At 62.7% G+C, this 57671-nt stretch carries 49 protein-coding genes and 1 tRNA gene (2 of these 50 cut by a window edge); 29 read left to right on the forward strand and 21 right to left on the reverse strand.

Annotated elements, in window-relative coordinates:
• Nucleotides 1-287, forward strand: the final stretch of a protein-coding gene (locus BTO02_RS24625) for an HD domain-containing protein (protein WP_075159802.1). 403 nt of this gene lie to the left of the window's left edge; the window shows 287 of its 690 coding nt (coding positions 404-690); the start codon falls outside the window, past its left edge; its stop codon occupies nt 285-287.
• 83 nt (nt 288-370) lie between these two features.
• Nucleotides 371-1822: a catalase gene (locus BTO02_RS24630; protein ID WP_075161347.1), complete on the forward strand. Its 1452-nt coding sequence runs from the start codon at nt 371-373 to the stop codon at nt 1820-1822.
• A gap of 135 nt (nt 1823-1957) precedes the next feature.
• Here BTO02_RS24630 and BTO02_RS24635 read toward each other — a convergent pair whose 3' ends face one another.
• From BTO02_RS24635 to BTO02_RS24655, 5 genes are all read right to left on the reverse strand, one after another.
• Entirely contained in the window at nt 1958-3838 is a 1881-nt protein-coding gene (locus BTO02_RS24635; RefSeq protein WP_075159803.1) for a chloride channel protein, read from the reverse strand.
• Nucleotides 3839-3844: 6 nt separating this feature from the next.
• The gene (locus tag BTO02_RS24640; protein WP_075159804.1) at nt 3845-4258 is read right to left on the reverse strand and encodes a MarR family winged helix-turn-helix transcriptional regulator; all 414 of its coding nucleotides are present in this window, start codon (nt 4256-4258) and stop codon (nt 3845-3847) included.
• Between the two features lie 62 nt (nt 4259-4320).
• A complete protein-coding gene (locus tag BTO02_RS24645; protein WP_198039333.1) occupies nt 4321-5481 on the reverse strand; it encodes an HPP family protein in 1161 nt (386 codons plus the stop codon).
• A gap of 432 nt (nt 5482-5913) precedes the next feature.
• Nucleotides 5914-6825: a LysR family transcriptional regulator gene (locus BTO02_RS24650; protein ID WP_075159806.1), complete on the reverse strand. Its 912-nt coding sequence runs from the start codon at nt 6823-6825 to the stop codon at nt 5914-5916.
• Between the two features lie 48 nt (nt 6826-6873).
• Complete coding sequence (locus BTO02_RS24655; protein ID WP_075159807.1) at nt 6874-8325, reverse strand: cytochrome P450; 1452 nt, start codon at nt 8323-8325, stop codon at nt 6874-6876.
• 347 nt (nt 8326-8672) lie between these two features.
• Between BTO02_RS24655 and phaP the strand changes: the two genes are divergently transcribed.
• From phaP to BTO02_RS24730, 15 genes are all read left to right on the forward strand, one after another.
• Nucleotides 8673-9092, forward strand: coding sequence for a phasin family protein (gene phaP / locus BTO02_RS24660; RefSeq protein ID WP_075159808.1), 420 nt, complete (start codon nt 8673-8675; stop codon nt 9090-9092).
• A gap of 123 nt (nt 9093-9215) precedes the next feature.
• Nucleotides 9216-9638, forward strand: coding sequence for a MarR family winged helix-turn-helix transcriptional regulator (locus BTO02_RS24665; RefSeq protein ID WP_075161348.1), 423 nt, complete (start codon nt 9216-9218; stop codon nt 9636-9638).
• A 56-nt stretch (nt 9639-9694) separates the two neighbouring features.
• Complete coding sequence (locus BTO02_RS24670) at nt 9695-10141, forward strand: MarR family winged helix-turn-helix transcriptional regulator (RefSeq protein ID WP_075159809.1); 447 nt, start codon at nt 9695-9697, stop codon at nt 10139-10141.
• A 73-nt stretch (nt 10142-10214) separates the two neighbouring features.
• Complete coding sequence (locus tag BTO02_RS24675) at nt 10215-11309, forward strand: HlyD family secretion protein (RefSeq protein ID WP_198039316.1); 1095 nt, start codon at nt 10215-10217, stop codon at nt 11307-11309.
• A 76-nt stretch (nt 11310-11385) separates the two neighbouring features.
• A complete protein-coding gene (locus BTO02_RS24680) occupies nt 11386-12966 on the forward strand; it encodes a DHA2 family efflux MFS transporter permease subunit (protein WP_075159811.1) in 1581 nt (526 codons plus the stop codon).
• A 22-nt stretch (nt 12967-12988) separates the two neighbouring features.
• Nucleotides 12989-14491 carry an efflux transporter outer membrane subunit gene (locus BTO02_RS24685; RefSeq protein WP_083615350.1) on the forward strand — a complete coding sequence of 501 codons (1503 nt, stop codon included), beginning with the start codon at nt 12989-12991 and terminating at the stop codon, nt 14489-14491.
• 117 nt (nt 14492-14608) lie between these two features.
• Entirely contained in the window at nt 14609-15793 is a 1185-nt protein-coding gene (locus BTO02_RS24690) for a thiolase family protein (protein ID WP_075159812.1), read from the forward strand.
• Nucleotides 15794-15954: 161 nt separating this feature from the next.
• Nucleotides 15955-16893, forward strand: a complete 939-nt coding sequence (gene panE / locus BTO02_RS24695; RefSeq protein ID WP_075159813.1) for a 2-dehydropantoate 2-reductase — start codon at nt 15955-15957, stop codon at nt 16891-16893.
• Nucleotides 16894-16956: 63 nt separating this feature from the next.
• Entirely contained in the window at nt 16957-17259 is a 303-nt protein-coding gene (locus tag BTO02_RS24700) for a hypothetical protein (RefSeq protein ID WP_075159814.1), read from the forward strand.
• A 90-nt stretch (nt 17260-17349) separates the two neighbouring features.
• Complete coding sequence (locus tag BTO02_RS24705; protein WP_075159815.1) at nt 17350-17772, forward strand: hypothetical protein; 423 nt, start codon at nt 17350-17352, stop codon at nt 17770-17772.
• 350 nt (nt 17773-18122) lie between these two features.
• Nucleotides 18123-18569, forward strand: coding sequence for an HU family DNA-binding protein (locus BTO02_RS24710; RefSeq protein WP_075159816.1), 447 nt, complete (start codon nt 18123-18125; stop codon nt 18567-18569).
• A 577-nt stretch (nt 18570-19146) separates the two neighbouring features.
• Nucleotides 19147-20556, forward strand: coding sequence for a circularly permuted type 2 ATP-grasp protein (locus BTO02_RS24715; RefSeq protein WP_075159817.1), 1410 nt, complete (start codon nt 19147-19149; stop codon nt 20554-20556).
• Between the two features lie 22 nt (nt 20557-20578).
• Nucleotides 20579-21529: an alpha-E domain-containing protein gene (locus tag BTO02_RS24720; protein ID WP_075159818.1), complete on the forward strand. Its 951-nt coding sequence runs from the start codon at nt 20579-20581 to the stop codon at nt 21527-21529.
• A gap of 24 nt (nt 21530-21553) precedes the next feature.
• Nucleotides 21554-22360, forward strand: a complete 807-nt coding sequence (locus tag BTO02_RS24725) for a transglutaminase family protein (protein ID WP_075159819.1) — start codon at nt 21554-21556, stop codon at nt 22358-22360.
• Nucleotides 22361-22501: 141 nt separating this feature from the next.
• Entirely contained in the window at nt 22502-23407 is a 906-nt protein-coding gene (locus BTO02_RS24730; RefSeq protein ID WP_075159820.1) for a proteasome-type protease, read from the forward strand.
• A 135-nt stretch (nt 23408-23542) separates the two neighbouring features.
• On the opposite strand, the gene BTO02_RS24735 is transcribed toward BTO02_RS24730, so the two are convergent.
• Both BTO02_RS24735 and BTO02_RS24740 read right to left on the reverse strand, forming a co-directional pair.
• A complete protein-coding gene (locus BTO02_RS24735; RefSeq protein WP_075159821.1) occupies nt 23543-24748 on the reverse strand; it encodes a porin in 1206 nt (401 codons plus the stop codon).
• 379 nt (nt 24749-25127) lie between these two features.
• Nucleotides 25128-26561: a YhjD/YihY/BrkB family envelope integrity protein gene (locus BTO02_RS24740; protein WP_075159822.1), complete on the reverse strand. Its 1434-nt coding sequence runs from the start codon at nt 26559-26561 to the stop codon at nt 25128-25130.
• Nucleotides 26562-26825: 264 nt separating this feature from the next.
• On the opposite strand from BTO02_RS24740, the gene fdnG reads away from it, so the two are divergent.
• The 7 genes from fdnG to BTO02_RS24780 all read left to right on the forward strand — a co-directional run bounded on the left by fdnG (nt 26826) and on the right by BTO02_RS24780 (nt 36105).
• The gene (gene fdnG / locus BTO02_RS24750) at nt 26826-29897 is read left to right on the forward strand and encodes a formate dehydrogenase-N subunit alpha (RefSeq protein WP_156883975.1); all 3072 of its coding nucleotides are present in this window, start codon (nt 26826-26828) and stop codon (nt 29895-29897) included.
• An 8-nt stretch (nt 29898-29905) separates the two neighbouring features.
• Nucleotides 29906-30868, forward strand: coding sequence for a formate dehydrogenase subunit beta (gene fdxH / locus BTO02_RS24755; protein WP_075159824.1), 963 nt, complete (start codon nt 29906-29908; stop codon nt 30866-30868).
• Entirely contained in the window at nt 30865-31491 is a 627-nt protein-coding gene (locus BTO02_RS24760; RefSeq protein ID WP_075159825.1) for a formate dehydrogenase subunit gamma, read from the forward strand. Before fdxH ends, BTO02_RS24760 begins: the two co-directional genes overlap by 4 nt.
• A gap of 157 nt (nt 31492-31648) precedes the next feature.
• Nucleotides 31649-32581: a formate dehydrogenase accessory protein FdhE gene (gene fdhE, locus BTO02_RS24765; protein WP_075159826.1), complete on the forward strand. Its 933-nt coding sequence runs from the start codon at nt 31649-31651 to the stop codon at nt 32579-32581.
• A 13-nt stretch (nt 32582-32594) separates the two neighbouring features.
• Nucleotides 32595-34073 carry an L-seryl-tRNA(Sec) selenium transferase gene (selA, locus tag BTO02_RS24770; protein ID WP_075159827.1) on the forward strand — a complete coding sequence of 493 codons (1479 nt, stop codon included), beginning with the start codon at nt 32595-32597 and terminating at the stop codon, nt 34071-34073.
• Nucleotides 34070-35995, forward strand: coding sequence for a selenocysteine-specific translation elongation factor (selB, locus tag BTO02_RS24775; protein WP_075159828.1), 1926 nt, complete (start codon nt 34070-34072; stop codon nt 35993-35995). Before selA ends, selB begins: the two co-directional genes overlap by 4 nt.
• A gap of 17 nt (nt 35996-36012) precedes the next feature.
• Nucleotides 36013-36105, forward strand: a tRNA-Sec gene (locus BTO02_RS24780).
• 79 nt (nt 36106-36184) lie between these two features.
• On the opposite strand, the gene BTO02_RS24785 is transcribed toward BTO02_RS24780, so the two are convergent.
• The 13 genes from BTO02_RS24785 to BTO02_RS24845 all read right to left on the reverse strand — a co-directional run bounded on the left by BTO02_RS24785 (nt 36185) and on the right by BTO02_RS24845 (nt 51472).
• Nucleotides 36185-37243, reverse strand: coding sequence for a GntR family transcriptional regulator (locus tag BTO02_RS24785; RefSeq protein WP_083615351.1), 1059 nt, complete (start codon nt 37241-37243; stop codon nt 36185-36187).
• Between the two features lie 18 nt (nt 37244-37261).
• Nucleotides 37262-38440 carry an ABC transporter substrate-binding protein gene (locus BTO02_RS24790; RefSeq protein WP_075161351.1) on the reverse strand — a complete coding sequence of 393 codons (1179 nt, stop codon included), beginning with the start codon at nt 38438-38440 and terminating at the stop codon, nt 37262-37264.
• 62 nt (nt 38441-38502) lie between these two features.
• Nucleotides 38503-39597 carry a CobW family GTP-binding protein gene (locus tag BTO02_RS24795; protein ID WP_075159829.1) on the reverse strand — a complete coding sequence of 365 codons (1095 nt, stop codon included), beginning with the start codon at nt 39595-39597 and terminating at the stop codon, nt 38503-38505.
• Nucleotides 39597-39917 (reverse strand): hypothetical protein, encoded by a 321-nt coding sequence (locus BTO02_RS24800; RefSeq protein ID WP_075159830.1) that lies wholly within the window; start codon nt 39915-39917, stop codon nt 39597-39599. The genes BTO02_RS24795 and BTO02_RS24800 overlap by 1 nt, the downstream gene beginning before the upstream one ends.
• Before the next feature lie 15 nt (nt 39918-39932).
• Nucleotides 39933-40691, reverse strand: coding sequence for an SDR family NAD(P)-dependent oxidoreductase (locus BTO02_RS24805; RefSeq protein WP_075159831.1), 759 nt, complete (start codon nt 40689-40691; stop codon nt 39933-39935).
• Between the two features lie 40 nt (nt 40692-40731).
• Nucleotides 40732-41487, reverse strand: a complete 756-nt coding sequence (locus BTO02_RS24810; RefSeq protein WP_075159832.1) for an SDR family NAD(P)-dependent oxidoreductase — start codon at nt 41485-41487, stop codon at nt 40732-40734.
• Nucleotides 41488-41510: 23 nt separating this feature from the next.
• Nucleotides 41511-42848, reverse strand: a complete 1338-nt coding sequence (locus BTO02_RS24815; protein WP_075159833.1) for an MFS transporter — start codon at nt 42846-42848, stop codon at nt 41511-41513.
• A 79-nt stretch (nt 42849-42927) separates the two neighbouring features.
• The gene (locus BTO02_RS24820; protein ID WP_075159834.1) at nt 42928-43809 is read right to left on the reverse strand and encodes a polysaccharide deacetylase family protein; all 882 of its coding nucleotides are present in this window, start codon (nt 43807-43809) and stop codon (nt 42928-42930) included.
• Between the two features lie 518 nt (nt 43810-44327).
• Nucleotides 44328-45344: an alpha/beta fold hydrolase gene (locus BTO02_RS24825; RefSeq protein ID WP_075159835.1), complete on the reverse strand. Its 1017-nt coding sequence runs from the start codon at nt 45342-45344 to the stop codon at nt 44328-44330.
• A 13-nt stretch (nt 45345-45357) separates the two neighbouring features.
• Nucleotides 45358-47061, reverse strand: a complete 1704-nt coding sequence (locus BTO02_RS35440) for an amino acid ABC transporter permease/ATP-binding protein (RefSeq protein WP_075159836.1) — start codon at nt 47059-47061, stop codon at nt 45358-45360.
• A 59-nt stretch (nt 47062-47120) separates the two neighbouring features.
• Nucleotides 47121-48125 carry an ABC transporter substrate-binding protein gene (locus tag BTO02_RS24835; protein ID WP_232243662.1) on the reverse strand — a complete coding sequence of 335 codons (1005 nt, stop codon included), beginning with the start codon at nt 48123-48125 and terminating at the stop codon, nt 47121-47123.
• The gene (locus BTO02_RS24840; protein WP_075159838.1) at nt 48049-48951 is read right to left on the reverse strand and encodes a polysaccharide deacetylase family protein; all 903 of its coding nucleotides are present in this window, start codon (nt 48949-48951) and stop codon (nt 48049-48051) included. The genes BTO02_RS24835 and BTO02_RS24840 overlap by 77 nt, the downstream gene beginning before the upstream one ends.
• Nucleotides 48952-49078: 127 nt before the next feature.
• Nucleotides 49079-51472, reverse strand: a complete 2394-nt coding sequence (locus tag BTO02_RS24845; RefSeq protein WP_075159839.1) for an acetamidase/formamidase family protein — start codon at nt 51470-51472, stop codon at nt 49079-49081.
• Between the two features lie 310 nt (nt 51473-51782).
• Here BTO02_RS24845 and BTO02_RS24850 point away from each other — a divergent pair, with 310 nt between their 5' ends.
• Nucleotides 51783-52577 (forward strand): sulfite exporter TauE/SafE family protein, encoded by a 795-nt coding sequence (locus BTO02_RS24850; RefSeq protein WP_075159840.1) that lies wholly within the window; start codon nt 51783-51785, stop codon nt 52575-52577.
• Nucleotides 52578-52728: 151 nt separating this feature from the next.
• Here BTO02_RS24850 and BTO02_RS24855 read toward each other — a convergent pair whose 3' ends face one another.
• Nucleotides 52729-53430 carry a GntR family transcriptional regulator gene (locus tag BTO02_RS24855; protein WP_075159841.1) on the reverse strand — a complete coding sequence of 234 codons (702 nt, stop codon included), beginning with the start codon at nt 53428-53430 and terminating at the stop codon, nt 52729-52731.
• Nucleotides 53431-53602: 172 nt separating this feature from the next.
• Here BTO02_RS24855 and BTO02_RS24860 point away from each other — a divergent pair, with 172 nt between their 5' ends.
• The 4 genes from BTO02_RS24860 to BTO02_RS24875 all read left to right on the forward strand — a co-directional run.
• On the forward strand, nt 53603-54361 hold the full coding sequence (locus tag BTO02_RS24860; protein WP_075159842.1) for an SDR family NAD(P)-dependent oxidoreductase: 759 nt from the start codon (nt 53603-53605) through the stop codon (nt 54359-54361).
• A 91-nt stretch (nt 54362-54452) separates the two neighbouring features.
• Complete coding sequence (locus BTO02_RS24865; protein WP_075159843.1) at nt 54453-55409, forward strand: sugar-binding protein; 957 nt, start codon at nt 54453-54455, stop codon at nt 55407-55409.
• Between the two features lie 31 nt (nt 55410-55440).
• Nucleotides 55441-56946 (forward strand): sugar ABC transporter ATP-binding protein, encoded by a 1506-nt coding sequence (locus tag BTO02_RS24870; protein ID WP_075159844.1) that lies wholly within the window; start codon nt 55441-55443, stop codon nt 56944-56946.
• 18 nt (nt 56947-56964) lie between these two features.
• Nucleotides 56965-57671: the 5' portion of an ABC transporter permease gene (locus BTO02_RS24875; RefSeq protein ID WP_075159845.1), read on the forward strand. The gene runs 283 nt beyond the window's last position; 707 of the gene's 990 nt are visible here — the first part of the coding sequence; its start codon is at nt 56965-56967; its stop codon lies off the right edge, out of view.

Here is a 57671-nt window from a genome sequence, read left to right on the forward strand (position 1 = left end):
ACGTGCTCGGTTTTGCCTATAACGAGTTCACGGAGGAGCAGCGCCGCCAGGTAGTAGCTGCGCATCCGCGCGTAGCGAACTTCAAGGAACAGATTATCGATGCGTTCAACGAAGGCATGAAGCATCGTCCGGATTCGACATTCGGCACCGTCAACGATGATGTGCTTGCCCTGAAGGATCCGAAATTCAAGCGTTTGAATTTTTGCAGCATTATTCTCGGCAATGCGTGGGTTGACGATGCGCATGGCTGCGCGCATTGCGACGATCCATCGCATCAGCACGGTTGAGAAAAGCGCCGGCGTCGATCACGCCGGCGCTCGAGTTGTTGTTGCACCAATTGGCTTCGATCGACTATTTCAAAGGAAACCCCATGAGCAAGCTCACCACGGCATTCGGCGCTCCCGTCGTCGACAATCAGAACACGCAAACTGCGGGCCCGCGCGGCCCGGCGTTGCTGCAGGACGTCTGGCTGATCGAGAAGCTCGCGCACTTCGCGCGCGAAGTGATTCCGGAGCGACGCATGCATGCGAAGGGGGCGGGCGCTCATGGCACGTTCACGGTCACGCACGACATCACGAAGTACACGCGCGCGAAAATCTTCTCGCAGATCGGCAAGAAGACGCCGATGTTCGCGCGCTTCTCCACCGTGGCCGGCGAACGCGGTGCGGCCGACGCCGAACGCGATATTCGCGGCTTCGCGCTGAAGTTCTATACGGAAGAGGGCAACTGGGACATGGTCGGCAACAACACGCCGGTGTTCTTCTTCCGCGATCCGCTGAAGTTCCCCGATCTGAATCACGCCATCAAGCGCGACCCGCGCACCGGCCTGCGCAGCGCGCAGAACCAGTGGGACTTCTGGACGCAATTGCCCGAGGCGTTGCACCAGGTGACGATCGTCATGAGCGACCGCGGCATTCCGAAGAGCTTCCGTCATATGCACGGCTTCGGCAGCCATACGTACAGCTTTATCAATGCGCAGAACGAGCGCTTCTGGGTGAAGTTCCACTTCCGCACGCAGCAGGGCGTCGAGAACCTTACCGATCAAGAAGCGGCGGCAGTCTGCGCAACCGATCGCGAGAGCAACCAGCGGGATCTGTACGAAAGCATCGAGCGCGGTGATTTCCCGCGCTGGACGCTTTATGTGCAGATCATGCCGGAAAAGGAGGCGGGCTCGTATCGCTACCATCCGTTCGACCTGACCAAGGTCTGGTCGAAGAAGGACTATCCGCTCATCGAAGTCGGCGTGGTGGAACTGAACCGCAATCCGGACAACTTCTTCGCGGAAACGGAGCAGGCCGGCTTCGCGCCGTCGAGTGTCGTGCCCGGCATCAGCTTCTCGCCGGACAAGATGCTGCAAGGGCGTCTGTTCTCGTACGCCGATGCGCAACGCTATCGCCTCGGCTCGAACTACTTCCAGATTCCGGTCAACGCGCCGCAAAGCCCGGTACACAGCTATCACCGCGACGGCCAGATGCGCGTGGACGGCAACCTCGGCGGCACGGCTTCCTACGAGCCGAATACGGTCAGCGAATGGCAGGAACAGCCGGACTTCCGCGAGCCGCCGCTGTCGATCGAAGGCGCGGCCGATCATTGGAATCACCGCGTCGACGACGACTACTTCTCGCAGCCCGGCAATCTGTTCCGTCTGATGTCGGCGGCGCAACAGCAGGTGCTGTTCGACAACACGGCGCGCGCGTTGCAAGGCACGACGAAAGCGGTGCAGGACTTGCACGTCGAGCATTGCACGAAGGCTGACCCGGCTTACGGCGCGGGTGTGACGAAGGCGCTGGCAGCAATCGCGCAGAGCAAAAACGCACGTTGAGCCACGCCGCCGCTTACTTCATCCAGTAGGGGTGTCGAACCCGCTATCGCGATCGCGCGTTAGCGGGGATTTTTTTATTGCACGTCGTTAGCCTGGCCGCGTTGAGCGGCCGCAGGTGAAGCAGGACGGCCGCAATCAGCCATGCGAATTCGCTTCGTTTTGCGGCGCGGCGAGCGGCCGCTTGCCGGCGCCCGGCCAGAAACCGATATAACGGAACCGCTCGCGCTTGTGCTCTTCTTCGAAGTGGCCGAGCGACGGCTTGATCAGGTCGCTGCGCGACACGATGCCGATCAGACGCATCGATTTGCGATCGGCGACCACCGGCAACCGCTCGAGTCCGTGCACGGCGAGCCGCGTCGCGATCAGGCGGCAGGTTTCGTGCGGCATCGCGACAGCCGGCGTGTCCTGCATCAGGTCGCCGACGCGCATCTCGAGCGCGTCCGGCAACATGTCGACCGCTGCCGGGCCGCCCGTTTCGGCCGTGACGGCGGCAGCCGCCGCCATGCTCGTCTGCGCCGATTCGCGAATGCGTTCGAGCGTTGCGCGGTCGAGTATGCCGAGCACCGCCTCGTTGCGAATCACCGGGTACGCGCGCCGTTTCTGGTTCGCGCCGAAGTACGTGGCGAGTGCATCGCGCACGGTGACGTTCGCGTCGATCGCTTCGACGGTGCGCGACATTACTTCGTCGGCATAGTGACGCTCGAGCGGATCGACGCCGTACTCGCGGTAGATGTGATAACCGCGCCGCGCGATCTTTTCGGTCATGATCGAGCGTTTCATGACGACGGTGGCGAAGCCGTGCGCGACGAGCGTGGCGGCGAGCAGCGGCAGCAGCGCATTGGCGTCGTGCGTAAGGCCGAACGCAAAAACGATGGCCGTGAGCGGCGCGCCGAGCGTCGCACCGAGCGTGGCCGCCATGCAGACGAGCGGCCAGAGCGCCGGTTCGCCGCCGGGCAGCACGTGACCGAGCACCGTGCCAAGGCCCGCGCCAAGCATCAGTAGCGGGGCGAGCACGCCGCCCGACGTGCCCGAGCCAAGCGCAACGACCCAGATCACCGCCTTCACGACGAGCAGCGCGATGGCGATCTGCAACGCAATATGCTGATGCAGCAGATCGCCGATCACGTCGTAGCCGACGCCCAGCGCGCGCGGCTCGACAAAGCCGCCGATACCAACCACGAGTCCGCCTAGTGCGGGCCACCACATCCAGTGCAGCGGCAGACGCCCGAACAGGTCTTCGACCTTGTAGAGCGCCGCAGAAAGTCCCGACGCTAACGCGCCCGACAGCAGCCCCGCAATCGCGCACGACAGGAGCGATAGCGCGCTCGGCTCTGCGGTTTGCAGCGGGAAAAGCGGCGCCGTGCCGAAGAATACGGCGCGGCCGAAGCCGGCCACCGCGCATGCGAGCGCGACAGGCAGGAAACTGCGCGGGCGCCATTCGAACAGCAGCAGTTCGACGGCGAGCAGCACGGCCGCGACCGGCGTGCCGAACACCGCGGTCATGCCGGCGGCTGCGCCTGCGACGAGCAGCGTCTTACGCTCGGCCGAGGTGACCTTGAAGCATTGCGCGAGCAGCGAGCCCAACGCGCCGCCCGTCATGATGATCGGGCCTTCCGCGCCGAACGGGCCGCCGCTGCCGATCACGATGCCGGACGACAGCGGCTTCAGAATGGCGACCTTCGGCGACATGCGGCTCTTGCCGAACAGGATCGCCTCGATGGCCTCGGGAATGCCGTGACCGCGGATTTTCTCCGAGCCGTAGCGTGCCATCAGTCCGACGATCAGGCCGCCGACGACCGGAATCAACACGACCCATGCGCCGAGTGTGTTTAGCGCCGGCGAATGGTCCGCGAAGGAAAAGCGGCCGTAGAAGAACAGGTTGGTGAACAGATGGATCAGGCTTAGCAGCACGAAGGCGGCGAGCGTGGCGAGCGCGCCGATCACGACGGCAAGCGCGGAGATGCCGGGCAGACGGGCATTGCTGGAAAAATCGCGCTTGTGGGCGTCGTGACTCATGATGTTTTACAGATCGATTTGCGGAATGGTGAAGGCGCCCTTGAGCGATTTCAGCTCGGCGCGATGCAGTTCGGCAAGGCGCGAAAGCACACGCTCGCCCGCCTTCAGAAGGTGAACTTCCACTTGCCGGCGGTCGGTTTCGCTGACGCGCCGCTCGACGAGCCCCAACGCTTCACAGCGCGACACCAGTGCGACCGCGCCGTGATGCTGCGCTTGCAGCCGCTCGGCCAGTTCGCCGATCGTCGCCCATTCGCGGTCCGGATAGCCTTTGATATGCAGCAGCAACAGATATTGCAGCGGCGTGATGCCTTCGCCTTGTGCGGCCTGCTCGGAGAATCGTTCGAAACGCCGCATCTGATAGCGGAATTCCGATAGCTGCTCGAAGTCAGCCTTGACCAACTCGCGTGTGAGGGTCTTCATATAAAGGGTCGAGGGAAGAAGGACGATGGGGAAACGTCTAATATATCACAAGATGATATAAATCACGCTGCCCGGTATGCCGGTGCACGCGTGCGGCGGTAGAGGCCGGAAATCAGATCCGCCTGCGTGATGATGCCGGCAAGCCGGCGATGCGCATCGAGCACCGGAATGTGATGGTGCCCGTGCGTGGCGAAGATCGGCACCAGTTCGACGATCGGCGTGTCGACGGTAACCGTATGCACCTGCGTGGTCATCAGCGACTGGACGATCGAACGGCGCGCGGGCCGTGCGACGCCGAGGCGCGGGCGCGGTGCGAACCAGCGCCGCGACCACTTCTCGATGAAGCCCGGCCGTGCTTCGGCCGTGCCGCTCGCGAGGTTCGCGCGCGTAACGATGCCGATCACGCGCCGGTCTTCGGTAACCACCGGCAAGGCTTTGATGCCGTGCAGGTTCAGCAGATAAGACGCGGTACCGGCAGTCGCCCCGGGCGCTACGGCGATAACCGGATTCGACATGATGTCGCGGCAGGTCAACTCGCCGAAATTGCGTGCATACGCCTGCATCTCCGTTTCACGCAGCAGCGTTTCGAGGTCGTCGGGGTTCACGTCGAGCAATTCGCTGCGACGGCGCAGCACGGCTTCGAGATCGGCGCGCAACGACGGCTGATGCGCGGACGGATCGGCCGTGGCGTCGCGCGAGACGAGCGCGACGTGCGGATAGCGATGCCCCGTAATCGCGTGGTAGATCAGCGCCGACCCGAGCAGGAATAGCGATTGTACGAATACCGGTTCGAGAATGAAGCGGAAACCGAGCGCGTGAATCGCGGGTCCGCCAAGCACCGCGGTCAATGCGACCGCGCCCGATGGCGGGTGGATGCAGCGGAGCACGAACATCGCGGCAATCGCGCCGGCTACCGCCAGTGCCCCTGCGATGAACGGATCCGGCACGAGTATCCCGCAGATGACGCCTACGGTTGCCGCGACGAGATTGCCGCCGATCAGCGACCACGGTTGTGCGAGCGGACTCGCCGGCACCGCGAACAGCAGCACGGCCGATGCGCCCATCGGCGCGATCAGCATCGGGATCGTGGTTCCCGGGCCGAACGACACCTGCATCAGCGTCGCGGTGAGCGCGAGGCCAATAAAGGCTCCCGCGGACGAGCGGATCCGCTCCGGCCACTTGAGGAGGATGGGGCCGGGCACAAAGCTGGCCAGCCAGCGAATCACGTTGGTTCGGGACACGATGAGCGGGTACGGAGCAATGAGTGGCGAGGGTGCCGGTGTCTCCCTCTTGTATTTGCCGGCACCGACGATCGGGAAAACAGTTCCGGCGGCATTGAGGCGACGGCTATGGCAGTTTTACCAGCAGGCGTGATTATATTTGAATGTGATATAAATGGACCAATTCCCCTGGAAAATCCGGGGGAATGGAGAGAGACCTGTCAAGGCCGTGCAAGCGCTGAGCAAGTATGTCCTGCTCGCTGAAACGGCTCACGCCGTGACATAAAATGATTGGTTGAGGTACTGGATACGAGTCCGGAAAGCCTGAGCATGAGCGCATCGGCAGGACGCCGATATCATCTGGAGACTGCAGCGCCCGGGCCGATACGCCTCGCGGCTCGACGCGTCGCACGACACCGGGCGTACCCGGCGATATCAGGCAGTTCGATTGAGCGCAGGGTCCGAGCGCAACTGTTCGATCGCGAGATCGAGAAACGCGCGCACTTTCTGCGTGGCGTGCCGGCCTTCGCGATGCACGACATGAATCGGCAGCGGCGGCGGCTCGTATTGCTCGAGCAGCACTTGCAGCGTGCCGGCGCGCAGATGGCTCGCGATCTGATACGACAGCGGCCGCACGATGCCGAAACCCTTGACGGCCGCGGCGATGGCCGCATCGTTCGTCGTGCTCGTCAAGCGCGGCTGAACGCGCAGCGTCTGGAGGCGGCGCTCGACCGTGAAGCGCCACTCCGACGACGCGTTCGATGCGGCGTTCGTTGAAATGATGGTGTGCGCGTTCAGATCGTCGGGCGTGCGCGGTGTGCCGCAGCGCTCGATATATTCCGGCGACGCGCAGACCACGCGTCGCACGGTGCCGACGCGAATTGCCTGCAGAGACGAGTTCGGCAGTTCGCCGATGCGCACGGCGACGTCGATGCCTTCGTCGACGAGATTGACGACGCGGTCGAGAAACCAGCAGTTCATTTCCACTTCCGCATAACGCGCCAGATACTCGACGACGATCGGCGTGACATACAAGGCGCCGAACAGCACAGGCGCGGTGATCGTCATTGCACCGCGCGGCGCCTCATGCTCGCCGCTTGCCGATTGTTCGGCTTCGTCGATTTCGCCGAGAATGCGCCGGCAGTCTTCGAAGTAGCTGGCGCCGGTCTCGGTTAGCCGGACGATGCGCGTGGTGCGGGTAAGCAGCCGCGCGCCGAGATGTTCCTCGAGTTCGGTGACGATGCGGCTGACCACCGACGGCGATACGTCGAGCTTGCGCGCGGCGGCCGAAAACCCGCCGGTTTCGGCGACCGTGACGAACGTGGTCATTGCCTGCAGTCGGTCCATGCTGTTGTCGTGCGCTGTAGTTGACCGCGGTATGCGCGCGGTTTTGGCTTATTCCGCTCGCGGACGGATGGTCAGGTTCATCGGCATCTTGCTCGGCTTCATGATGAAGTCGTTGATCTCCTCGATTTCCGACGCGTCGACGGCGAGTTTCGCCTCGAAGTTCGCGGCGAGCATCGACAGCGCGGCGCGCATTTCGACGCCTGCCAGGTGCCGCCCCGGGCACACGCGCGGTCCTGCGCCGAATTGCAGATACGCACGCTGTTCGTGCGCCCCGCGTGCGGGGTCGCGGGCCTGCAGCCAGCGGTCAGGATCGAAGCGCTCGGGGTTCACGAAGTTCGCCGGATTGTGCATGGCCGGGCGATTCAGGAAGAACATGAAGGTGCCGGCAGGCACGAGCACATCGCCCATCGTCACGTCTTCGAGCGGCTCGAACGAACTGAGCGCGGCGACCGGCTTGAAGCGGCCGGTTTCGGTGCAGACCGCTTCGAACACGTCGAGCTCTTTGAGCTTCGCATAGTCGGTGCAGACGGGCGCACTGCCGAGCACTGCGCGCGCATCTTTCGCGAGGCGCGCCTGCAAGGGCTCGTCGGTCGCGATGAACATCGTCGACCACGCGAGCGAATTCGCGGTCGTGTCCTCGCCAGCAAGCAACATGGTCAGTACGTTCGCGGAGACCTGGTCGTCGGTGATGCCGGAGTCGGGCATATCGCGCATCGCGAGCATCGCTTCGAGCAGATTGCGTGGCATCTCCGACGGATCGTCGCGCATGCGTTCGCGCGCACGCTCCATCATCCGGCGCACATAACGGTGAATTTCGATCAGCGCGCGATCGAGGCGCCTGTCGCGCGGCAGTTTCACGTAATGCCAGTAGGGAAACGGCGCGCTCGTGCGCGACATCAGCGCCGGCATGATCAGCTTCAGATGCTCCTGAATGACATTGGTATCGCGCTCGAGCGTGCGGGGATCTTCGCCGAAGGCGAGCGCACTCGTGACGTCGACGGAATAGCGCTTCATTTCCTCGACCATATCGACGGTGCGCTGCTCTTGCGCCGCGCGCATCCAGCGCGTGTACAGCCGGCCCGTGATGTCGGCGAGCGTCGGATAAACCGCGCGAATATGCGGGATGGACAGTGCTTGCATGACGAGCCGGCGCTGCGGCTCCCATGCCGCGCCTTCCGCAGAAAAAAGGCCGTTCGCGCCGAATTCCGCGAGCACCGTTTCAACGGGCTTGAAACGGCGATAGCGATGCGGACGCTCGCGCGAGATGCCTTGGACGTGGTCGGTATCCCCAAGCACGACAATCTGCTGCCCGGGCATGCGGAACGTGTAGGGCGTGCCCAGTTCGCGGCCCCAGCGTTCGAGATTCAGGTGAAATGTTCGTAGCGAAACCTGATGCAGGTTGCCGATGATCGGCAAGCCTTTCGGCGATGGCAGGTCAGTCAGCTGCCGCAGCCGCGTGCCGTCGGTTCGGTTCGTATTGCCGCTTGCGGTCGTGCTCATGAAGGATCTCCGTTAAGGCGCAGCGCGCGCCCGCGCGCGCAAGCCGCTTGACGACCTGCTTGCCGCACGCGTGAATTACTCCGATCAATGCATGGGCGCCATTGTATGCGGTTCGCAAGTCTTTGCGCATGGGCGCGAAGCGGTGTGTCGCGCAGCGACGGCCATACCCTCAAGCATGCATCGTGTGCGCGGATCGAGGCAATCGGGCGGCGGCGCTGGCATATCGGGAACAGAACGTGCATGATCGATCCACGTGCGGATAACCGGCCCCGCAGCTCGCCGCCGGCTATCCGGCCGTACCGCCGGCCGTACCGACATTTCGACGCATCGTTCCTGGAGAATCGAGCATGGAATCCAAAGACGCAGCCAATCCGTTTGCCGAATTCAACAAAATGCTGGAACAGTTCAGGTTGCCCGGCTTCGATGTTCCTGCTGTGATGGAAGCTCGGCGCAAGGATATCGAGGCGCTGGTCGCCGCGAACCAGATGGCGCTGCAAGGCATGCAGTCGATCGCACAGCAGCAGGCCGACATGCTGCGCTCGACGCTCGCCGAACTGCAAGCGCTTGCGGCGAAGCACGCGGCCACCGGCGGCATGCCGTCCGCGCAAACGGCCGAACTCGTTCAGCAGACGCTGCATAAGGCGCTTGCCGACATGCAGCAGCTTGCGCAAGCCGCTTACCGGTCGCAGGCCGATTCGTATGCGGTGATCGCGAAGCGGGTCGAAGAAAACGTGCAGGAACTAAAGACTCTGCTGCAAAAGCAGTAACCGGACGAAGGGCGCCATCAGCAGTGCAGCGATCGCCGCTGGCATAGGCGGGATCCGGCGCCCTCGATATTTTTCTGTATGTAAGGCTTGACGCTGTGCGTACGCACATATATGCTGCGAAGCATGAACAAGCCACTGTCCCATGACGAATGCAACTGCTTCGCACTGCGCCAGGCCGCGCGCTTTGTGACGCAGATCTATGAACGTCATTTGAGCCAGGTCGGCCTGACGGCGGCGCAGTACACCATCATGGCAAAGCTGTCGCGCAAGCCGCAGCTGACAATGGTGGACCTCGCCGAATCGATGGTCATGGAGCGCACTACGCTGGTTCGCGCGCTGAAGCCGCTGCAACGCGACGGGCTGATCGTCAGCGAGGCTTCCGAGCACGACGGCCGCACCTATCTGTTCAGTTTGTCCGACGCGGGCAGGCATCTGTTCGAGCAGGCGGCTGCCGCGTGGCGCGAAGCGCAGGACGAATTCGAAGCGAAGTTCGGCAAGGCGCGCGCTAAATCGTTACGTAGCGAGCTCTTTAGCATCACCGCCTGATTTTTCCCGTAGCGTTCGAAGAAAGTTTCGATCAACCTGACTCGATATTTGTGTATATGCACTCAGAAGACGAACCGTTAGCCACGCCGTTGCTGCCAGACGATTGCTTTGCGATCCGGCAAGCCGCGCGCTTCGTATCGCAAATCTACGACCGGCACGTCGGCAAGGCCGGTCTGAAGATCACGCAGTTCTCGATCCTGAACCGGATTCGCCGTCGGCCCGGCATCACGATGAAGGAACTGGCCGAGTGGATGGTGATGGAGCGCACGACGCTGGTTCGTGCGATCCAGCCGCTGCAGCGCGACGGCCTCGTGCGCAGCGACGCATCGCAGGCCGATCGCCGGGCGTTACAGATGCGCCTCACGGCGGCTGGCCTCGAGAAGCTCGAAGCCGCGGTGAGCCATTGGCACGACGCGCAGCAGGAGTTTGAAAGGCACTTCGGCACGCAGCGCGCCGCGTCATTGCGGCAGGAACTGTTCGATTTGACGAAAAAGCCAATCTGAGCAACGAAAGGCAAAGGAAGGCGCCTGCTGGCGCATTTTTTTAACCATTTTAAGTGCATACGCACTCAAATACATGAGCTCAACTCCATCGACAATCGCGCCCCCGAACGTGGCGGGAACTGCGCAGAAAACACGCCGTATTCCCTGGATGTTGCTTGCGGTGCTTTCCGTCGTCGTTGTGCTGACCGGCGCGGGTTCCTACTGGTACTTCGTCGGCCGCTTCATCGAAACCACCGACGATGCGTATGTCGGCGGCGACGTCACCGTGATGGCGCCGCGCGTGAGCGGCTTCGTGACCGACGTGCTCGTGAAGGACAACCAGTTCGTGCATGCGAATCAGGTACTGATCCGCATCGATTCGCGCGACTACGACGCGCGGCTCGCACAGGCGAACGCCGAAGTGCAGAGCGCGCAAGCCGCCGTGACCGAACTCGAGGCGAAGCGCACGCTGCAGCTCGCGCTGATCAACGAGCAGGCGGCGGGCGTCCACGCATCGAGCGCCGAGCTCACGCGCAGCGCGGCCGACCAGTATCGCTATCGCGCACTCGTGAAGGACGAGGCCGTATCGGATCAGGTGGTCGAGCGCGCCGATGCGGACCTGCAGAAAGCGCGTGCCGCTGTCGATCGCAGCAATGCGTCGCTGGTTGCCGCGCAGCGTCAGCTTACCGTGGTCGATGCGCAGATCGGCGACGCGCAGGCGCGCGTCGCGACGGCAAAAGCCGCGCAGCGCGTCGCGGCACTGAATGTCGAATACACGACGATCCGCTCGCCTGTAGACGGCTACATCGGCAACCGCACGGCGCGCGTGGGCATGCTCGCGAATGTCGGCGTCTCGCTGTTGACCGTGGTGCCCGAGCATGGCCTGTGGATCGATGCGAACTTCAAGGAAGACCAGCTCAGGCACATGCAGGCGGGCGACAAGGTCGACGTGAAGCTCGACGCATCGAGCGAACCGATTACCGGCGTCGTGCAAAGCCTCGCCCCGGCCACCGGCGCGACCTTCAGCATCCTGCCCGCGGAAAACGCAACCGGCAACTTCACGAAGATCGTGCAGCGGGTGCCGGTGCGTATCTGGCTCGACGTGCCGAAGAACCTGCATCACGTACTGCGGCCGGGCCTGTCGGCGACGGTGAGCGTGCATCTGAACGAACAGCGCGCAGGCGCATGACCGAATCCAACGCAAACGCTTGCAACCGATCGCAACCGATCGCTAACCGCGTGCCGCGCAACGGAAAACGCTCACCATGACCCACCCCGCCCATCCCCCGATCGACCCGATGAATATGCCGATGCGCGAAAAAGTCTTCGCGTTCACGCTGATGTGCATCGGCTTTTTCATGGCGACACTCGATATCCAGATCGTCGCTTCTTCGCTCCGAGACATTGGCGGCGGACTTTCCGCGAGCCAGGACGAGCTGTCCTGGGTGCAAACCGCGTATCTGATCGCGGAGATTCTCGTGATTCCGATGTCGGGCTGGCTCACGCGCGTGTTCTCGACGCGCTGGTTGTTTACCGCATCGGCCTTCGGCTTCACGGTGACGAGCATGCTGTGCGGCCTTGCGTGGAACATCAACTCGATGATCCTGTTTCGCGCGCTGCAAGGCGCACTCGGCGCGGCGATGATCCCGACCGTGTTTACCACCGCATTCATGATGTTTCCGGGCCGCCAGCGCCTGATCGCGTCGACGGCGATCGGCACGCTTGCAACGATCGCGCCGACCATCGGTCCGGTGATCGGCGGCTGGGTGACCGACCAGTGGTCGTGGCACTGGCTGTTTTACCTGAACCTCGTGCCCGGCGTGCTGGTGACGGTACTGGTGCCGCGCTTCGTGCACGTCGACCACGCCGACATCTCGCTGCTCAAGCGCGGCGATTATCGCGGCATCGTGCTGATGAGCGGTTTTCTCGGCTGCCTCGAATACATGCTTGAGGAAGGCCCGCGCAAAAACTGGTTCGGCGACCCTGTGATTCTCGCGTGTGCATGGATTTCCGGCATCTGCGGTTTTCTGTTTTTCGTCCATGCATTCACCGCGAAAGAGCCCATCGTCGACCTGAAGGCGCTGGCGCTGCGCAATTTCGGCATCGGCAGCCTATTGTCGTTCGTCACCGGCATCGGCATTTTCTGCACCGTGTATCTGACGCCGGTGTTTCTCGCGCGCGTGCGCGGCTTCGATTCGCTGCAAATCGGCCTTGCGCTGCTTTCGGTCGGCGTGTTCCAGTTGATGGGGCTCGTCATGTATACGACCGCTGCGCGGTTTATCAGTCTGCGCACGCTGCTCGTGTTCGGACTGATTCTGTTCGGCCTCGGCTGCTATCTGTATGTGCCGATCACGCACCAGTGGGGCTGGTATGAGTTTCTGATTCCACAGGCGCTGCGCGGCTTCGGCCAGCAGTTCTGCATCGCGCCGATCGTCACGATGGCGCTCGGTTCGCTGCCGCCGTCGCGGCTCAAGTCGGCGAGCGGACTCTTCAACCTCATGCGTAATCTCGGCGGCGCGATCGGCATCGCCGTGGTCAGCACGATGTTGAACGACCGGTTCAATCTTCATTACGAACGGCTCGACGAACACGTCACCGCTGGCCGGCCTGTCGTCGAATCGTTCCTGCGCGATCAGGCCGCGCATCTGTCCGCGGCCGGCGGCGATATGGTCAACGGTCTGCAGGGCAGCGCCGCATCGCTGCATGCGCTGCTGACGCGCGAAGCGCTGACGCTGACTTTCTCCGACACTTTTCTGGCGGTTGCGCTGTGCTTCGGTGTCGCGCTCTTCGCGATGCTGTTCTCAAAACCGTTTGGCTTTAACGCGCCGCCCCCCGATGCTCACTAGAAGACTCAGTCAAGGAACCGCCATGAAACCGATTCTGATGAAAGTGCTGGCTACCGCAGCGGTGCTGACGCTCGCGGCCTGCGCGGTTCAACCCGCGACGCACGCCGATTTGCCGGAAACCGTGAAGACGACTGCGCCGGCCGCCTGGAGCGTCGATGCGCCGCAAGATAACGTCGATGCGAACAGGTGGTGGACGCGATTCGGCGACCCTGTCATGCATGATCTCGTGCAGTCGGTGCTTAACGATAACCTCGATGTGAAAGCGGCTGTCGAGCGCGTGAAGCAGGCGCAGGACGACGTGAAGCAACGCCGTGCAGCGTTGCTGCCGGAACTCGATGCGACGGGAATCGCGTCGCATACGCGGCAGATTCTGCCGCCCCCGCTCGGTTACGTCGATGCGGCAGGTGCAGGGCTTTCGGCAAGCTGGCAGCCAGACGTATTCGGCGGCGAACGCCTTGCCGTGCTCGCGGCCAGGGCGCAGGTCTCGGGGCGCGAATCCGCGCTGAACGAATTGCGGCTCGCGCTTGCCGCAAACACCGCGGCCGCCTATATCAATCTGCGCTGGGCGCAATCGGAACTGCAGATTCTCAACGACAACGAGCAGATCCGCAGCCGCGCGCTGAAGCTCACGCAGGACCGGCTCCGCTATGGCCTTTCGACGCAGCTCGACGTCGCGCGCGCTCAGAACCAGTTGCAGGACCTGCAGGCGCGCATTCCGCGTGTTCAGTCGGAAATTCAGCATCAGCTGAGTCTGATTGCGGTGTTTTCGGGCCGCACGCCGGAAAGCGTCGGCCAGCTCGTCCTCACTGATGCGCGTGCGATTCCGATGCCGTCGCAGGGTGTGCCCGTAACGCTGCCGTCCGAGGCATTGCTGCGCCGTCCCGATGTGCAGACCGCGTATGCAAGAGTCGAGCAGCGTGCTGCGGAGGTCGGTTTGGCGCGATCCGAGCGTTACCCGAAGTTCGAGCTTAATCTGACGGATGGGTTGCTTGCCGCATCGTGGGTCGGTACGCCGACGCTGACCGATAACCTGTTTAGTGCCGCATTGAGTGCGACGAGCCCGATATTCAACGCGGGCCGTATCACCGCGAATATCGACGCAAGCGAAAGCCGGATGCGCGAATCGCAACTCGGGCTGCAGCAGACGATGCTCAACGCGCTGAAGGAAATCGAGGATACGCGCAGCGACCTCGTTAGCGGCGCAACGCAGGTCGACCGGCTGGGCGGCGCGCTCGACTCTTCGAACAAGGCATTGAAGCTGTCGACGCAACTGTATAAGAACGGCGCCTCGAGTTTTCTCGATGTGCTCGATGCGCAGCAGGCCTACCTCGTCGACGCGCAAGCGCTGAACGAAGCGAAGCGCACGCATGCACAGGCGGCCGTCGCGCTGTACCGGTCGCTCGGCGGAGGATGGAATGCGCCGGCAGCGGACAGCGCGACGGCAGCGAATGCGGGCGGGGCGGTTACGCAAACACCGGCTGCTGCGTCGATGGCAACCGCTTTGGCGGCCGTCGCCGCTAACTGATTGGCGGGCGAGCGGGCCTGCAAGCCGCTTCGACCGCCGCTTCATGAACATCATCGGCGCCTCGCGCGCGGCGCGAGCGAGGCTTCCACGTGTAGCACTTCCTTGTGAGGAGCAGCAATGACTACTCGAGAAATCGTGATCAGCAATCCCGTCAGAACCGCAATCGGCGCGTTTGGCGGCACGCTCAAGGACGTACCGGCCACCGACCTCGGCGCGCTCGTCGTGCGAGAAGCGGTGCGCCGCAGCGGCTTCGATGCGAGCAGGCTCGGCTCCGTCGTCATGGGTAACGTCGTGCAGGCCGGCAACAGGATGAACCCGGCGCGTCAGGCCGCGATTGCAGGCGGCGTGCCCGTGTCGGTGCCGTCGCAGACAGTGAATCGCGTATGCGGCTCGGGCGCACAGGCGGTCGTGTCGGCCGCGCACGAAATCTGGCTCGGTTTCGGCGAGGTCGCGGTGGCGGGCGGCATGGAGAACATGGACCGCGCGCCGTATCTGCTCGACAAGGGCCGCTGGGGTTATCGCATGGGTAATGCGCAGATCTACGACAGCGCATTGCACGACGGTCTCGTCGACGCGTTCTCGAGCGAGCATTCGGGCTGGCACACCGAAGATCTCGTTACGAAGCTTTCGATTACGCGTGAAGCGCAGGATCGCTGGGCCGCGCGTTCGCATCAGCGGTTCGCGGCCGCGCAAAAGCGCGGCGCGTTCGAAGCGGAACGCGTGGCAGTCGAAGTGCAGGGCCGCAAGGAAGCGATTCGCTTTACCGACGACGAGCAACTGCGTCCCGATACGACCGTCGAAACGCTGGCGAAGCTGCGCCCCGCGTTTCGCCGCGACGGCACGATCACGGCCGGCAATGCGCCGGGCCTGAATTCGGGCGCGGCGGCAATGCTGGTCGCCGAACGGGGTTACGCGGAAGCGAACGGCATCGAGCCGCATGCGCGGCTCGTCGCCTATGGCATCGGCGCAGTCGAGCCCGGCATGTTCGGCCTGGGCCCGGTGCCGGCGGTGCGTATGGCGGTTGAACGCGCGGACTGGAAGCTGACTGATGTCGAGCGCTTCGAGATCAACGAAGCGTTTGCCGCGGTGCCGCTCGCGATCATCCAGCAACTGGGTCTCGCCGAAGACGTGGTCAACGTCGAAGGCGGCGCGGTCGCGCATGGCCATCCGATCGGCGCGACAGGCGCAATTCTCACGACGCGTCTGATTCATTCGATGCGGCGCGACGGCCTCAAACGCGGCGTGGTCACGCTGTGCATCGGCGGCGGGCAGGGCATCGCGCTCGCGCTCGAAATGTTCTGACTCGTCAGCGTTTATCGGCGTATGCGGGCTGAAATGTCGCCCCGGGGCCGAGCGGCGGTCGAGGCGGCTCGCGGCGCGCGCCGCGTGCCGCACGCGTTCCGGGCTTCTCCCGCATACTTGCGTACGTTTTTATCCGGCACTCGACAATCGAAGGAACGAAGATGCGAATTCTCATAGTGGGCGCGGGTGCGCTAGGCGGTTATTTCGGCGCACGCCTGATCGAGGCGGGCCGCGACGTGACGTTTCTCGTGCGCGCCGGGCGTGCCGAGGAACTGAAGCGCTCGGGTCTCGTGGTCAAAAGCACGCATGGCAACGCAACGCTGCGCGACGTGCCCACGGTGCTCGCCGACGGCATCCGCGGACCGTACGATCTCGTGTTGCTGAGCTGCAAGGCCTACAACCTCGACGACGCCATCGAGTCGTTCGCGCCCGCGGTCGGCCCGTCGACGATGATCCTGCCCGTGCTCAACGGCATGAGCCATATCGATACGCTCAAGGCGAAATTCGGCGCCGCGAACGTGCTCGGCGGCATCGCGTTCATTGCTGCAACGCTGAATCGCAACCGCGAGATCGAGCACCTGAACGACTCGCACTCGATCGCCTACGGCGAGCTCGCGGGCGGCATGTCGGACCGCATCCGCGAAATCGAGCGCACGTTCGACGGCGCCAACTTCATTTCCCAGGCGGTCGACAACGTCGGCCAGCGGATGTGGGACAAATGGACGTTCCTCGCAACGCTTGCCGCAAGCACCTGCGTCACCCGCGCAGCGATCGGCGACATTCTGAAGACGCGGGACGGCAAGCAGCTGATCGAGGGCATCTACGGCGAGTGCCTTGGCATTGCGCAACACAACGGCTTTCCGGTCAGCGACGCCGTGCAGACGCGCGACCGCGGCGTCCTGCTCAAGGAAGGCTCGCCGCTGACCGCTTCGATGCTGCGCGACATCGAGAATCGCTCGAAGATCGAAGCCGACCATATCGTCGGCAATCTGATCGAACGGGGCGGCGAGGCGCAACGGGCCGCGTCGCCGCTATCGCTGCTGCGCGTCGCGTACACGCATCTGAAAGCCTATGAAGCGCGGGAAACGCGCGGCGGCTGAAACGTCAAATGCTTGAAGTAGAATCGACGGCACGATAAAAGGCCTTGTGACAGGAGGTGAATCATGCCGAGTCCCCAAGGATCGGTGGTGGCGATCAGTTCCGCTTCGGCAACGGTCTTTTCGATCGGCATGGCGTTTCTCGGCTACTGGGGGATCAACGAGCCAGGCGGCTGGACGCGCGCGGACCGGCTCATCGCGGCACTCGCGCTGATCGGATTCGCCTGCCTCGGAGTCGTGCCTTGGATGGCCACCGCGCCTGTCGCATCCGACACCCCCGACGCCAGAATGCGCATCGCGCGGCATCTGTTTATGGCCGGCGCTGCATTTATCTGGATCGCTATCGTCGTGGCGGTGGTGCTCATCTGAGAAGCGCTCGAGGCCGCAGCCCGTATCCGCGTCCGCCCGTTTCTGCATTCGTGTGCCGTAGTTAGCCCCGCCAGCCAGCCCTGCAATACGATGACAGACACATTGCGAACCGCCATCATCTACATCGCTTATCTGATCGATCCGCACGCCTACCCAACCGGTAGCGCACTGCCGCGCCTGATTTTCTACGTTGCTGCCGCGCAAGTCGCAGTGGCCGCGCTGCTATTCGTGAGGCGCGTGCGAAAAAGCGCATGCTTCGGCGTGCTCGCGTTGCTGAGCGCGGTGGTCGTGCCCATCGGTTTATGGCTTGCCGGCACGGGCGAAGCAAGCATATTGACGAGCGTGCCAGTGTGGATCTTCTGCGCGCTGCAACTGGTCGTCGCGCTCTATTGGCTCGCGACGCGGCACGCGCGGGCTCTCGCTCACGTTGCGTTATTTATCGTGCTTGCCATGCCTTGCGTGAGCTTTGTCGTTGCCTCGCATCTCGCCGACCCTTCCCATCGCACTTATTGAACGCCAGTCGGATCAGCTGAACCGGGCGGCGAAGTGAACCCGGCGAGCGGCCGGAGCCGAAGGTCTTCGGGCGTCCGAGCGTCGCGACGAGCGCCCCATTCAACGTGCATCCAGACAGACGCCCGATTCCAAAAGGTGGTGTACAGGTACCTACGAAATGCGACGGGATGACTTTTAACCCGTAAAACAAGCGTCAAAATGTGTCGCGTAGTCTGCGGCACGCAACAAAAGAACGTATCGACGCATAAAAGATTCGCGCGAAACGCCTTTGCGCTTGTAGAATCCCGCGTGAAGCGTACACATGTCGTGTACGCTTCGTGGCTCACTGACCAACAACAGGTAGGAGAAACATGCCGACTTCCGCAAAGAAGGTTGCCAAGAAGGCGACCACCGCAGCGACCAAGAAGGCCGCTGCGACGAAAGCTCCCGCAAAGAAAGCCGCGGCTAAGAAGGTCGCCGTGAAGGCGTCCGGCGCACCGTCGCCGATCAAGGACACCTTCACGAAGGCCTCGCTGGCCAATCACGTGGCTGAACGCGCGGGCGTTGAACCGAAGTCCACGAAGGCAGTACTGGCAGCGCTCGAAGACACGATCCTCGGCGCAGTTCACAAGAAGGGCGCCGGCGAATTCACGCTGTCGGGTCTTCTGAAGATCTCGGTGCAAGCCGTCCCGGCCAAGAAGAAGCGCTTCGGCAAGGACCCGTTCACGGGTGAAGAGCGCTGGTTCCCGGCAAAGCCGGCTTCGGTGCGTGTCAAGGCACGTGCGCTGAAGAAGCTGAAGGACGCAGCATCGGCCTAAGGATCGGCACGGCGTGGTTCGATCGTCGCCGTCTTCGGGCGATGACGATGGACACTACCGATGTCTGTCTTTGAATCCCCGCGAGGAACACTCGCGGGGATTTTTTTATTCCGCGGTCCTGGTAACCGCCGGACTGATCGGGCGGTGTTCGTGTAGACGGCTTTCTTTGACTGTCCGTTTTAACCGCCTGCTTGTTCCAACTGCTTTTAGCCTGCTACTTCCCGCCGGATTCCCTAACTCGGGTCGCCGCTGCATCGAACCGGTCCTGGTGCGCTGCATCGCGCACCTTGGTAGCGCATCGCCGCCCTGCGCGGTACGATCGAATCAAGTCATTTGCGGCCGCGCTCGACGCTCGGGCAACTTCTTCGGGCAGCTTCATGCGGTATTGCGCGTTCGCAGTGCGTAGCGGTGTGCATTTCGCTCGTCGCCATGGGTTTCATTCTGATGCCCGGGCCACGACCATTGCCCCTGCAGCGCACGGCCTGTCGGGTCAATGGCATAACGCTTGCTTGAGACAGCTGGACACCGAATGCGCAGCGCATTCGCCTTCTATCCGACAAAAAGAGCGGGGCGTGACATGCGATGCTATGACGAGATGCGTCATCACGACGAAGCCGTGCGGCCGCACTACACGCGCTTTGCGAACTGGCTCGAGCAACAGGGCAATGAAGCGATCGCGCGCAAACGCGCCGAGGCGGATCTGCTTTTCAGGCGCGTCGGCATTACGTTCGCTGTGAATGGCGACCTGTCCGGCACCGAGCGGCTCATTCCATTCGACCTGATTCCCCGCATCATTCCGCGCGATGAGTGGCGCACGCTCGAAGCCGGCTTGCGCCAGCGCGTGCAGGCGCTGAACCTCTTTATCCATGACGTCTATCACGAGCGCAATATCGTGCGCGCCGGCATCGTCCCCGCGGACCAGGTCTACACGAATGCGCAGTACCGGCCCGAGATGCAGGGCGTCGACGTGCCGCTCGACGTCTACGCGCATATCGCCGGCGTGGACGTGGTGCGTGCCGGGATGGACGGCGAGTTCTATGTGCTCGAGGACAACCTGCGCGTGCCGTCCGGTGTCTCGTACATGCTCGAGAACCGCAAGATGATGATGCGGCTCTTCCCCGAGCTGTTCGTGCAGAACCGTATCGCGCCGGTCGCGCATTATCCCGACCTGCTGCTCGACATGCTGCGCTCGGTCGCGCCGGCGGGCGTCGACGATCCAGTCGTCGTCGTGCTGACGCCGGGCATGTACAACTCGGCATACTTCGAGCACACGTTTCTCGCGCAGCAGATGGGTGTCGAGCTCGTCGAAGGCAAGGATCTGTTCGTCGACGACAACTACGTATTCATGCGCACCACGCAAGGACCGCGGCGCGTCGACGTGATCTACCGCCGCGTCGACGACGATTTTCTCGATCCGCTCGCGTTCCGCCCGGATTCGGCGCTCGGCGTGCCCGGGCTTCTCACAGCGTATCGCGCCGGCCGCGTCGCCTTGGCGAATGCGATGGGCACCGGCATCGCCGACGACAAGTCGATCTATCCGTACGTGCCGCAGATGATCGAGTTCTACCTTGGCGAGAAGCCGATTCTCAACAACGTGCCGACCTACCAGTGCCGCAAGCCGGACGATCTCGCCTATACGCTCGCCCATCTGCCCGAACTCGTCGTGAAGGAGGTGCACGGTGCGGGCGGCTACGGCATGCTCGTCGGCCCGGCCGCGACCGCGGCTGAAATCGAAGCATTTCGCGCGCGCCTCCTCGCGCGGCCGGCCGGCTACATCGCGCAGCCGACACTCGCGCTGTCCGCGTGTCCGACGTTCGTCGAAGCCGGCATCGCGCCGCGCCATATCGACCTGCGTCCGTTCGTGCTGTCCGGCAAGACTGTGACGATGGTGGCGGGCGGCCTCACGCGCGTCGCGCTGCAGCAGGGGTCGCTCGTCGTCAATTCGTCGCAGGGCGGCGGGACGAAAGATACGTGGATGGTCGACTGAACAACAATAAAGGAAGGTCATCATGCTGAGCCGCACTGCCGACCACCTGTTCTGGATGGCGCGCTACATGGAGCGCGCCGAGAACACCGCGCGCATGCTCGATATCAACCTGAAGGCACAGTTGCTGCCGCAGACGTCCGAACAGGACGCCCGCACGCAGCGCGCGGTGCTGCGCATTTCCGAGCTCGAAAGCGCCTTTTCGCAGCGTTACGCCGAACCGGCGCGCGAGCATGTGGTCGACTTCATGGTGGCCGATGCGGCCAACCCGTCGAGCATCCACTCGTGTCTGCAGGCTGCGCGCGAGAACGCGCGCGCCGTGCGCGGCACGCTGACGACCGAATGGTGGGAAACGATCAACGACACATGGCTCGAGTTCAACGAACGCATTGCGGCGGGCCAGTTGGCCGCCAATCCGGCCGCGCTCTTCGAGTGGGTGAAGTTCCGTTCGCATCTGTCGCGCGGCGTGACGATCGGCACTGCGTTGCAGGATGACGCGTTTTTCTTCACACAGCTCGGCACGTTTCTCGAGCGCGCGGACAATACCGCGCGGATTCTCGACGTGCGTTTCGCCGACGCGGCGCCCAATTCGCGCGACGCCGCGCGCCAGCTCGAAGACTTCTATTACTGGACGTCGATCCTGAGTTCGGTGTCGGCGCTCGAGATTTACCGCAAGGTCTATCGCGATGTCGTGACGCCGGCGCGCGTCGTCGAACTGATGATCCTGAACTCGCAGATGCCGCGTTCGCTGCTCGCGTCGCTTGACGGCGTCTGCGCGAATCTCGCGATGCTGCGCACCGAAGGCTCGAATACGTGCGAGCGGTTCGCGGGCAAGCTTCGTGCTGAGCTGTTATATGCCGATATCCGGCAGATTTTCGAAGCGGGGCTGCATGCGTGGCTCACGCAGTTCCTCGCGCGCGTGTTCGAGCTCGGCAATCTCGTCGCTCGCACCTATTTACTGCTGCCGGTGGCCTGAAGAAAGCCCGTACGGAGTGCCCTTATGTTTCTGACGATCCGCCATGAAACGGTCTATCGCTACGATGCGACGGTCCACTATTCGATCCAGCAACTGCGGCTGACCCCATTGAGCGGTTCGTCGCAGACCGTGCGACGCTGGTTTCTCGACGCACCCGGCAAGCTCGATTCGGCGTTCGACGCGTACGGCAACGCGCTGCACACGCTCGTCATGAACCGTCCGCACGACGAGATTCGTGTGCATGTGTCGGGCGAAGTCGAAACGATACCGCTTTTCGACGGCTGTCTGAACGAAGACGCCGGTCCGATTCCGCTTGAACACTTCACGTGCGCGACGCGTTTGACCGACGCCGATCCGGCGATCAGCGAACTCGCGCACGCCGCGCCGCCGCTCGACACGCCGGCCGCGCTGATTACGCTTGCCGAGCGGATCGTCGAACGCGTGCCGTTCCAGTCGGGCATCACCGAGGTGACGAGCACGGCGGCGCAGGCGCTCGCGCTTGGCCGCGGCGTCTGCCAGGACCATACGCATCTGATGCTTGCCTGCTGTCGCGCGCGCAACGTGCCGGCGCGCTACGTGAGCGGCTATATCGAGCCCGGCGAAGTCGACGATGCCGCGAGCCACGCATGGGTCGACGTCTGGCTGACGGGCGTCGGCTGGGTGTCGGTCGACGTCACGCATGCGGCGTTTGCTTCGGACGTGTATTGCCGGCTTGCCGTCGCGCGTGACTACGAAGCGGCGTCGCCTGTGCGCGGGCGACGCATCGGCGGCCACGGCGAACGGCTCGACGTGTCGGTTGCCGTCAGCGCGTTCGAGCAGTCGCCGCAATAGCAGCGATAGCGGCGATAGCATCAATCGCATCAGTCGCACGGATACGACGATCGCGACGGTCGTGGCCGGCGCGCATGGCGCCGATGGCGTTGATGGCGCTTACAATAACGGCGTCGTCCGTTTTGCCTCCAGGAATTTGCCATGACGTATTGCGTCGCACTGAGCGTCGATGAAGGAATCGTGTTTCTGTCGGACACGCGAACCAACGCCGGCGTCGACCATATCAGCACGGCGCGCAAGATGTCCGTGTTCGAGCACCCGGGCGAACGCGTGCTCGTGTTGCTCGGCGCCGGCAACCTGTCGCTCACGCAGGCGGTGCTGCGCGAATTGTCCGAACCGTCCGACCCGCTCGAACCGACGCTGTGGACCGTATCGACGATGGCCGATGCAGCGGCCGTGGTCGGCCGCGCGGTACGCAACGTGCATCAGCGGGATTCACAGGCGTTGCAGCAGTTCGGCGTCGAATTCAATTGCAGTTTCATTCTCGGCGGCCAGATCGCGCAGGCTGATGCCGGCAACGCCGACGAACATGCTCCCCGTACCGTGCCGCGGCCGCGCCTTTTCATGATCTATTCGGCCGGCAATTTCATCGAAGCATCGAGTGTGAATCCGTATTTTCAGATCGGCGAATCGAAATACGGCAAACCGATTATCGATCGTGTGCTCGTGCCGCAGACGCCGCTCGACGAAGCGGCCAAGTGCGCGCTGATTTCGATGGATTCGACCTTGCGCTCGAATCTGTCGGTGGGTTTGCCGCTCGATCTGCTTGTCTACGAGAAGGATGCACTGCGCGTCACGCGTTTCGTGACGGTCACGCAGGATAACGCCTACTACCAGATGATTCACCGCACATGGGGCGACCGGTTGCGGCAGGTGTTCGCCGAAATCCCGGACCCGGACTGGCGGGATACGGCGGTCATTCCGCACGCCGATATCGAAAGCGAGAGCCTGCTGGTTCACGCACCTTCGGCCGTTGCTCACGATGCGCTCGACGTGCGGCCCGCTCAAACGCTGGCCCAGTCCGACAAGCCGAAAACACCGCGCTGAACGACCCCTGGCGGCCGAACATCGAACAACCGCACACAACAACGCACACAAGAAAAAAGCCAGCCTCGGCTTGCACCTTCGGCTGGCTTCGAACTGCAGCGTAGAGCTTCACGCTGCGCAGTTTTGTTGTTGCTTTTAGAACTTGTGACGGATACCGATGCTGACCATTTCCTGCGTGTTCGAGCCAGCCTGGAAGCCGTACGAACCGATCGAAGCCTTCGCGTCGGTCGTCGTCGCCGCGTCGACGCGTTGCGTGCCGCTCGCGTGCTGGTATGCGCCCATCAGGTAGACGTCGGTACGCTTCGACAGCGAGTAGTCGGCACCGGCCGAAACCTGGTGGTAGTTCGACGACGTATCGCCCGCACCGTGCGTCCAGGTGTAGCCGAGGCCCAGCAGCAGGGCCGGCGACAGCTGGTAGCCCGCGTAAGCGCCTGCGACGTGGTACTTCTCCTGATTGCTGAACGCCGAGAATGCGTCCGGCTTGTACTGTGCGAAGCTGTAACGCGCATTGAACGTGAACGGACCGACCACGTACTGGGCAGCCGCCGACGTGATGCTGATCGACTTCGCCGATGCGTAGGCGCTGTTGATCGTCGAGCCGTCGAACGTAGCGTCCGACGTTGCGCCCGTGCTCCAGCCCGGCGCCGTGCCGAGCGGGTTGGCAGCCGTCGGCAGTGCGCCGCCGCGAGCGGCGAAGCCATTCGCGTTGTCCATGCGGAAGTAGCCCGCGGCAACGTTAAGCGGACCCATGCCGTACGTTGCGGCACCGCCCCACGACTGGCCCGAACCGGTCGTGCCGGCCACGCCGCCGAACGCGTACATGCCTTCGAACTGGAAGCCGCCCCAGACCGGCGACACATACTTGAACGAGTTGTTCGTACGCGAACTGTTGTCGTTGTTGTCGACGTCGCCCGGCGTGGCGAACATGCTGCCCCAGAAGTTGTCGGCCGTGATCGGCTGGATCATGTCGACGAGCGGGTCGTACTGACGACCCACCGTCAGCGTGCCGTACTGGTCCTGCGTCAGACCGACGTACGCCTGACGGCCGAACAGGCGACCGCCCTGGCCGGCCTTGCCGTTGTTCGGATCGAAGCCGCTTTCCAGCTGGAAGATCGCCTTGAGGCCGCCGCCGAGGTCTTCGGTACCTTTCAGACCCCAACGATTACCTTGGATGTTTCCTGACTGCAGGTGATAGAGGTTGTCATTCGCCGGGTTCGCGTGGTGTACCCACTGGAACGCATCGTCGAGGACGCCATACAAGGTCACGCTGCTCTGGGCGTGCGCCGCGCTGGTAGCACCGAGCAGAGCCAGCGAGAGGGTAGACAGTGCGATTCGTTTCATCCAAATCTCCACGCAGATGATTGTTTAGTTGTTGCGAAACGGAGAATAACGCAGGGGGTCCATGCACAAGAAACGAAAAAAATAAAGGTGTATCGAAAATGTGACAGGTAGGCGAAACCCTTGTCTCACAAGCCTAAACGTGATTATTGCAATAAAAGCAATGTTCTATCGTCCATCCAGCATTATTGTTGATTTGGTGTGATATATCGTCCTGGAATTGTGTAAGTGGCTGTTTGTCGATGGCTTTTTGTAATGTAGTTGTCTGTGCGGAATCGTTGGTTCAGGCGCGGAGTAAACCTGCTAACGGTCCGCTTTCAGTGCGAGCGGATGGACAAGCCGTGCGGAAATGTGGTCCGGCGCGGGGGCGGCCGTGGCTGATCTAGCGGTTGCCGCCGTTGCGGCCGGCCACTGCGGCGACGATGATCGCCGTGCCCGCCGCGACCAGCACCGAGCTCCACGGGTGTCGTCGCACGTAGCGGTCGGCCGCCGCCGCGGTGCGTCCCGCCTGGACGAGCGTCACGGCCGCGGCCTGGGTCGCGCGCGTTTCGGCGTGCACGACCGAGCGGCACACGCGGACGGCTTTGCCGATTGCGCCGGGCTTATCGCCGGGAGTCTGTTCGATGCCGCTGCCCGTAACGGGTGCCGCGGCGATTGCTCTCGTGGATGTCGCTGTGAAGGCTCCGGCCGTTCCGGTCGCGGTTCCCGCGGCAGATTCAGCGGCGGTTCGAGCGTATCCATCCACGCTCGCGGCTTTCGTCGCAGCCGGCGCTTGCGCCGCGTTCAGCGTTTCCGGCGCTGCTTGCGCGCGATCCTGCGATTTGCCGCGCAGCGCCGCGCTGCGGCGCGTGGCATCGACGCCGGCTGTCGGCGCGGCGAGTACCGATGCGATCATCGCGCGACTGCCCGGCGGCGTCGCGTGCAGAAATGCCCATGCGCCGCGCGGGTCGTGAAGCCGGCCGCGTGCCGCGGCGAACTCCGCGCCGAGCAGCAGCACGAGTGCCGAGAAGTACAGCCACATCAGCAGCACCGCAAGGGAACCTGCCGCGCCGAACGAATTGGCCGTTCCCGCGTGCGCGAGATACAGCGCAAACAGCTTCTTGCCCGCCGAGAACAGCACAGCCGCGACAAAGCCGCCGACCAGCGAATCGCGCCAGCGCACGGGCGCATCGGGGAGAAACTTCAGCAATCCCGCAAAGGCCAGCGACAGCACGAGCAGCCCCACGGCCAGTTGCAGCAGGTTGCCGATCACGACATAGGGTGAATCGCCCCACAGCCAGTTGCCGACAAACGTAATGCCCGCATCGAGCACGAGCGACACGATGAGCAGGAAGGCGACGCCGAGCACGAGGCTGAACGAAATCAGACGCACACGCACGAGCGCGATGACGCTCGACGCACGCGGGCCGGTCGAGGGCCACACGATATTGAGCGCGCTATTGAGCGACGAAAATGTTGCGGATGCACCGATCGCAAGCAACACGAACGAAATGATCGCAGCGGTGCCGCCTGCGCCGCCGCTGCGATGCGCGTTCTGCACGATGGTCGTGATCGCGGCTGCGGCGTCGTTGCCGAGCACGGTATGCACCTGGCGGTAGAGCTCGCCGCGCGCGGCTTCGCCGCCGAGAAACCAGCCCGCCACCGCGATCACCATGACGAGGGTCGGCGCGAGCGAGAAAGCTGCGTAGAAGGCGATGCTCGCGGCCAGTGCCGGACACCGGTTTTCGATGAACTGCCGCAATGCGCCGACGGCCCATGACGCCTGCAACCGGGCGGCTTTTTCGATCTTTTGCGCGGAAAGAGATTCGAGTTCCATGGCGATTCTTCCTGTCCGGGGATGACACGGGAACTGCTCGGCGACTCAGGAGACCGTCGACTGACGGCGCGCTGCCCACTGCGCCGGTAGCGGTGCAATCCGTATGCCTGTTGTTGCGGTGCGGGACTCGCTCGGGTTAGCCGGGGTTCGCCGGGTTCGCTGTCTGCCAGCTTAACCGCGTTTTCCCGCATATTTGCCGAAGCTGACAGGCCGTGATAACGACTTATACTTTTTATTACCCCACCACCGAACGCGAGGGCTTCCATGCTACAGATGTCCCGGCGTCAGTTCCTGAAGGTGAGTGCAACCACACTCGCGGGGTCGAGCCTGGCTTTGCTCGGCTACTCGCCCGACGTTGCGCTTGCCGAAGTGCGGCAATACAAACTGTCGCGTACCACGGAAACCCGCAACACATGTCCTTATTGCTCGGTCGGCTGCGGCATTCTGATGTACGGTCTCGGCGACGGTGCGAAGAACGCGACCGCAAGCATCATTCATATCGAAGGCGACCCCGACCATCCGGTCAATCGCGGCACGCTGTGCCCGAAGGGGGCGAGCCTGATCGACTTCATTCATAGCGAGAGCCGGTTACTCGTACCCGAGTACAGGCCGCCCGGCGGCAAGGACTGGCAACCGATCTCGTGGAACGACGCGCTCGAGCGCATCGCGAAGCTGATGAAGGACGATCGCGATGCGAATTTCATCGAGACCACCGCGGACGGCAAAAAGGTCAACCGCTGGCTCACCACCGGCATGCTGGCCGCGTCGGCGAGCAGCAACGAGGTCGGCTATCTGACGCACAAGGTGATCCGCGCGACCGGGATGCTCGCATTCGATAACCAGGCGCGTGTCTGACACGGCCCGACGGTGGCAGGTCTTGCCCCGACGTTTGGCCGCGGCGCGATGACGAACCATTGGGTCGACATCAAGAATGCCGACGTGATTCTGGTGATGGGCGGCGACTCGGCCGAGGCGCACCCGTGCGGTTTCAAATGGGTCACCGAGGCGAAAGCGCATCGCCGCGCGAAGCTGATCGTCGTCGATCCGCGTTTTAACCGCACTGCATCGGTCGCGGATTTTTACGCGCCGATCCGGACCGGCACGGATATCGCGTTCCTCGGCGGCGTGATCAATTACCTGTTGGCGAACGACAAGATCCAGCACGAATACGTGAAGAACTATACGGACTTCACGTTCCTCGTGCGCGAAGATTTCGCGTTCGACGACGGCATTTATTCAGGTTACGACGCGCAGAACCACAAATACGCGGACAAGACCTCGTGGAATTACGAACTCGGCGACGACGGCTTCGTGAAAATCGACGAGACACTGCAGAATCCCCGTTGCGTGTACAACCTGATGAAACAGCACTATTCGCGCTACACGCCCGAGATGGTCGAAAAGGTATGCGGCACGCCGAAGGACAAGTTCCTCAAGGTTTGCGAAATGCTCGCGACCACCGCGACGCCGAACCGTGCCGGCACGATTCTCTATGCGCTCGGCTGGACGCAGCACTCGATCGGCTCGCAGATGATCCGCTGCGGCGCGATGGTGCAATTGCTGCTGGGCAACATCGGCATTGCGGGCGGTGGCATGAATGCGTTGCGCGGCCACTCGAATATTCAGGGCCTAACCGACCTCGGTCTGATGTCGAATCTGCTGACCGGCTATATGACCCTGCCGAACGAGGGCGAACAGGATTTCGAGGGATATATCAAGAAACGCGCGGCGCAACCGTTGCGGCCCAACCAGTTGAGCTACTGGAAGAACTACCGCGCGTTCTTCGTCAGCATGATGAAGTCGTGGTACGGCGACGCGGCAAGCGCCGACAATAACTGGGGCTATGACTATCTGCCGAAGCTCGACAAACCGTACGACATGCTGCAGATCTACGAGCTGATGGCACAAGGCAAGGTGAACGGCTATCTCGCGCAGGGCTTCAACCCGCTTGCATCGGCGCCGAACAAGGCGAAGATGACTGCGGCGTTCTCGAAGCTCAAATGGCTCGTGATCATGGATCCGCTTGCCACCGAGACGTCCGAGTTCTGGAAGAACTACGGCGAATATAACAACGTTGATTCATCGCAAATCCAGACCGAGGTGTTCCGCCTGCCTACCACCTGCTTTGCCGAGGAACGCGGCTCGCTCGTCAGTTCGTCACGCGTGCTGCAATGGCACTGGCAGGGCGCGCAGGGGCCGGGCGAAGCAAAGAGCGATCTTGAGATCATGTCGGGCATTTTCCTGCGGATGCGCGCCGCTTATCAGAAAAACGGCGGCAAGTATCCCGATCCGCTGCTGAAGATCAACTGGCCGTATGCGCACCCCGACAGCCCGACGCCGGAAGAGATCGCGATGGAGTTCAGCGGCAAGGCGCTCGCGGATGTGACCGATCCGAACGATCCGTCGAAGGTGCTGGCCAAGGCCGGCGACCAGCTATCGAGCTTTGCGCAACTGCGGGACGACGGCACGACAGCGAGCGGCTGCTGGATTTTCTGCGGCTCGTGGACGCAGGCCGGCAACCAGATGGGCAGGCGCGACAATTCGGATCCGACCGGCATCGGCCAGACGCTCGGTTGGGCATGGGCGTGGCCCGTGAATCGCCGTGTGCTGTACAACCGCGCCTCGTGCGATCTGAACGGCAAACCGTTCGACCCGTCGCGCAGGCTTATTTCGTGGAACGGCAAGGCGTGGACCGGCGCCGATATTCCCGACTTCAAGGCGGACGAGAATCCGGACGCCGGCATGGGTCCGTTCATCATGAACCCGGAGGGCGTCGCACGTTTCTTCGCGCGCGATGCGATGAACGAAGGACCGTTCCCCGAGCACTACGAGCCGTTTGAAACGCCGCTCGGCTACAACCCGTTTCACCCGCACAATCCGCTTGCGACGAATAACCCCGGTGCGCGGGTATTCCCTGACGATCGCGCGGCATTCGGCAAAGCGTCGGCGTTCCCGCATGTGGCGACCACCTATCGCATCACTGAGCATTTCCACTTCTGGACCAAGCACGCGCGCCTCAACGCGATTACTCAGCCGCAGCAGTTTGTCGAGATCGGCGAAGACCTCGCCAACGAGCTCGGTGTCGTGGCGGGCGATCGCGTGCGGGTGTCGAGCAACCGCGGCTATATCGTCGCGGTAGCGGTCGTGACGAAGCGGATCAAGCCGTTGACGGTCGACGGCAAGAAGATCCAGACCGTCGGCATTCCGCTGCACTGGGGGTTCAAAGGCCTGACCAAGCCCGGCTATCTGACGAACACGCTGACGCCATTCGTCGGCGACGGTAATACCCAGACGCCGGAGTTCAAGTCGTTCCTCGTGAAAGTCGAGAAGGCATAGGGGGCGCCATGGCACTGCAATCACTCGATATCAGACGCCAGTCGGCTACCACCGTGCAGCCGACGTCGGTGCGCGAACCGGCTACCGGCAGCGTCGCGAAGCTGATCGACGTTACGAAGTGCATCGGCTGCAAGGCGTGTCAGACCGCATGTATGGAATGGAACGACTTACGCGATGAAATCGGCATCAACACGGGCGTCTACGACAATCCGCGCGACCTCACCGAACATTCGTGGACGGTGATGCGCTTTGCCGAATACGAAAATCCGAACGGCAATCTCGAATGGCTGATCCGCAAGGACGGCTGCATGCATTGCGAGGATCCAGGTTGTTTGAAAGCGTGTCCGTCGCCGGGCGCGATCGTGCAGTACACGAACGGCATCGTCGATTTTCATCAGGAGAACTGCATCGGCTGCGGTTATTGCATTGCCGGGTGTCCGTTCAATATTCCGCGAATCTCGAAGGCGGATCATCGCGTCTACAAATGCACGCTCTGTTCGGATCGCGTCGCGGTAGGCCAGGAGCCCGCTTGCGTGAAAACGTGCCCGACCGGTGCGATCGTGTTCGGCACCAAGGTCGACATGATCGCGCATGCGCAGGAACGCATCGTCGACCTCAAGGAGCGCGGCTTCGAGCATGCGGGCTTGTACGACCCGGCTGGCGTAAGCGGTACGCATGTGATGTATGTGCTGCACCATGCGGACCAGCCGTCGCTGTATCACGGTTTGCCCGACAACCCGGCGATCAGCCCGATGGTGCGCGTCTGGAAGGGCATTGCCAAGCCGCTTGCGCTGGCAGGCATCGCGCTGACCGCGCTTGCTGGCTTTTTCCACTACACGCGCGTCGGTCCCAACGAAGTGAGCGAAGACGACGAAGTCGCGGCACGCGACGAGGCCCGCAGAATTCGCGAGCGGCGCAGCGCGCAAACCGTCGACAGGCCGGAAGGCAAAACCGAGGAGCCGACGAAATGAAAGAACACGATCCGAACCTGATCGTGCGCTATACGGCGAACGAGCGCACGAATCACTGGATTACCGCCATAACGTTCGTGCTGCTCGCGCTATCCGGTCTCGCGATGTTTCATCCGGCCATGTTCTGGCTGTCCGCGCTGTTCGGAGGCGGCCAGTGGACGCGCATTCTGCATCCGTTCGTCGGGCTCGTGATGTTCGTGTCGTTCCTGATTCTCGCGCTGCGATTCTGGCGTCACAACTATCTCGACGACAACGACTGGCAATGGATACGTCAAATGGACGACGTAATCGCCAATCGCGAGGAAAAACTGCCGGAAGTCGGGCGCTACAACGCCGGGCAGAAGCTGCTGTTCTTCGTGATGGTGGCGTGCGTCGTACTGCTGCTGCTGAGCGGCATCGTGATCTGGCGCGCGTATTTTTCGTTTTATTTTCCGATCGGATTCGTCAGGGCGGCGGCGCTCGTGCATGCGATCGCGGCGTTCGTGCTGATCGTCGGCATCATCGTGCATATCTATGCGGCGCTATGGGTCAAGGGCTCGGTCGGCGCGATGGTGCGCGGCACGGTCACGCTCGGTTGGGCCAGAAAACATCATCCGCGCTGGTTCCGCGAGAGCGTCAAATAGCATGCGCCGACGCTTGCCTGCATGCGTGTGGGCGGCGATTCGCGCAGGCCGCGGGTTTTGCGCTTGCCGATCGGCGAAACCGACGCCAGAATCGGAAATGGCATGCACGCGTTAGCGTGTGCCAATCCCCACATGACGCGCAACCGGAGCCACGCAATTGGTGCAGCGCATACTCGAGCCGGGGCAGATCGAATCGCTCGATCCGTCCGCCATCCCGCGCATCCGTCTGCCCGAACGGGCATCGTTCTTTTCCACCCGCGCGGCGCGCCTGCGCACGCTGGCGAACGGTAATCCGATCGGCGGCTATTTGCGGCTGATGGCGTCGCTTGCCGATGCGCAACAACAGGTGCTCGCAAAGTTCGAGGCGGCGATGCCGGACGCCGACGCAATTGCGCGGGCACAGCAATCCTCGATGCCTCTCTTGCCGGCGGTTACGCCGCAACGCGACCCCGCATGGCGCGACGTGTTGCAGCGCGTGCTCGATCGCATCGAGGCCGCGGGCGCGGTGTCGCCCGTGCTCGGCAAAGTGCTCGACGGGCTGCGTCTGGCGAGCGCCGCGCAGCTCGATGCGCAAGCGGATGCGATTGCGTCGCAGCGCTTCAACGAAGTCGATCGGGCTACCGCGCCGTTCATCGTGGCTGCGCTGCAGGTCGTATGGTGTGATCTCGCGAGCCGGCTCGACATGCGCGACATTCCTTATCTCGACACGCCGGGCGCGTGCCCGGTCTGCGGTGCGCAACCGGTTGCAAGCGTCGTTCGCATCGGCGGTCCGTACCAGGGTTATCGCTATCTGCAATGCGGATTGTGCGGCACCGAAACGCATATGGTTCGCGTGAAATGCTCGCATTGCGATTCGACGAAAGGCATTGCGTACCACGGCGTCGAAGGCGGCAACGAGGCGTGGAAAGCCGAATCGTGCGACGAATGCCATACGTACCGGAAGATTGGATACCTCGAAAAGGATGTCGATATCGAGCCGCTTGCGGATGATCTCGCGAGCCTCACGCTCGATCTGTTGATGAACGAAGCGGGTTATCGGCGCAGTGCGCCGAACCCGCTGCTGTGGCCTGAAGCAACCTCGGACCGTTAAGCGGGAGGCACGCGTGAGCGATGCGGCGACGAGTGAGCGGCGGCGCGCGCAACTGGCGCGCTTGCCTGCAGTCGAGCGGGTGATGTCGGCGCACGCGGTGCAGTCGTTGAGCGACGCATATGGGCGCACGCAGGTCCTCGATGCAGTGCGTGCGGCGCTCGATACGTTGCGGGCCGAGTTGCTTGCGCAAGCGTCGGCGAACACCGATGCAACGGCTGCGACGGATGCGAACCAATTCGACGGCACCGGTGTTTCGTGCGAGGAACGAATCGTCGCGCACGCGAGCCGCATGCTCGAAGCACGCGCGCGCAGCCGTCTGCGCGCCGTATTCAATTTCACTGGCACGGTTCTGCATACGAATCTCGGACGCGCCTTGTTGCCCGATGAAGCAGTGCGCGTGGTCGTCGGCGCGCTGACGCGGCCCGCCAATCTCGAATTCGATCTCGCTACCGGTGCGCGCGGCGACCGCGACGATCTGATCGACGATCTGATCTGCGAACTGACAGGCGCCGAAGCGGCAACCGTCGTCAACAACAACGCGGCCGCTGTTTTGCTGACCCTGTCGGCGCTTGCACCGAAGCAGGAAGTGGTTGTCTCGCGCGGCGAACTCGTCGAAATAGGCGGCTCGTTTCGAATTCCCGACATCATGTCGCGTGCCGGCGCGCGGCTGCGCGAAGTCGGGACGACCAACCGTACGCATGCAAAAGATTACGAAGAGGCGATTAACGCGCGCACCGCGTTGCTGATGAAAGTGCATTGCAGCAACTATGCAATCAGCGGTTTTACGAAGAGCGTCGATATCGGCGAACTTGCGCACATTGCCCATCGTCACGCGCTGCCCGTTGTGTACGATCTCGGAAGCGGAACGCTGATCGATCTCGCGCAATGGGGCCTGCCTGTCGAGCCGACCGTACGCGGCACGATCGACGCGGGCGCCGATCTCGTCACGTTCAGCGGCGACAAGCTGCTCGGCGGTCCGCAGGCGGGTTTGATCGTCGGGCGCGAAGCATTGATTCGCAAGATCAAAAAGCATCCGCTAAAGCGCGCGCTGCGCGTGGGCAAGCTTACGCTGGCGGCGCTCGAACCGGTGCTGCAGTTGTATCGTGCGCCCGAATTGCTCGCACAAAGGCTGACGACGTTGCGTCTTCTGACGCGTTCCGCGTCCGATATACACGCGGCGGCGCTGCGGGTGCAGCCCGCTTTGCAGCTCGCGCTCGGCGAACGTTACGCAGCCGCGGTCGAGCCGATGTTCAGCCAGATCGGCAGCGGCGCATTGCCGGTCGATCAGTTGCCGAGCTATGGAATTGCCATGCGCGTTGCCGGCGCCAAGCGCGGCGGGCGCGCGCTGATGCAGCTGGAAAAGGCGTTGCGCGAATTGCCGCGCCCGGTGCTCGGCCGCATCGCCGACGATACCTTGCGTCTCGATCTGCGTTGCCTCGAGGCTGCGGACGAGGCAACGTTTATCGCGCAATGCGCGGAGCTGCGCCTATGATCGTCGGCACCGCGGGTCATATCGACCACGGCAAAACGACGCTCGTGCGTGCGCTGACTGGCGTCGACACCGACCGCCTGAAAGAAGAGAAAGCGCGCGGCATTTCGATCGAACTCGGCTACGCGTATACACCGCTCGCCAACGGCGAGGTGCTTGGCGTGATCGACGTGCCGGGTCACGAAAAGCTTGTGCATACGATGGCGGCGGGTGCATGCGGCATCGACGTTGCGTTGCTCGTGATTGCGGCCGACGACGGCGTGATGCCGCAAACGCGCGAGCATCTGGCGATTCTGGAATTGCTAGGCGTGACACGAGGCGCCGTCGTGTTGACGAAGGTCGATCGCGTCGATGCGGCACGGCTTGCACAAGTGCGCGATGAGATCGGCGTGTGGCTTACATCGACCGGATTTGCTGCGGCGCCGGTTTTCGAAACGAATGCGACTGTTGACGGCGATGCCGGTGTTGGCGAACTCAAGGGCTGGCTTCGCGATGTTGCGGCGCCTGTTCTGCGCGAGCGTCGCGATGATGCGCTATTCCGTCTGGCAATCGATCGCGTGTTTACGCTTGCCGGCCACGGAACGATCGTGACGGGAACGGTTTTCGCGGGGCGTGTGACGGCGGGAGAAACGTTGATGCTTGCTCCGGCGCTCAGGCCGGTTCGCGTGCGCAGCATCCATGCGCAGAATCGCGCGGCGGACAGCGCTTACGCGGGACAACGTTGCGCGCTCAACCTTGCCGGTATCGACAAGGATGCGATTGGGCGCGGCGACTGGATTGTCGATGCGGGCCTGGCAACGCCATCGGAGCGGCTCGATGTCGAGTTGACGCTGCTCGAAGAGGCGGGCGTTACCTTGCAACACTGGACGCCGTTGCACGTTCATCTCGGCACGACACATCGTGTCGCGCATGTCGCTTTGCTCGATGGCGATACGCTGACGGCCGGCGAAAAGGCGCGTGCGCAACTCGTGTTCGATACGCCGCTTTGCGCGCTGCCCGGCGATCGTTTTATTGTGCGCAACGCGCAGGCGACGCGCACGGTCGGCGGCGGGCGTGTGCTCGATCCGTTCGGTCCCGCACGCAAGCGTAGAACCGCCGAACGACGCGCCTCGCTCGATGCCTTGCAGATTTGGCTGGACGAGCGGCGCATCGAGGCGCTGCTCGATCACGCGCCACGGGGAATGCAGCGCTCGACGCTCGTGTGTTTGACGGGGGTGCCGCACAACGCGCTGCAGTTGCCGCGTGACGTGATCGACATTGCGCTACACGGTAAAGCGGCTGATGACGGGTTCCTCGTGCTGAGGCGTCACTGGGACGCAATGAGCGAGCGGGTCACCAGCGCATTGCAGACCTTTCACGCGCGGTTTCCGGATGAGCAAGGGCCGGATTCGGCGCGTCTGCGGCGCATCGCAGCGCCGTTGCTAGCCGATGCGCTGTGGCGGGCGTTAATCGATGCGCTTGTTTCCGAAGGCCTTGTTTCGAGGAGCGGGCCATGGCTGCATCTGCCCGAGCATTCGGTGTCGCTCGACAAACAGGAGGAAGCGCTTAGGCTAGTGCTGTTGCCTTTAATCATGGAAGGGCGCTTCGATCCGCCCTGGGTGCGGGAGCTGGCTGCAACCGTGCATCGAGATGAAGACGACGTACGTGCGCTGTTGCGCAAGCTTGCGCGGCAGGGCGACGTGTATCAGGTGGTACGCGATCTTTTTTACCATCGCGATGCGATGCGCGAACTTGCGCGCGTCGTTGCGCAACTGGCGGCGGAGCATGGCGGGGCGCTTTCAGCAGCGGCGTTTCGCGATGGAACGGGGCTTGGACGTAAACGGGCGATTCAGGTGTTGGAGTTTTTCGACCGTGTCGGGTATACGCGATTTCAGCGCGATGTTCATTTATTGCGTGTGGACAGCAGATTAAGCGAGACGTTGTAGGGCGACGGGTTGTCAACGGAAGGCATACGCATCGGGTGGTGCGGCCGGGCTTCAAACCCGGTAGGGGGTGTCAGACACTCTCTGGCAGGTTCGACTCCTGCTGCCTTCCGCCGTTTGACGAACTGACGATGCCTCCGGCAACAACCACCACCACTGCGCTTCACCCAGATGAATTCACTTTCATACGCACTACGCGATTCGCTGCATATAAGGCGGCAATTCAGGTTCCGGCAACACCGCCATCACTTTCAGACGTTGCAGCGTGCGCTTTTGCCCGGCGCGCAGATGCTCCGCGAGTAACTGCACGGCAGCAGGCACGTCGCCGCGCGACAGCTGCTCGAGCACCGCACGGTGCTCGAGCAGCATGCCGCGATCCGGATGCAACCCGAAGGCTTCATAAAACGCGTGATTGACCGTCAACGGCAAATGCGCGCGGCCGATCGTTTCGAGCAGTTTGCGGTTCGGCGCGTAGTGCAGGAAATCGGCATGCAACGTCATCTCGAGCCGATACAGCGCGGCGGCATGGACGGAATCGGGATCGGCAATCGCCTGATCGAGCTCCGCGAGCGCCGCCCGTATGTGCTCGGCCGGCACCGCGCGCGCCGCGGCACTTAACGCGGCGGGTTCGAGCAGCACGCGCAGTTCATAGTCTTCGGCGACTGCACGCGCCGTCAATGGCCCGCACAGCCAGTGCGAATACGCGGACTTCTCGACCAGCCCGAGATCGCGCAAACGGCTCAACGCTTCGCGCACCGTGCCGCGGCTTACGCCGAAGCTCTGCGCCGCATGGCTTTCGTCGATGCGGAAATGACCGAACACGATGCCGAGCGAAATGGCCGCTTCGAGCTGCTCGTAAATGCGCTCGCTGTGCGAGCGCGTATCGAGCGGCTGCGGCGGCTCGGCAAACCCGAGTGCAGCCTCGGATAAAGGCATACGCACCGGCGCCGCTGCGCTACCGTCGGGCCGCGCCGCAAGATAGCCGCGCCCGTCGAAGGTATGAAGCAGGCCGCCCGCGTGCAGCATCTCGAAAGCCTTGCGCACTGGTTCGCGGCTGGTGCCGAAGATACGTGCCACCGGTCCCTCGAGCAGCACGAGACCCGGCGTGATGCGCCCGTGGGCAATCGCGCTTTTCAGCTGATCGTGAATCAGCCGGTAGCGCAACCGCGCATCGCTGCCGGCGAGACTCTGCTGCGCGCGGCCGGCCGCCGCGGCTTTGGCTACAGGTGTGGCGCTTGCGCGTCTTGTCATCGTCTTGGCACGGTGCGCTCAGGACCGCATGAATTCGGTCCAGCGGCGCACCAGGTAGTTATGCTCGTCCATCACCGAATTCCACACCGCAATCCGGCTCATGCGCGACGTGTAGCTGCCGCCGTCGCGTTGCTGCCCAACGTGCACCAGATGCTTGCGTGTGGGTCCCGGCAATTCCGCCGAAGCGGGCGCACCATCGTACCAGTACGCCCATTCTCCGTCGCTGAGGAAACCACGGGTGCGCTCCGGGTTCGCGATGTAATATCCCTGCCGCGCCATCGTCGCGCCGGCCCAGCCGTCCGTCCACCAGTTCAGATATGCGTATGCCGCATCCAGTACGCGGCCATGCGCGAGCCGCGAGATCGACATGCCGCCGAACCATGCGCGATAGCCTTCCTTCGGGCAGGCCAGCCGGAAACGCAAGCCCGCGCGCTCCAGTTCGACGGTCGCCGGCGACCAGATGCTCTGAATGACCACGCGCTGCGCGATGGCCAGTTGCGCAGCATCGGCGAAACTCGACCAGAAGCCGGCGAAATGGCCGCGTCGTTTGAATTCGATCAACGTGCTGATCAGCGCGTCGATTTCCTCGATGCTCAGGTTGCCGATGTTGGCGAAGCTCATCAAACCACTGGCCTGCACGGCGAGCGCCGCATCGATCGCGCCGATCGCCGGGTCCGCCTGCAATGCGACACGGCCGGCCAGTTGCGGTGCGAGCAGCCATGCCCAGCTTTCTTCGCCGGCCAGCAGCGTGTCGGGCAATTCGTCGGGCAGATAGACGAAGCTATCGGCGTTATGCGTGAGCGGCAGCATGCTGATCGATCCGCTCGGCGCGCTACCCAGCGAACCATCTGGCTGCACATACAGGCGCTCTGCCGGCACGCTGCCTGCGCTCACGCCGGCGCCGCCGTCGATATGGCCGGTGCGCGGCAGTGCGTTGATCTCGTCCCAGCGCGCGATCCGCCGCAGCTCGATCGGCTGCAGCGCGCGCGCCGGCCACAGGCAATCGATGCTGTGAATCCACTGGTCGTAGAGGTCGTAGCGCTCGGGCCGCATCACGCCGTCGCGCTGCACGTCGGAGCCGTCCGCGACGATAAAGCGCAAGCGGATGCCCAGATCGTGCTCGGCCTGCTTGCGGATGTGCTCCTGCAAGGTGACCGAGGTGCCGAGAACGCGCAATTCGATCTTCGAGCGATGCACGGCGGGCGCCTGCGGCCCGCTTGCAGGGCGCCCGTCGGCGCGCTGGCTGGAACGCGTGGAATTCAATGGACGGATTCGGCTGATTGTAGATGTCGGCAAAAGCGCTGCCATGAAGCGGCCACCGCGGCACGCGACACGCCGCTGGTGATAAACACGAGACGGGCCGTGCGATTCGCATCGGGCCAGTCGTCCAGATGCAGCACTGGATGAACCAGATGATGCACCGCATGCACGACTACCGGCTGCGGCGTACCGGCCACCGCCAGCAGGCCCTTTACGCGCAGGATGTTATCACCGTGGCGGTTCAGCAGGAGCGTGAACCAGAGCGTGAACACCGGCCACTCGACGGGCTCGTCGAACGCGATGCAGAACGATTCGATGCGGTCGAGATGATGGGCGTCGGCGGGCAGCGGTACGGCAAGCGGGCCGGCGTGTGCGGTGCGCAGCGGCACGAGCGAGTGCGTGCGCGCCTGTCCGGCCTCGAATCTGCGCGCCGCGTTGCCCGCGCGCGTGGCGATCGCGCCGAGATCCGGCACTGCCTGCGACGCGGCGAACAGGCACGCCGCATCGTCGCTGGCGCTGCGCCGCATGATCTGCGCGGCGGGGTTGATCCGTTGAAGTTGCGCGCGCAACGGCTCCAGTGTCGCCTCGTCGGCGAGGTCCGCCTTGCTGATCACGATACGATCGGCCGCACTGACCTGCGCCAGCCATTCGGGGTGCCGCATGCGCTGATAGTCGGCCTGCACGGCGTCGACCACCGTCACCGTCGCGTTTAGCACGTAGTGAGGCGCAACCAGCGGGTCGGCCAGCAGCGTCGCGACGATCGGCGCCGGTGTGGCGAGGCCGGTGGTTTCCAGCACCACGCGGGAAAACGGCGGCAGTTCGCCGCGCGCGCGCCGCGAGAATAGCGACGCAAGCGCCTCTTTCAGATCCGAACGGATCGCGCAGCACACACAGCCGTTCTCGAGCAGCACGGTCTGCGCATCGATGGCGCCGAGCAGTAAATGATCGAGCCCGACCTCGCCGAACTCGTTGACGAGCACCGCCGTGTCGCGTGCGGCCGCGCCATGCAGCACATCGGCCAGCAAGGTCGATTTGCCGCTGCCCAGAAAGCCGGTGACGATCGTCACCGGAATCACGTCGTACGCGAGGCTCATCAGTGTTCCTGCACTGCGGCGCTGCTCGCGCCGTCTTCGTCGGCGAACAGCGTCAACGGATCGAGCGGCCGGCCTAGCATTTTTTCCGCCGTCTGCCATACCCGCATCAGGTCGCCGGCCAACTCGCTCGCGCCAGTCGGCGACGACAGCACGAACGACTGACCGTGGAAATCGTCGAGCCGCAAGCGGAAGGGCGCCAGCACGCGGTTCGCATGCGCGACTTGCACGAGGCGCTGCCGACGCGCATTGACGTCCGCGCCGGGTGCCACTGTATTGGACCAATGCCGCCCGCCGCCGAGCAAACCGCACATGCCGCACATACTGCACCTCCGCATTCAGGGCATCACGTCGCCCGAGTTCGGTCCGAGCGTTTGCCCGACGAACAGGTTGCCGCCCGGATCGGACGCGAGCAGCAGCGCCGTCGGCGCCACCTCTTCAGCCAGACCGAAACGGCGCAACGGGAGTTCCGCCGATTTCGCTGCTTTCCACGCGGCGCTGATGCCGTCGACGAGGGGCGTTTCGATCGGGCCGGGCGCAATCGCGTTGATCAGCACGTTATGCGGCGCGGTCTCGAGTGCCAGCGACTTGGTAAAGCCAATCACGCCCGCTTTCGCCGCCGAGTAGTGGCACAGCTCCGCACCACCCTTGATGCCGAGTTGCGAGGCGATATTGATCACCCGGCCCCAACGCTGCGCGATCATCGTCGGCAGCGCGCGGCGCGTGCACAGAAACACGCTGCGCAGATCCACTCGCATCATTTCGTCCCACATCCCGGTGGTCAGTTCCGTGCAGCGCGCCTGGGTCAGCATGCCCGCGTTGTTGACCAGCACGTCGATGCCGCCGAATGCTTCGATGCAGCGCGCGACGATCGAATTCGCACCCGCTTCTTCGCCGACGTCGGCGGCGACGGTCTCGACCACCGCGCCGCGCGCGCGGCACGCATCGGCCTGCTGCGCGAGGCGACCGGCATTCAGATCGGCGAGCACGAGGCGCGCGCCCGCCGCTGCATACGCCAGCGCAATCGCCGCGCCGATGCCGCTGGCGGCGCCTGTCACGACCGCACGGCGGCCATCGAGCGAAAACGGTGAAGTCATTTTGTCGTTCCTGTCATCTATTCGCGTACGCGCCTGCCAGTCAGCTTGGCCACCGTACGGTCAATCCGCCATCGGCGATGATCGACTGGCCGGTGATATAAGACGCGTCGTCGCTGGTCAAAAAGCGGATCAGCGCGGCGATTTCGTCGGGGCGTCCGACGCGTTTGAGCGGAATGCCGCGCGCCGCATCGCGCAGGCCTTGCGGGCCGAGCGAATTGACCGCATCGAGCGACTGCGGCGTTTCGATCAGCCCCGGAATCACCGCATTGCAGCGGATATTGCGCGGCGCGAGTTCCATCGCCACAGCCCGGCACAAGCCGGGCACGCCCGCTTTCGCGGCCGAATAATGCACGTGGTTTTCCCAGCCGTACACGCCCCCCGCAATCGACGACACGGCGACCATCGCGCCACCGTCGGCCATCAGGCGCGCGGCCGAGCGAAACGTGCGCATCACGCCGGACAGATCGACGTCGAGCATCTCGTGCCATTGTTCGTCGCGCATTTCGGTGAGCGGCGCGGCGCGCAGCAGGCCGGCATTGGCCACCGCATAGTCGATGCGGCCGAAGCGCTCGATTGCCGTCTGCGCAAAGGCATCGACCTGCGCCGCCGACGCGACGTCGACCGGTTGCATCGCGCATTGGCCGCCCGCCTCACGCACGGCACGTTCGGTGCTGGCGGGATCGTGCGGGTCGCCCGGGAAAAATCCGCCCACTACTGCAACACCGCTCTTCGCATACGCAACGGCCAGTGCCTGGCCGATGCCGCTGGCCGCGCCGGTCACGATGGCTACTTTCATGGCTCAACCACTCCTCGAAATTGTCATTTAACCGCGGCAGGATCGACATGCTTTGCGAAAAAGATCAACACGCCCGACAGAAAGCACGGCAACGCACCGAACCACAGCGCGGCATGCATCCAGTCGCTGCCGCTGTTCAACATCGAGGTCACGCCGATGCCGGCCAGAATCGCGCCGACCGGCCCCATCGCATGCACGATCGAGCTGCCAGTGCCGCGAATCGCGGTCGGATAGCTCTCGCCGATGAAGAACAGCGCGGCAGAGTAAGGCCCGATCAGAAAGAACAGGCCGAGGCTGTACAGCGCAACCACCACACCCTCGGTGCCCGGTCCGTACAGCATTGCCGCAAACGCCACGCCGCCGAGCATCCAGCCGAGTGCGAGCGTATTGCGGCGCCCGATCTTGTCGCCAATCCAGCCGTGGCACAGATAGCCGCAATAGCCGATCACGTTGGACAGCACCAGAATCAGCAGCGAATTTTCGAACGACACGTTGTGCACCCGCGTGAGCACCGTGGTGCCGAGCACGCTGAACACCTGGATGGCTGACCAGTTCAGCAGAATGCCGCCGCCGAGCACCAGCGTCGCGCGCAATGCGCTGCCGCGAAACGCTTCGCCGAGGCCTGCGCGGCTATGCTCTTCGTAATCGACGCGGTGCTCGCCGGCCAGCGACCGTGCTTCGCTGTGCTGGCCCGCTTCGCGCAATTCCTTGATGCGCTTGTGGAGCAGAAATTGCGGGCTTTCCTTCAGACGCCGCGTCATGAAGAAGATCACGATCGCGGGGAACGTCGCGAAGATAAAGCAGCCCTGCCAGCCGATGCGCGGCAACAGCAGCGCGGTGAGGCCTGAGGCGATCAGCGCGCCGATCGGCCAGCCGCCCTGCACGAGGCTATAGATAAAGCCCTTGTTGCGGTTCAGCTTCGGATCGTTGGCCGCGGAATAGAGTTCGTTCAGGTAAGTCGCATTGACGGTTTCTTCCGCGTACCCGAGCCCGGATAGCGAGCGGATCAGTACCAGCGGCCACTGGCCGAGCGCACCGCCGGCCACTGTCAGACCGGAACACACGGCAGCGCCCGCTACCGTCCACAACAGCCCGGCGCGGCGGCCGAGCCGGTCGAGCAATGGCCCGATCGCAAACGCGATCACCGCTGTGCCGATCGCGACGAAGGTGGCGATCTCGGCCTGCGCGGCCGCATCCCAGTTGTAGCGCTTGCCGATTTCCGGCAGCAGCGTGCCGAACAGAATGAAGTCATAGACGGCGAATACCCACGCGAAGAAGGCGACGATGGTCGCGCGCTTCACGTCGGCCGGCAGAATTTTTTCAAGCTTGAGGCCAGAGGCGGACAGCGGATTCTCTTGCATCGTTGCGCTCCTTCACGGGGCAGACGGAGGGTGACTTCAACAGCGGCGGACCAGCTAGAGCTGAAAACCGGGCAAAGAACTACGCAGCGCGCGGATGACGGCGCAGGAAGTCGTCGGCGATTTCGTCGCAGGTACAAAAGCGCACGCCTTCATGGCCGCGGAAATGCGCGATGAGGCGCTCGAGCATCATCAATACCTGTGGACGGCCTGACACATCGGGGTGAATCGTTATCGGGAACACCGCGTAGTCGTGCTCGCGGTACACCCAGTCGAACTGGTCGCGCCACATCTGCTCGATGTCGCGCGGATTGACGAAGCCGTGGCTGTTGGGGGATTTCTTGATGAACATCATCGGCGGCAGATCGTCGAGGTACCAGTTCGCCGGAATTTCGACGAGGCCCGTTTCCTTGCCGCGCGTGAGCGGTTTCATCCAGGTATCGGGATGCTTGCTGTAGTCGATCTTCGTCCAGGCATCACCGACGCGCACGTAGTACGGGTGGAAGTCGTTGTGCATCAGGCTGTGGTCGTACTTGATGCCGCGCGCCACCAGCAGCTCGTTGGTGACGGTGCTGAATTCCCACCACGGTGCGACGTATCCGGTCGGGCGGCGGCCCGACAGCTGTGTGACCAGTTCGATGCTGCGATCGAGCACCGCCTCTTCCTGCTCGCGCGTCATCGCGATCGGATTTTCGTGGCTGTAACCGTGAATGCCGATTTCGTGACCTGCGTCCGCGACGGCTTTCATCTGCGTGGGGAAGGTTTCGATCGAGTGGCCTGGAATGAACCACGTGGTGCGAATCTTTTCGCGCTCGAACAGCTTCAGCAGACGCATCGAGCCGACTTCGCCGGCGAACAGGCCGCGCGAGATGTCGTCGGGCGAGTCTTCGCCTCCATATGAGCCGAGCCATCCCGCGACTGCGTCGACGTCGATGCCGAAGGCAACCAGAATCTCTTTAGCCATACGTGTCTCTCCTTGGGTAAGACCTGTGTGGTGCTGCGTGCAACCGCGCATGCACCAACACGGCGCCGCGCGTCGCAGTGCACCTGGCGCGTATAAATGAATTTCGTTGACAACATACGTTTACACTGGACATGTCAAAAACATGCGCATATAAGGGTTTTCCTGTAGCGAACACAAAAATGAAATGGTTCGAGACGAACGCGCCTCGCAAGCGCGCCGAAATCGGGATGCGTGGCACTGCTTTGCATCACTGAGCGATTTGGGGAATCCCGGACCGAGCGGCCGGGCCTGTTGCAGAAAGAAGCGGTGGTGCAGCGCCGACGCGGCGCTTCGTCAGGCTTGCAATCGGAATGCAGCGGGATTGCAGGGGGATTGCTTGCACGAGTGTGCGAACCACGCGTCGTTGCACAGCACGCGACGAGCTCGCGCAACGTATCGGGCTATCGGGCAGTGCAGGCAGTGCCGGTACACCTGCAGTGATGCGGGTAGGGCGGTCCGCCTCCGCTAGATCACGACCATTACATCGCGAGGATTTCCCTCACTGCCTGATCGATAAACTTGACGTCGGTAGCATTGGCCGCGGGGCCACCGGCAAAATGCCCCCAAACCGACTCGATAGGCCGCAGCTCTGCATTGGGCATCTTCGAGACTTCATATGCGCTGTCCTCCGGCGGGAAATACAGATCCGTGCGTCCGGGCATCACAATGGCCTTGGCCGTGATGCTGCCCAACGCCCGATCGAAATCCCCCATATATCGCGGATTCGCAGAAATATCGGCGTTCTGCCAGCTCCACATCATCGACAAGATATTGTTCGCGTCCTTCTTCAGGAAATCGCCTTCCCAGAAGTGGGTAATGAAGTCCTCGAGTGAGCCATATCCCATTGCTTCGATGTCAAGCCGGTGACGCAGAAATGCCTGCGAAAACCCCCAGCCCGCGAATACACGCGCAGCCGCTCGCATTCCACGCGTCGGCGGTGCGTCGTAAAAACCGTTCTTGAACTCCGGGTCCAGCATCAACGGCGCCTTCAGCCCCTCGATAAACACAAAGTTGTGCCGCGAGCACCGCGCCGACCCGCAAAGCGGCAGAATCCGTTGCACCATATCGGGATACATCGCGGCCCAATGGTAGACCTGCATCGCACCCATCGACCAGCCGACGACGAGCCTCAGCGACTCGATGCCGAATTTCCCGGTCACAAGGCGGTGCTGCATCGCGACGTTGTCGTATAGCGTGACATGAGGAAAGCGGCCGCGATCATAAGGTGGCGGATTGTTGCTCGGCGAACTTGATACACCGTTGCCAAACATATTCGGCACAATAATGAAGTATTCCTTTGGATCGAGGCCCATGTGCTCGCCGATCAGCCACTCGTTTTCTGCGTGAGTGCCGCTATAAAAAGTCGGATAGACGATCGCATTGTCGCGTGCCGCGTTCAGCCGGCCATACGTCTTGTAGCCAAGCTGCATGTCAGGCAGCGTCGCGCCGGACTGTAGCGTGACGCGGCCAAGATTGAAAGTTTCGAAGTCCGTCATTTGAGCCTCATCCCTAGGTGGCGACGACGTTGAGGAATTTTCGCGTACGTTCGTGAGTCGGGTTGCCAATGACTTGCTGTGGCGTGCCTTGCTCGATCACTTCGCCGCCGTCCATGAAGACGACACGGTCGGCAACGTCGCGGGCAAAGCGGATTTCGTGCGTGACCACCACCATCGTCATGCCGGCATGAGCGAGCCCGCGCATCACGCCAAGCACTTCACCGACGAGCTCCGGATCGAGTGCTGAAGTAGGTTCGTCGAAGAGCATCAACTTCGGCTTGATCGCGAGTGCGCGCGCAATCGCCACGCGCTGCTGCTGTCCGCCGGATAACCGATGCGGCATGGAGTCCGCATGCGCGGCGAGTCCCACGCTCTTCAACAGATCGCGGCCGAGCGCTTCCGCCTCGGCACGCGGCACATCGTAGACCTGCCGTTGTGCTTCGACGATATTGTCCAGCGCACTCAAATGATTGAAGAGATTGAAATGCTGGAACACCATCCCCACACGCGCTTCGGCCCGCGCCCGTGCGAGGTTGTGCACGGGCCGAACAGCGCCACTGCCGCCCGCTACTTCGCGATAGCCGACATACTGCGAATCGACCTTGATCGTGCCCCAGTCAAGCGGTTCGAGATGGTTGATGAGCTTGAGCAGCGTGCTTTTGCCGGAGCCGCTCGGGCCGAGAATCACGACCACTTCGCCATGCGCAATCGACAGGTCGACGCCGCGTAAAATCTCCCGTTTGGCATACGATTTCCAGACGTTCCTGCACGCGACAAACGGTTCATCGGGATGTCGCGGCGTGCGGCTGTCGGCCGGCAGCAGTGTGCTAATCCATTCGTGATCGTTCGCCTCCGGCGTTTTGACGGTGCGCGACGAACCGGTTGCAGCATCGGGGGGCTTCGCGTCAGGTGTCGATGCGCGCAGTCCAAGCCATGTGAACGCGAGTTTCCGGTCGCGCTCGTGATCGAAGATGCCTTCAAGCCATACCTGAAGCAGTGAGATTGCACTCGTCAGGAACAGATAGATGACCGCCGCCGCGCCGAACACCGTAAAGAACTTGAAGTTCTGCCCGACAATCTGTTGCGAACGAAACGTGAGCTCGTTGACGAAGATCACGGATGCGATCGACGTCAGCTTCAACATGCCGATGGTGTCGTTGGCCAGACCCGGAATGACCGCGCGCATCGATTGCGGCAGGATAATGCGGCGCAGCGTCAGCAACGGTCCCATGCCGAGTGCGGCAGCCGCGGTCGACTGCGAACGGTTCACCGACAGGATCCCGGCACGGAACAGTTCGGCGCTGAACGCCGCCTCGTTCAACGCAAAGCCGATCACTGCAGTCGTGAATTCGTCGAAGCGCAGACCGATCAGCGGCAACGCGTCGAAGATAAACACGAGTTGCAGCAGTTGCGGTGTGCCGCGCACAAACCAGATATAACCCCAGGCCGCCGAATTCAGCGCCTTGAACCGCGACAATCGCATCAGCGCGAGGCCGAGGCCGAGCACCAGCCCGATCGACATCGCTATCAACGTGATCTTCACCGCGATCCATGCGCCGCCGAGCAGAAAAGGCGAACCGACATAACCACCGAGTTCCTTGAAACCGTCGAATACCTGAATCCCGTCGAGACTGGCGGCGATGGCCGGCTGCCATGCAAGCATGGCGATCGTGCCGAGAATGCCGACGAACGTGTGTTGGATACGTAATGCCTTCATGTCCAAACCTGATCCATGACGCCGGCCGGAGAACGACGTCGTGTGCCGCGTGGGCAACGTTATTGAGTAAGCAGCGTGGTCGGCATCTCCAGCGACGGATCGACGCCGTACTTCTGGAAAGTCTTTTTCTGCGTCTGATTCGCCTGCATGATCTTGAGTCCATCGGATACGGCAGCGATCATGTCGGCATTGCCTTTCTTCACGCCCACGCCGATCTTCATGCCGCTCGTCACCATGAAGCCGCGCATGTAGAGCTGAGGATTCTGTTTTGCCAGACCGTCGACGAGCGCCAGGTCGTACATCATGACGTCGGCTCGATGGCTTGCGACGAGGCGCGCGCCCGACGCGATATCGGCCGACGTCATGATCGTCACGTCAGGTTTGTTTTCGGCCTTGCATTTGGCGGCTTGCGCTTGTGCCATCGTCAGCTCGACTGTGCCGATGCCGGCTGTGACCGTGAGGCCGCACAGTTTGGAGATGTCATCGATCTTCTTGGGATTGCCCGCTGCCACCAGGCCGCCCGTGCCGGCCTGCATATACGTGACGAAGCTCGTCTCCTTCGCGCGTTCCGGTGTGTAGTACAGCAAGTCCCACATCACGTCGATCTGTCCAGCTCGAAGCGCAGGCAGCAAACCCGGCCAGCCGGCAGTGAAGAATTCCGTCTTCACGCCGGCGCAGTCGAACACGGCTCGGGCCATGTCCGCATCGGCGCCGATGATTTTGTTGAAGTCCTTGCTGTCACGAAATGCATACGGCGGCGACTCCGGGTCCACGCCGATCTTGATGGTCTTGCCCGCAAGCGACGGATATTTCTGAGCCACCTTGGACGGTTCGCACGATTGCGCGAATGCGCCTTGAGCGAGGAGGAGGCCGGTGAGCGCACATAACAGCAGCTTGAAAATCTTTGGCATGAACATGGCGATTCCTTTCGAGGCTGAATGAATTGAACGAGGAAGAGGCGGTAGCACGAAGCGGAGACGCAGCGGTCTAGCGGCCAAGAAAGTCCATATGGCTTGCAATCGAACCGGGCGTGGTGATGCAGATCCGGCCTTCGTTGCGCGCACGGGCAATATGCTCGAGCGCCCTGCGCAAGTGACACAGGCGATGCGGTTGCCCCATCAGGTAGGCATGCAAGGCAATGCCCATCACGAGAGGTTGGCGGGCGGATTGCCGCAGCATTTCCTCGAAGTGGTCGATGACCAGATCGGCGAACGACTTTGCGTCCATTTGACGCGCGAGAATCATGGGGATGTCGTTGACCTCCTCCGGATACGGAATGGCCCACAGCGGCTGACCGTTGCGCGTGAGCAAGCGCGTGGGCTGATCGTCATGGCACCAGTTGAGCGTGTACTGGTAGCCGGCTTCAGCCACGAGATCGCTCGTGACATGACTCTCCGAGAGCCACGGTGACAACCAGCCAGCCGGCTGCTGTGCACTCTCGGTTGCGATCCGCTGGCGGCATGCCACGATTAGTGCGCGTTCGTCGTCTTCGGACAACGTACCTTGCCGTTCCGAGTTCGTATGGCCATGCGCGACCAGTTCATCGCCGCGCTGAGCGAACGCGGCGACGAGTTCAGGGCAGTGATCGTAGAGCGCCGTATTGATGATGGCCGCGGCTGGTAGCGCCAGTTCATCGAAGAGATCAAGACAGCGCCATGCGCCGACACGCAGCGCGTACTCACGCCACGCGTGATTGAGCACGTCGGGTTCGGGCATCACCGGACCGATCGTCGGGCCCAGTCCCTCGCCAAACGAAAAGTGCTCGATGTTGAAGCCGATATAGACCGCTAGCCGGGATCCGTCAGGCCAGCGATAGACCGGGCGGTCGTTGATCGGCGAATATCGAAAGCGCCCGTGGCCGGGTACCGCGCGGTGTGCGGGAGAGTCCATGGTCCAGTCAAGTCCTGTCGAACGGCGCGTGCGCCTGTGTTCAAGTCAGAACCATGGTAAGGAAATCAAAATAGCGGCATCGGACTTGCAGCGAACAAACTCTTGTCCGCATGCGCATTGAATCTGGTCACTCGCGACTCGAGTTCTTGAAAAGTGCCTTACGGATAATGGCGTGCACACCCCAGTTGCCATCCACGACCTGCGTCACACCGAAATCGATCGCGACCGAGATAAGGGAGATCGCTTCGTCTTCTGAAAGTCCCTTGGTGGTCATCAGAAAGCGCCGCGTCTTGATGAACGCGTCGCGCATCGCAAGATCAAGCGTGGACTTTTCGTACACAGCGCTTTGCGCGCTGGTGCCGAACTCGGCCAGATAGTTTGGATGACTGAAACCGTGAAGAACCCATTCCTCGGCGGTTTCGACTAATGGATATGTAAGGTCCGAAAACTCCTGTTTGCCAAGCGTCTCTTTCTTGTGAAGCACCAGCTGGAAGTCGCCGGTGAGGGAACACTCGATTGCGGTGCCGCACAATTCCGAGTCTCCTTGCGATGCATGCGGGTCCCCAATGGAGAGCAGCGCGCCGGCTACCCCTACGGGCAAGAACACGCTTGCACCGCGCGTGACGCGCCAGTTGTCGAGATTGCCGCCGAACGCGGACGGCGGAATCGAATCGATCAGACCATCCTGTTGCGGAGCGACGGTGACTACGCCAAAGTGTGGACGCACCGGAATCTGGACGTCTTTCAGGATGTCGTGGTTCTCGACGACGGTCGAATGATCGACGGGCACGCCGGGATAGTCGATCGTCGGATGCATCACGCCAAAAGGATCGCGCTGAGGTGTCCAGCGGAAGTTATAGACGGCGCGCGCACAGGCGCGTTCGCCTGCGGTGGCGTCGGTGTCGAGCTCATAGATGGTGACGACCTCGCGCGGTTTCGGCTCGGTCAACAGTTCGCGATAGTGGAAACCCCACCAGGCAGCGGCATTGCTGCCGAACGCGCGGCCAGCGAACTTGGGATTGGCGCAACGGCGCGGGTGAATGTCGAGGATGCGGATTTCCAGCACGTCGCCGGGTTCGGCACCGCGCACGGCGATGGGTCCCGTACAGATGTGCACGCCGAAGCCTTCTCCTGCGCCGCGTCCGTAGATGGACGCGTCCATCGGGCCCGCTCCGCGCCGGTTCACATTCTTGCGGTTGGCGGTCCAGTGGAACACGCTTTCGGCGCCAGGGTCACCCTGCACCATACGCTCCCAATCGTCAGCCGCGTGCTGCGTGAGCGTTTCGATCGTCACCTTGTCGCCGCTGTCGACTTCGAGCACCGGCTTGAGATCGTGGCTGAAGTAGCCCCAGTGAATCGTATTGGCCGTTGCGCGCAGAAGATGATGGCGCGGCTTGCCGGACGTGCGCGGCGGTGGGGCGGAGGATGCGTCAGGCGGCTCAACGAAGCCGGCCCCGGCCATGTCTGCGACTTGATGAACTGCATCCTGCGCGGCGAGTTGCGCGTGCGCGAGCAAGCTCCCGGCGTTGACCGGTAATCCGCGCGAAATTCGCTGCACGAGATGGCGCGCCAGTTCAAGCCCTCCTTCGTGCCGGAAAGTGCGCGGCGACGCGCCATATTGTTCACGAAACGCGCGGCTGAAATACGCGGAATCGTTGAAACCCCAGCGAAAGCAGACGTCGGCAATCGAAACCTTTTCATACAGCGGATTGGCCAGATCCGCGCGGCAGCGCTCCAGTCTGCGTGAGCGCAGGTAAGTAGAGAAGTTCTGCCCAACCGTCTCAAACAGCTTTTGCAGATAGCGCGGCGAGACGCGTTCTTCTTTTGCTATCGATGCCAGTCCGAGATCGGGGTTAGCGAGACTGCTCTCGATGGTCCGGCATACGCGCGAAAAGAGCGAGGCCTGAGAGGGCGTGAGGCCACTGAAGCCACTGTTCTTGTGGTGACCGGCGAGACTCGCGATCAGAAACTCCGCAAGCGCGAGTTCGAGAGGCCGCAAGTCATCGAGTGACAACGTCTCCATGCTTTCAGCGATCGAGCGCAAAAAGCCCGAGAACACATGACCGATGCCGGCCTCGCCTGGCAAACGGCCTGCATGGAGCGAGAACGGCGTTAGAAGGCGTGCGTTGATGGCAGAGCGGGGCACGCGAATCGCGAATGCGCGGAAGTCCGAAGTGAAGGACAGATGAGCTTCCTCGCGCGACGACGCATAGACAATATCGCCGATAGCAACTTGCGTACGCACGCCGTTGGCGACGAGTGTCGCGCCACCGTCCAGATGCAGCACGATGGCGAGTGTGTCGGCGCCGTCGACCTTGAACTCGATGGTTTGCGCAAACGCGGCCAGCACGATCAGCTCAAAGTCGTTGTTCGACTTGCGCGAGCTGATGGTTCCATGCAAGTGCTGCGCGCTTGCCTGACGTGCGCCGCAGCGCAGGCCAACCGCTTCGAGCGCCTCGCTCCATGCTCGCATGCGATCCACTTCGGCGTACGACTCGGTAGTGAAACGCAGTAACTCCAACGTGGGCTCCCTGACCCTGACGAACGTCAGCCGAACGACTGAAAAGCAATGTCCGCGCCATCGAGGAACACGTCATGGTCGCCGCCTCGTGTCCGACAGGACAGGGCGACCCGTTGCCGCGCGGCACCTGCTCGTGCGTAAACGCACTGCGGCAGTGCACGGCGCGCACGCTTTATGCACGATGCGTTTTCTTCGGAGGAGATATGTTTCGTGGGCATATTGCAGTGAGTGCGTTGACAGTGCGGGTCGCAACGCAACCTGCGCTATCATGCAGCCCGCCACGCGACGTCGGTCCACACGCTAAAACAACATGTTCGACTTCCATCTCTCAGGGGGCCTGCTCTACCCCCATCTGCAGGCATTCGATACGCTCGCGCTGATCGGTATTGCGCTCGCGCTGGTACTGGGCGGCATGGTCAAAGGCATCACGGGGATCGGTGTGCCGCTTGTCGCAATGCCGATCCTCGTGCATTTTCTGCCGGTTCAGCAGGCCGTGCTGCTGCTGTCGATGCCGATCATTCTCGGCAATATTCCACAGGCGCTCGAAGGCGGCGAATTGCTGCAGACGGTCCGGAAAATTTCGGCGCCGCTGATTGGCACAGTGATCGGCAATGTGGCCGGTGTGTCGTTACTGATCCGGCTCGAGCCGCATGACGCGCTGGCGATGTCCGGGGCGACGCTGATTGTCGCGGCGGGCCTGATGCTCGCTGCACCGAAACTCAAACTCGCGCCGCCGCTGGTCAAACCGGTGGGATTCGCGCTGGGCTTTGGCGCCGCGCTGATGGAAAGCATCGCGTCGGTGCCTGGCCCGCTGCTCGCGATGTATCTGATTGCCACGGGAGCGACTGGCCGTGCGTTCACGAAACAGATCGCGATCATCCTCGTCGTATCGATCGTCACGTTGGTCACCACTTTTAGCAGCGGCGCACGCGCGAACGGTTTCGATCTGCTGATTTCCGCAGCCGCAAGTGTCCCCGCGATCGCGGGCATGCTGGTGATCCGGCCGTTGCGCGACCGGCTGCATCCGCTCGCATTTCGCGCGGTGGTGCTCGTGTGTGTACTTGCGGCAGCCGTGCAGATGATTGTGAAGTCGGGCGTGCTGTAAAGCATCCGTCGCGCGCGGTGGAGAGGCGGTCACGGCCACCCGTATCGCATTGACGGCACGCCCTTCAGGTCGCTGTCGGAGATCTGGTTCACGACCCCGTCGCGGACGTTGGGCGAGGCAGACGGGGCAGGTTTGCTCACTGTGCATCAGGTCAAGTTCGCTTTGCTTCAGCATCCGGTGCCGTGCGGAAAAAACCGCGCACCGCGGCAAGATAGGTATCGAGCGACGGTCCCAGATGCTTCCGACATAGCTCGACGAGCGCTTCGCGCTCGCCGTTCCTGATGGCGACGACCATCGCAGCATGCTCGTCACGTGCGAGCGACAGGTGCGTATCGCTAGCCGAGGTGTAGAAACGTGCGCCGTGCACTTTCTGCGCTGAGTTGCGGATCATCTCGGCGAGATAGGGATTCCCGCAGGCCGAGAACAGATGGTTGTGGAACTCCATGTTTGCGTGGAACGCAGCGCGGTAGTCTTTCGCGTCAACGGCGCGCGCATGCGCCTGCTGGATTCTCGCCAGTTCTTCGACGAAACCGGTCGTGCCCGGCAGCGGAATCTGCTCGGCAGCCAGGACCTCGAGTACCTCGCGCACCGAGTAAATCTGCTGCACCTCGATCGGACTTAGCACGCGTACCGACGCGCCTTTATTTGGCACGTGCTCGACCAACCCCATTCGCTCGAGTTCGAAAATCGCCTCGCGCACGACGTGCTTCTTGCAGTCGAATTCCGCCGCCAGCTTGTCCTCGACGATCCGTTCGCGCGGCAATAACCACCCGAGGACGATCTGCTCCTCGAGTGCCTCGACGATCTGCCTGACTTGATGTGTCGAGTGTTTGCGCGTGCCTGTGTCGGTCATGAATGTCTTGTGAGAGCGATGAAATGCGCCGATTTTAGTCGGCCCCTTGTCGTCCTGCCAGTCCAATCATATCGTCAAAAAAATCATTGACAATCCGTTTGATGATCGTCACAGTGCGTACCCATCAGACATATCAAGAAGCTACAAACAGCTAAATCTGGAGGAGAGCAGCGTGAAGAAGAGGCTCCAAGGCAAGCGGATCGTCATCACCGGAGCGGTCGACAATATCGGCAAGGCGGCGGTCGCCGCGTTCGTCGAGGAAGGCGCGAAAGTGGTGATCGGCGACATCGACGCCGCGCGCGGCGAGAAAGTCGCTGCGGAATTCGGCCCGAACGTCAGATTTATCCGGGTCGATGTCACCGACGACGCCAGCGTCAGACAACTGATCGACGACGGAGCTCACTGGCTGGGCGGGCTGGACGTGCTCGCACAGAACGCAGGCGCGATGACCTCCGGCGCGATCACCGAGCTCGATCCGTCGACCTTCGACAGGCTCTTCGCCGTCAACGTGCGCGGCCTTTTCCTCGGGGCCAAGTACGCCGTGCCGCATCTGCGGCGTGCGGGCGGCGGCTCGATCATCAACACCGCTTCGCTCGCCGGCAAGCGCGGCCAGCCCGGTCTGACGGTCTATTCGGCATCGAAGGGCGCGGTCATTGCATTCGGCACGACGCTCGCGCTCGAACTCGCGCAAGACCGCATCCGCGTAAATACGATCTGCCCGGGCTGGATCGATACGACGTTCAACGATCCGATTGTCGGCTACATGGGCGGCCGCGGCGTGCAGGACGAAAAAGTCGCTGCGGCAGTTCCGCTTGGCCGTCAGGGACTGCCGTCGGAGGTCGCGCCGCTCTTCGTGTTCCTCGCGTCGGATGAATCGTCGTACGTCAATGCACAGGCGCTGCTTGTCGACGGCGGCACTTTCAACGCCTGAATCTGCTTCTTCGCCCCCGAACGCGGCTGCTGCCGCGCTCACTCCAATAATCACATCGACCAATCCTCATCAGAGGAATCAGGAGACATTCATGGTTCGCAATCTGTCGCTCGTCGCGCTGTCAGCGGTGCTGTGCGCGGCGTCGATCACGCACGCGTCGGCCGCCGAAAAAAAGCAGTTGTATTTCGTCGCCAACGGCCCGGTCGATTTCTGGAAACTCGCCGAAGCCGGCATGAAGAAGGCGCAAGCCGAACTGCCGGGCTATACGATGGAAATGAAGTATCCGGAACAGGCGTCGGCGGCAGTGCAGAACCGGCTGCTCGACGATCTCGTTGCGAACGGCGCTTCGGGCATCATCCTCAGCGCAGTCGACCCGAAAACCCAGACGACCGAACTCGACAAGGTCGCGGGCCAAAGCCTGCTCGTCACCACCGACAGCGATGCGCCCGACAGCAAGCGCGCGTTCTATCTCGGCTCGAGCAACCTGCAGGCAGGCCACCAGGCCGCGGACATCCTGAAGAAGGCGATGCCCAAAGGCGGCGTCTGCGTCGCATTCGCCGCCACGCCCGGATCGGACAACGCGGTGCAGCGTCTGCAGGGCATGCGCGAAGGCCTGCAAGGCACGAACATCAAGATCGACAGCATTCGCTCGGACGAGATGGATCAGGCGCGCGCGCAGCGCAACGTCGCCGACATTCTCGCCGCGCGCAGCGACGTGAATTGCATGATCGGCGTGTTCGCGTACAACACGCCGCAGATCTATCTCGCGCTTCAGCAGGCCGGCAAGGTGGGCAAGGTGACGGTGGTCGGCTTCGACAACGATCAGGGCACGCTTGTCGGGATCAAGGCGGGCGCGGTCGCGGGCACAGTCGTGCAGCAGCCGTTCCAGTGGGGCTATCTCGGCATGAAGTACATGGCCAGGTACCTGCAAGGCGACAAGTCGTTCATCCCCGCGAATCACGAGATCATCGTGCCGACGCAGATCATCGACAAGTCGAACGTCGACGGATTCATGGCGCAGGTCAAGACCTGGCTCGGCAAGAAGTGACACTGGGCACCGCTGACTCCCGGAGCCGCATATGAATGCCCCGCTGCTTTCGCTCTCGAGCATCACGAAGGACTATGGCTCGGTACGCGCGCTGAAAGGCGTGTCGTTTTCCATCGACGCGGGCGAAGTGGTCGGGCTGATCGGCGAGAACGGTGCGGGCAAATCGACGCTCATGAAAGTACTTGGCGGTGTGATCGAGCCGACCTCGGGTTCGATCGCGATCGAGGGGCGCGAGCACGGTGCGCTTACCGTTCAGCAGTCGCTCGGCGCCGGTATCGCGTTCGTGCATCAGGAACTGAACCTGTTCGAGAACCTCGATGTCGCCGCAAACGTCTTCATCGGCCGCGAGCCGCGTCGTGGCGGACTGCTGAAGCTGGTCGACAACCGCGCGCTGCACGCGCGCGTGAAGCCGCTGCTGCAGCGGCTCGGCTGCGATTTTCACGCGGACACGCCGGTCGCGGAACTGTCGATAGCGCAATGCCAGATGCTCGAAATCGTGAAGGCGCTGTCGCTCGACGCAAAGCTCATCATCATGGACGAGCCCACTTCGAGCCTGACGACCGCCGAGACGAACCGTCTGCTAGGCGTTGTAGACGGTCTGAAGCAGAGCGGTGTGGCGATCATCTTTATTACGCATCGGCTAAGCGAGATCGAGCGTTGCGCGGACCGTGTGATCGGTTTGCGCGATGGCTCGATGGTCGGCTCGCTCACGCGCGAGGAGATCGGCCGTGACGCGATGATCAGGCTGATGATCGGCCGCAGCCTGAAAACGCTCTATGAACCGCCGGCGTCGCCGCCGGGCCAAGCCGTACTGGAGCTCGACGGATTTGCCACGCAAACGTGGCGAGCGAGCGAGGTGACGCTTGGACTGCGCGGTGGCGAGATCCTCGGCATGGCGGGGTTGATTGGCGCGGGCCGTACGGAACTCGCACGCGCGATCTTCGGAATCGACAAGCCGGAGCGCGGCTCGATGCGACTGGACGGCGAGCCGCTCGCGATCGGCGCGCCGCGCGACGCAATCGTGCGCGGCATCTTTCTCGTACCGGAAGATCGCAAGCGATCGGGGCTGGTGCTCGACGATTCGATCGCGCAAAACGTATCGCTTGCGAGCCTCGATGCGGTGTCGCGAGGCGGATTGATCGACGTGAAGGCCGAGCGGCGCCTTGCCGAGGAGCAACGGCGCGCGCTGCGCATCAAGACGCCTGACGTCGATACGCCGGCCGCGTCGCTGTCGGGCGGCAATCAGCAGAAAGTGGTGCTGGCCAAGTGGCTGTGCATGCGCCCGCGTGTCGTGATCTTCGACGAACCGACCCGCGGCGTCGACGCCGGCGCGAAAAGCGAAATCTATGCGCTGATGCGCGAGCTCGCCGACCGCGGCGTTGCGATCCTGATGATTTCGAGCGACATGGAAGAAGTCATCGGCGTCAGCGACCGGGTCGCGGTCATGCACGAAGGCGCGATCAGGGGCATTCTCGATCGCGACCAGTTGAGCGAGGCGAACATCATGCATCTCGCGATCGGCAACGTTCTACATTGAAGCGAAAGGCGCACCGTTATGCTGAAAAAAGATCTGGGCCTGCTCGTGGTGATCCTCATAGTGGGCGCCGTGGTCGCCGCGATCAATCCGCGTTTCATTTCACCCGCGAACCTGTCGAACACGGCAAATCTGATCGGGCTGTTCGGTCTGTTCTCGATCGGCGAGGGGTTTGTCATCATTACCGGCGGTATCGACCTGTCGATCGGCGCGGTCTTCGCGCTGCTCGGGGTAATCTACATCACACTGCTTTCGTCGGTCGGCATGAACTGGCTTGCAGCAACCGGTCTCATGCTGGCGGCAGGCGTCGCGATGGGACTCGTGCACGGCCTGCTCGTTACACGCCTCAAAATGCAGCCGTTCGTCGTTACCTTGTGCGGACTGCTCATCTATCGCGGCGTCGCGCGCTACTACACCGACGACGGCAACGCGGGATTCGACTTCGGGCAGACCTTCCCGACGCTCGAGTGGCTCACCACCGGCCACGTCGCGGGCGTGCCGAACAGTTTCATCGCGTTCGTGATAGTCGCGATCGTGATGGGCGTCGTGCTGCACAAGTCCGTGTTCGGACGACATCTTTTCGCGGTCGGCAAGAACGAGGAAGCGGCGCGCTATTCCGGCATCAACACCCGTTTCGTGATCATATCCGCGTACGTGATCTGTTCGGTGCTCGCGGCTATCTCGTCGGTGTATTTCGCGATGTACACGCGTTCGGTCGCGCCTGCTTC

Origin of the sequence: Paraburkholderia sp. SOS3, assembly GCF_001922345.1 — a bacterium.
Taxonomy (GTDB): domain Bacteria; phylum Pseudomonadota; class Gammaproteobacteria; order Burkholderiales; family Burkholderiaceae; genus Paraburkholderia.

What these genes read in the sequence shown, in the direction of transcription:
- BTO02_RS24635 (WP_075159803.1), bottom strand. Translation starts at nt 3,838, where the DNA reads ATGAGTCACGACGCCCACAAGCGCGATTTTTCCAGCAATGCCCGTCTG.
- BTO02_RS24710 (WP_075159816.1), top strand. Translation starts at nt 18,123, where the DNA reads ATGCCGACTTCCGCAAAGAAGGTTGCCAAGAAGGCGACCACCGCAGCG.
- BTO02_RS24840 (WP_075159838.1), bottom strand. Translation starts at nt 48,951, where the DNA reads ATGGACTCTCCCGCACACCGCGCGGTACCCGGCCACGGGCGCTTTCGA.
- BTO02_RS24730 (WP_075159820.1), top strand. Translation starts at nt 22,502, where the DNA reads ATGACGTATTGCGTCGCACTGAGCGTCGATGAAGGAATCGTGTTTCTG.
- fdxH (WP_075159824.1), top strand. Translation starts at nt 29,906, where the DNA reads ATGGCACTGCAATCACTCGATATCAGACGCCAGTCGGCTACCACCGTG.
- BTO02_RS24820 (WP_075159834.1), bottom strand. Translation starts at nt 43,809, where the DNA reads ATGGCTAAAGAGATTCTGGTTGCCTTCGGCATCGACGTCGACGCAGTC.
- BTO02_RS24850 (WP_075159840.1), top strand. Translation starts at nt 51,783, where the DNA reads ATGTTCGACTTCCATCTCTCAGGGGGCCTGCTCTACCCCCATCTGCAG.
- BTO02_RS24785 (WP_083615351.1), bottom strand. Translation starts at nt 37,243, where the DNA reads ATGACAAGACGCGCAAGCGCCACACCTGTAGCCAAAGCCGCGGCGGCC.
- phaP (WP_075159808.1), top strand. Translation starts at nt 8,673, where the DNA reads ATGGAATCCAAAGACGCAGCCAATCCGTTTGCCGAATTCAACAAAATG.
- BTO02_RS24855 (WP_075159841.1), bottom strand. Translation starts at nt 53,430, where the DNA reads ATGACCGACACAGGCACGCGCAAACACTCGACACATCAAGTCAGGCAG.
- BTO02_RS24715 (WP_075159817.1), top strand. Translation starts at nt 19,147, where the DNA reads ATGCGATGCTATGACGAGATGCGTCATCACGACGAAGCCGTGCGGCCG.
- BTO02_RS24685 (WP_083615350.1), top strand. Translation starts at nt 12,989, where the DNA reads ATGAAACCGATTCTGATGAAAGTGCTGGCTACCGCAGCGGTGCTGACG.
- BTO02_RS24870 (WP_075159844.1), top strand. Translation starts at nt 55,441, where the DNA reads ATGAATGCCCCGCTGCTTTCGCTCTCGAGCATCACGAAGGACTATGGC.
- BTO02_RS24810 (WP_075159832.1), bottom strand. Translation starts at nt 41,487, where the DNA reads ATGAAAGTAGCCATCGTGACCGGCGCGGCCAGCGGCATCGGCCAGGCA.
- BTO02_RS24700 (WP_075159814.1), top strand. Translation starts at nt 16,957, where the DNA reads ATGCCGAGTCCCCAAGGATCGGTGGTGGCGATCAGTTCCGCTTCGGCA.
- BTO02_RS24655 (WP_075159807.1), bottom strand. Translation starts at nt 8,325, where the DNA reads ATGAGCACGACCGCAAGCGGCAATACGAACCGAACCGACGGCACGCGG.
- BTO02_RS24680 (WP_075159811.1), top strand. Translation starts at nt 11,386, where the DNA reads ATGACCCACCCCGCCCATCCCCCGATCGACCCGATGAATATGCCGATG.
- BTO02_RS24725 (WP_075159819.1), top strand. Translation starts at nt 21,554, where the DNA reads ATGTTTCTGACGATCCGCCATGAAACGGTCTATCGCTACGATGCGACG.
- BTO02_RS24640 (WP_075159804.1), bottom strand. Translation starts at nt 4,258, where the DNA reads ATGAAGACCCTCACACGCGAGTTGGTCAAGGCTGACTTCGAGCAGCTA.
- BTO02_RS24800 (WP_075159830.1), bottom strand. Translation starts at nt 39,917, where the DNA reads ATGTGCGGCATGTGCGGTTTGCTCGGCGGCGGGCGGCATTGGTCCAAT.
- BTO02_RS24825 (WP_075159835.1), bottom strand. Translation starts at nt 45,344, where the DNA reads ATGACGGACTTCGAAACTTTCAATCTTGGCCGCGTCACGCTACAGTCC.
- BTO02_RS24630 (WP_075161347.1), top strand. Translation starts at nt 371, where the DNA reads ATGAGCAAGCTCACCACGGCATTCGGCGCTCCCGTCGTCGACAATCAG.
- BTO02_RS24740 (WP_075159822.1), bottom strand. Translation starts at nt 26,561, where the DNA reads ATGGAACTCGAATCTCTTTCCGCGCAAAAGATCGAAAAAGCCGCCCGG.
- BTO02_RS24650 (WP_075159806.1), bottom strand. Translation starts at nt 6,825, where the DNA reads ATGGACCGACTGCAGGCAATGACCACGTTCGTCACGGTCGCCGAAACC.
- panE (WP_075159813.1), top strand. Translation starts at nt 15,955, where the DNA reads ATGCGAATTCTCATAGTGGGCGCGGGTGCGCTAGGCGGTTATTTCGGC.
- selB (WP_075159828.1), top strand. Translation starts at nt 34,070, where the DNA reads ATGATCGTCGGCACCGCGGGTCATATCGACCACGGCAAAACGACGCTC.
- BTO02_RS24690 (WP_075159812.1), top strand. Translation starts at nt 14,609, where the DNA reads ATGACTACTCGAGAAATCGTGATCAGCAATCCCGTCAGAACCGCAATC.
- BTO02_RS24705 (WP_075159815.1), top strand. Translation starts at nt 17,350, where the DNA reads ATGACAGACACATTGCGAACCGCCATCATCTACATCGCTTATCTGATC.
- BTO02_RS24670 (WP_075159809.1), top strand. Translation starts at nt 9,695, where the DNA reads ATGCACTCAGAAGACGAACCGTTAGCCACGCCGTTGCTGCCAGACGAT.
- BTO02_RS24805 (WP_075159831.1), bottom strand. Translation starts at nt 40,691, where the DNA reads ATGACTTCACCGTTTTCGCTCGATGGCCGCCGTGCGGTCGTGACAGGC.
- BTO02_RS24735 (WP_075159821.1), bottom strand. Translation starts at nt 24,748, where the DNA reads ATGAAACGAATCGCACTGTCTACCCTCTCGCTGGCTCTGCTCGGTGCT.
- BTO02_RS24795 (WP_075159829.1), bottom strand. Translation starts at nt 39,597, where the DNA reads ATGAGCCTCGCGTACGACGTGATTCCGGTGACGATCGTCACCGGCTTT.
- BTO02_RS24865 (WP_075159843.1), top strand. Translation starts at nt 54,453, where the DNA reads ATGGTTCGCAATCTGTCGCTCGTCGCGCTGTCAGCGGTGCTGTGCGCG.
- BTO02_RS24720 (WP_075159818.1), top strand. Translation starts at nt 20,579, where the DNA reads ATGCTGAGCCGCACTGCCGACCACCTGTTCTGGATGGCGCGCTACATG.
- BTO02_RS24675 (WP_198039316.1), top strand. Translation starts at nt 10,215, where the DNA reads ATGAGCTCAACTCCATCGACAATCGCGCCCCCGAACGTGGCGGGAACT.
- BTO02_RS24665 (WP_075161348.1), top strand. Translation starts at nt 9,216, where the DNA reads ATGAACAAGCCACTGTCCCATGACGAATGCAACTGCTTCGCACTGCGC.
- BTO02_RS24815 (WP_075159833.1), bottom strand. Translation starts at nt 42,848, where the DNA reads ATGCAAGAGAATCCGCTGTCCGCCTCTGGCCTCAAGCTTGAAAAAATT.
- BTO02_RS24760 (WP_075159825.1), top strand. Translation starts at nt 30,865, where the DNA reads ATGAAAGAACACGATCCGAACCTGATCGTGCGCTATACGGCGAACGAG.
- BTO02_RS35440 (WP_075159836.1), bottom strand. Translation starts at nt 47,061, where the DNA reads ATGAAGGCATTACGTATCCAACACACGTTCGTCGGCATTCTCGGCACG.